46 protein-coding genes and 1 pseudogene are annotated in these 57,671 nt (G+C 61.6%); 25 read left to right on the top strand and 22 right to left on the bottom strand.

Translation table 11 applies throughout. The features are described 5' to 3' along the window. Positions 1-113 precede the first annotated feature (113 nt). From CD932_RS03960 to CD932_RS03945, 4 genes are all read right to left on the bottom strand, one after another. Positions 114-1,244: a glycerophosphodiester phosphodiesterase family protein gene (locus CD932_RS03960; RefSeq protein WP_094441486.1), complete on the bottom strand. Its 1,131-nt coding sequence runs from the start codon at positions 1,242-1,244 to the stop codon at positions 114-116. After that, positions 1,244-3,643: a TonB-dependent receptor gene (locus CD932_RS03955; protein ID WP_254926450.1), complete on the bottom strand. Its 2,400-nt coding sequence runs from the start codon at positions 3,641-3,643 to the stop codon at positions 1,244-1,246. Before CD932_RS03955 ends, CD932_RS03960 begins: the two co-directional genes overlap by 1 nt. Positions 3,644-3,785: 142 nt before the next feature. Beyond that, entirely contained in the window at positions 3,786-4,766 is a 981-nt protein-coding gene (gene hslO / locus CD932_RS03950; RefSeq protein ID WP_094441485.1) for an Hsp33 family molecular chaperone HslO, read from the bottom strand. Continuing rightward, complete coding sequence (locus CD932_RS03945; protein ID WP_094441484.1) at positions 4,763-5,296, bottom strand: gamma carbonic anhydrase family protein; 534 nt, start codon at positions 5,294-5,296, stop codon at positions 4,763-4,765. The genes hslO and CD932_RS03945 overlap by 4 nt, the downstream gene beginning before the upstream one ends. A gap of 180 nt (positions 5,297-5,476) precedes the next feature. Here CD932_RS03945 and CD932_RS03940 point away from each other — a divergent pair, with 180 nt between their 5' ends. From CD932_RS03940 to bamC, 8 genes are all read left to right on the top strand, one after another. Further along, positions 5,477-6,358, top strand: coding sequence for an alpha/beta fold hydrolase (locus tag CD932_RS03940; protein WP_094441483.1), 882 nt, complete (start codon positions 5,477-5,479; stop codon positions 6,356-6,358). A gap of 100 nt (positions 6,359-6,458) precedes the next feature. After that, positions 6,459-7,292, top strand: coding sequence for a 3',5'-nucleoside bisphosphate phosphatase (locus CD932_RS03935; RefSeq protein WP_094443443.1), 834 nt, complete (start codon positions 6,459-6,461; stop codon positions 7,290-7,292). 87 nt (positions 7,293-7,379) lie between these two features. Next, on the top strand, positions 7,380-8,264 hold the full coding sequence (htpX, locus tag CD932_RS03930; RefSeq protein ID WP_094441482.1) for a protease HtpX: 885 nt from the start codon (positions 7,380-7,382) through the stop codon (positions 8,262-8,264). 38 nt (positions 8,265-8,302) lie between these two features. After that, positions 8,303-8,926, top strand: coding sequence for an L-threonylcarbamoyladenylate synthase (locus CD932_RS03925; RefSeq protein WP_094441481.1), 624 nt, complete (start codon positions 8,303-8,305; stop codon positions 8,924-8,926). Between the two features lie 80 nt (positions 8,927-9,006). Beyond that, on the top strand, positions 9,007-9,699 hold the full coding sequence (locus tag CD932_RS03920; RefSeq protein ID WP_094441480.1) for a site-2 protease family protein: 693 nt from the start codon (positions 9,007-9,009) through the stop codon (positions 9,697-9,699). A 15-nt stretch (positions 9,700-9,714) separates the two neighbouring features. Beyond that, positions 9,715-10,287 (top strand): bifunctional 2-polyprenyl-6-hydroxyphenol methylase/3-demethylubiquinol 3-O-methyltransferase UbiG, encoded by a 573-nt coding sequence (locus CD932_RS03915; protein WP_094441479.1) that lies wholly within the window; start codon positions 9,715-9,717, stop codon positions 10,285-10,287. Between the two features lie 84 nt (positions 10,288-10,371). Further along, positions 10,372-11,250: a 4-hydroxy-tetrahydrodipicolinate synthase gene (gene dapA / locus CD932_RS03910; protein ID WP_094441478.1), complete on the top strand. Its 879-nt coding sequence runs from the start codon at positions 10,372-10,374 to the stop codon at positions 11,248-11,250. A gap of 68 nt (positions 11,251-11,318) precedes the next feature. Beyond that, positions 11,319-12,512 carry an outer membrane protein assembly factor BamC gene (gene bamC, locus CD932_RS03905; protein WP_094441477.1) on the top strand — a complete coding sequence of 398 codons (1,194 nt, stop codon included), beginning with the start codon at positions 11,319-11,321 and terminating at the stop codon, positions 12,510-12,512. A gap of 163 nt (positions 12,513-12,675) precedes the next feature. Here bamC and CD932_RS03900 read toward each other — a convergent pair whose 3' ends face one another. Together CD932_RS03900 and CD932_RS03895 are read right to left on the bottom strand one after the other, a co-directional pair. Beyond that, positions 12,676-12,933: a hypothetical protein gene (locus CD932_RS03900; RefSeq protein ID WP_094441476.1), complete on the bottom strand. Its 258-nt coding sequence runs from the start codon at positions 12,931-12,933 to the stop codon at positions 12,676-12,678. 354 nt (positions 12,934-13,287) lie between these two features. Further along, positions 13,288-14,409, bottom strand: a complete 1,122-nt coding sequence (locus tag CD932_RS03895) for a cupin domain-containing protein (protein WP_094441475.1) — start codon at positions 14,407-14,409, stop codon at positions 13,288-13,290. A gap of 93 nt (positions 14,410-14,502) precedes the next feature. Here CD932_RS03895 and CD932_RS03890 point away from each other — a divergent pair, with 93 nt between their 5' ends. Then, entirely contained in the window at positions 14,503-15,054 is a 552-nt protein-coding gene (locus tag CD932_RS03890) for a peptidylprolyl isomerase (RefSeq protein ID WP_094441474.1), read from the top strand. Positions 15,055-15,096: 42 nt separating this feature from the next. Here the strand turns inward: CD932_RS03890 and CD932_RS03885 are convergent, their stop codons facing one another. Both CD932_RS03885 and mutS read right to left on the bottom strand, forming a co-directional pair. Next, positions 15,097-16,119: a hypothetical protein gene (locus tag CD932_RS03885; RefSeq protein WP_094441473.1), complete on the bottom strand. Its 1,023-nt coding sequence runs from the start codon at positions 16,117-16,119 to the stop codon at positions 15,097-15,099. Further along, positions 16,116-18,785: a DNA mismatch repair protein MutS gene (gene mutS / locus CD932_RS03880; RefSeq protein ID WP_094441472.1), complete on the bottom strand. Its 2,670-nt coding sequence runs from the start codon at positions 18,783-18,785 to the stop codon at positions 16,116-16,118. The genes CD932_RS03885 and mutS overlap by 4 nt, the downstream gene beginning before the upstream one ends. Positions 18,786-18,973: 188 nt before the next feature. Between mutS and CD932_RS03875 the strand changes: the two genes are divergently transcribed. Next, a complete protein-coding gene (locus CD932_RS03875; protein WP_094441471.1) occupies positions 18,974-20,251 on the top strand; it encodes an integrase family protein in 1,278 nt (425 codons plus the stop codon). Positions 20,252-20,527: 276 nt separating this feature from the next. Next, positions 20,528-20,713 (top strand): hypothetical protein, encoded by a 186-nt coding sequence (locus CD932_RS03870; protein ID WP_094441470.1) that lies wholly within the window; start codon positions 20,528-20,530, stop codon positions 20,711-20,713. Between the two features lies 1 nt (position 20,714). Here CD932_RS03870 and CD932_RS03865 read toward each other — a convergent pair. Next, positions 20,715-22,052, bottom strand: a pseudogene (locus tag CD932_RS03865) (IS4 family transposase). A 221-nt stretch (positions 22,053-22,273) separates the two neighbouring features. Between CD932_RS03865 and CD932_RS03860 the strand changes: the two are divergent. Continuing rightward, complete coding sequence (locus tag CD932_RS03860) at positions 22,274-23,188, top strand: hypothetical protein (RefSeq protein ID WP_141213175.1); 915 nt, start codon at positions 22,274-22,276, stop codon at positions 23,186-23,188. A gap of 439 nt (positions 23,189-23,627) precedes the next feature. Continuing rightward, positions 23,628-25,127 carry a hypothetical protein gene (locus CD932_RS28035; protein WP_141213174.1) on the top strand — a complete coding sequence of 500 codons (1,500 nt, stop codon included), beginning with the start codon at positions 23,628-23,630 and terminating at the stop codon, positions 25,125-25,127. Positions 25,128-25,750: 623 nt separating this feature from the next. Here the strand turns inward: CD932_RS28035 and CD932_RS03855 are convergent. The 9 genes from CD932_RS03855 to mrtJ all read right to left on the bottom strand — a co-directional run bounded on the left by CD932_RS03855 (position 25,751) and on the right by mrtJ (position 34,531). Beyond that, positions 25,751-25,969, bottom strand: a complete 219-nt coding sequence (locus CD932_RS03855) for an AlpA family transcriptional regulator (protein ID WP_094441468.1) — start codon at positions 25,967-25,969, stop codon at positions 25,751-25,753. A 5-nt stretch (positions 25,970-25,974) separates the two neighbouring features. Further along, complete coding sequence (locus CD932_RS03850; RefSeq protein ID WP_094441467.1) at positions 25,975-26,220, bottom strand: hypothetical protein; 246 nt, start codon at positions 26,218-26,220, stop codon at positions 25,975-25,977. A 245-nt stretch (positions 26,221-26,465) separates the two neighbouring features. Next, on the bottom strand, positions 26,466-27,422 hold the full coding sequence (trxB, locus tag CD932_RS03840; RefSeq protein ID WP_094441465.1) for a thioredoxin-disulfide reductase: 957 nt from the start codon (positions 27,420-27,422) through the stop codon (positions 26,466-26,468). Between the two features lie 11 nt (positions 27,423-27,433). After that, positions 27,434-29,245 carry a protein-disulfide reductase DsbD gene (gene dsbD / locus CD932_RS03835; RefSeq protein WP_094441464.1) on the bottom strand — a complete coding sequence of 604 codons (1,812 nt, stop codon included), beginning with the start codon at positions 29,243-29,245 and terminating at the stop codon, positions 27,434-27,436. After that, entirely contained in the window at positions 29,242-30,138 is an 897-nt protein-coding gene (locus CD932_RS03830) for an FAD:protein FMN transferase (RefSeq protein WP_254926449.1), read from the bottom strand. The genes dsbD and CD932_RS03830 overlap by 4 nt, the downstream gene beginning before the upstream one ends. After that, on the bottom strand, positions 30,132-31,265 hold the full coding sequence (locus CD932_RS03825) for a DUF3570 domain-containing protein (protein WP_094441463.1): 1,134 nt from the start codon (positions 31,263-31,265) through the stop codon (positions 30,132-30,134). Before CD932_RS03825 ends, CD932_RS03830 begins: the two co-directional genes overlap by 7 nt. Before the next feature lie 11 nt (positions 31,266-31,276). Further along, positions 31,277-31,510 (bottom strand): DUF4266 domain-containing protein, encoded by a 234-nt coding sequence (locus CD932_RS03820; RefSeq protein WP_094441462.1) that lies wholly within the window; start codon positions 31,508-31,510, stop codon positions 31,277-31,279. Next, complete coding sequence (locus tag CD932_RS03810) at positions 31,507-34,134, bottom strand: choice-of-anchor D domain-containing protein (protein WP_369679806.1); 2,628 nt, start codon at positions 34,132-34,134, stop codon at positions 31,507-31,509. Before CD932_RS03810 ends, CD932_RS03820 begins: the two co-directional genes overlap by 4 nt. 28 nt (positions 34,135-34,162) lie before the next feature. Then, positions 34,163-34,531: a JDVT-CTERM system glutamic-type intramembrane protease gene (mrtJ, locus tag CD932_RS03805; protein WP_254926448.1), complete on the bottom strand. Its 369-nt coding sequence runs from the start codon at positions 34,529-34,531 to the stop codon at positions 34,163-34,165. A gap of 145 nt (positions 34,532-34,676) precedes the next feature. Between mrtJ and CD932_RS03800 the strand changes: the two genes are divergently transcribed. The 4 genes from CD932_RS03800 to CD932_RS03785 are packed head-to-tail and all read left to right on the top strand — an operon-like array spanning position 34,677 to position 37,853. Next, positions 34,677-35,246, top strand: a complete 570-nt coding sequence (locus tag CD932_RS03800; RefSeq protein ID WP_094441461.1) for an RNA polymerase sigma factor — start codon at positions 34,677-34,679, stop codon at positions 35,244-35,246. Further along, the gene (locus CD932_RS03795) at positions 35,243-35,878 is read left to right on the top strand and encodes a zf-HC2 domain-containing protein (RefSeq protein WP_094441460.1); all 636 of its coding nucleotides are present in this window, start codon (positions 35,243-35,245) and stop codon (positions 35,876-35,878) included. Before CD932_RS03800 ends, CD932_RS03795 begins: the two co-directional genes overlap by 4 nt. Further along, complete coding sequence (locus CD932_RS03790; protein ID WP_094441459.1) at positions 35,875-37,176, top strand: S8 family serine peptidase; 1,302 nt, start codon at positions 35,875-35,877, stop codon at positions 37,174-37,176. Before CD932_RS03795 ends, CD932_RS03790 begins: the two co-directional genes overlap by 4 nt. Next, on the top strand, positions 37,128-37,853 hold the full coding sequence (locus CD932_RS03785; RefSeq protein ID WP_176460873.1) for a TorF family putative porin: 726 nt from the start codon (positions 37,128-37,130) through the stop codon (positions 37,851-37,853). Before CD932_RS03790 ends, CD932_RS03785 begins: the two co-directional genes overlap by 49 nt. A gap of 97 nt (positions 37,854-37,950) precedes the next feature. Here CD932_RS03785 and CD932_RS03780 read toward each other — a convergent pair whose 3' ends face one another. The 4 genes from CD932_RS03780 to CD932_RS03770 form a co-directional block, all read right to left on the bottom strand. After that, positions 37,951-38,637, bottom strand: coding sequence for a HipA domain-containing protein (locus CD932_RS03780; RefSeq protein WP_254926447.1), 687 nt, complete (start codon positions 38,635-38,637; stop codon positions 37,951-37,953). Next, complete coding sequence (locus CD932_RS03775) at positions 38,631-39,410, bottom strand: transporter (protein WP_141213172.1); 780 nt, start codon at positions 39,408-39,410, stop codon at positions 38,631-38,633. The genes CD932_RS03780 and CD932_RS03775 overlap by 7 nt, the downstream gene beginning before the upstream one ends. Before the next feature lie 297 nt (positions 39,411-39,707). Continuing rightward, entirely contained in the window at positions 39,708-40,265 is a 558-nt protein-coding gene (locus CD932_RS28030) for a hypothetical protein (protein WP_141213171.1), read from the bottom strand. Continuing rightward, positions 40,262-42,499 carry a serine/threonine-protein kinase gene (locus CD932_RS03770; protein WP_094441456.1) on the bottom strand — a complete coding sequence of 746 codons (2,238 nt, stop codon included), beginning with the start codon at positions 42,497-42,499 and terminating at the stop codon, positions 40,262-40,264. Before CD932_RS03770 ends, CD932_RS28030 begins: the two co-directional genes overlap by 4 nt. Before the next feature lie 205 nt (positions 42,500-42,704). On the opposite strand from CD932_RS03770, the gene tssF reads away from it, so the two are divergent. The 8 genes from tssF to CD932_RS03730 all read left to right on the top strand — a co-directional run. After that, positions 42,705-44,552, top strand: a complete 1,848-nt coding sequence (gene tssF, locus CD932_RS03765; RefSeq protein ID WP_094441455.1) for a type VI secretion system baseplate subunit TssF — start codon at positions 42,705-42,707, stop codon at positions 44,550-44,552. Further along, a complete protein-coding gene (gene tssG / locus CD932_RS03760) occupies positions 44,549-45,559 on the top strand; it encodes a type VI secretion system baseplate subunit TssG (RefSeq protein ID WP_176460871.1) in 1,011 nt (336 codons plus the stop codon). Before tssF ends, tssG begins: the two co-directional genes overlap by 4 nt. Positions 45,560-45,595: 36 nt before the next feature. Continuing rightward, complete coding sequence (locus CD932_RS03755; protein ID WP_254926446.1) at positions 45,596-48,346, top strand: type VI secretion system Vgr family protein; 2,751 nt, start codon at positions 45,596-45,598, stop codon at positions 48,344-48,346. Between the two features lie 22 nt (positions 48,347-48,368). Then, positions 48,369-50,588, top strand: coding sequence for a DUF3274 domain-containing protein (locus CD932_RS03750; RefSeq protein ID WP_094441453.1), 2,220 nt, complete (start codon positions 48,369-48,371; stop codon positions 50,586-50,588). Between the two features lie 77 nt (positions 50,589-50,665). Further along, positions 50,666-52,009 carry a hypothetical protein gene (locus tag CD932_RS03745; RefSeq protein WP_254926445.1) on the top strand — a complete coding sequence of 448 codons (1,344 nt, stop codon included), beginning with the start codon at positions 50,666-50,668 and terminating at the stop codon, positions 52,007-52,009. Positions 52,010-52,037: 28 nt separating this feature from the next. Further along, positions 52,038-54,260 carry a DUF3274 domain-containing protein gene (locus CD932_RS03740; protein ID WP_094443436.1) on the top strand — a complete coding sequence of 741 codons (2,223 nt, stop codon included), beginning with the start codon at positions 52,038-52,040 and terminating at the stop codon, positions 54,258-54,260. 60 nt (positions 54,261-54,320) lie between these two features. Then, positions 54,321-55,658, top strand: coding sequence for a hypothetical protein (locus CD932_RS03735; protein WP_254926444.1), 1,338 nt, complete (start codon positions 54,321-54,323; stop codon positions 55,656-55,658). 30 nt (positions 55,659-55,688) lie between these two features. Further along, positions 55,689-57,671 (top strand): hypothetical protein (locus CD932_RS03730; protein WP_094443434.1); only part of this gene is annotated, 1,983 nt, incomplete at its 3' end.

Raw genomic sequence — 57,671 nt, 5'->3', positions numbered from 1 at the left:
AATGGAAACCGCGATATACGTCCAATTCCAAATTCCAATTTCAGTAATTCAAGCTGTGAATAATAAGGGCGTAGCCACCGGCCACGCCCCGGATAAAAATATGTAACAAATTATTATCCTGCGGCAACACGGCCCAAACCGGGATCGTCGCTGAAAAAGCCATCCAGGCCGGTCTCGATATAGCGCCGCATTTCCGCCACCGAGCCCGCTTCGTTGCGCGCGTTCTCGCCATTGCCATCCCGGAAGTCGGCCGCCAGGAAACGGTTTTCCGGGCGGAAGGTCCAGGTGTGCAGCAGCAGTCCCGCCTGGTGCGCATCGTCGACGATGGAGGTTGGCTTTGCCAGGCGCTGGTCGGCGCCCAGCGGGATCAGGCCGCGCGTGGGTGGCGCCAGCACGTCGGCGTAGGCGGCGATGTCGCGCAGGCCGGCCGGCTGCAGCATTTGCCCGAAGGTCAGCTTGCCGCCGGCCTTGGCGACATCGACCGGGCGCACATCGCCACCAAGCACCAGCTGCATCAGGCGCACGTTGGCGCGCTTGCCCAGCTTGTTGCGCAGATACTTCAGGTTGGCCGTTTCAAACGACTGGATCTCGACCGGCGCGCGGCGCGTGTATTCGTGCGCCAGCATGGTCGAGATAAAACGGTCTTCCAGCGCCAGGCCGGCCTCGCTGAAGTAAGTGGAACTTTTCAGTTCGGGCACCAGGCCGATCACCCGCCCGCTGGCGGCCGATTGCGCCGCAACAAATTCGATGATTTCTTCCCAGGTCGGCACCTGGAACTGGCCGTCGTACATGGTGTTGCCGGTACGGATAGTGGGCAGGCGTTCGATGGCGCGCAGGGTTTTCAGTTCCATCAGGGTGAAGTCATCGACATGCCAGCCGTCGTGCCATTCGCCATCGACCATCTTCTTGCTGCGCCGGCTGGCAAATTCAGGCCGGCGCGCCACATCGGTGGTCTCGATCAGGTTGCTTTCGTGGCGCGCCACCAGCACCCCATCGCGCGTGGCGACCAGGTCTGGCTCGACATAATCGGCGCCGTCGGCAATCGCCTTGGCATACGAGGCCAGCGTGTGCTCGGGGCGCAGGGCGCTGGCGCCCCGGTGGCCGTACACCAGCGGGCGGGTGGGAGGAGTGGACAGCATGCCGGCGGCAAAAGCGGGCAGAGCCGCCAGCGCCAGGCCACCGGCGGTGGCCTGCACGAAGCGGCGGCGCGACAGATGCCGTTGTGGCAACACGGGGGCGCGCATCAGAACTCCGCCGTCAGGGTCAGAAAGCCCTGGCGCGGCGCGATCGGGAAGGTGTTGTAGGTCTTGTCGGCGGCGCCCACCACCACGTTGAGCGCGCCTTCGCGGTTGGCCAGGTTGCTGACATTGACGCGCCAGCGCGGGTTTTTCAGCCAGCTGGCCAGGGCCGGCAGCTTGCCCGACACGCCCAGGCTCATCAGGAAGTAGCCGGGTACCGACAGGTCATTGGTATAGGTGGCGTAACGTTTTCCCACATAGTCTCCGATCAATTGAAATTCCACTTCGCCCAGATTGGCGGTGGCGACGAATTTATTGAGCCACTCGGGCGAACCGGGCACGTTCTTGCCGGCCGTCGGCACCAGGGTGGCGCCGTTGAAATAATTGTCGGCATATTGCGAGCGGTTGTACGACAGCGCATTGTAGAACGAAAAATTATTGCCGAAGTGGACGGTGGCGGCCAGGTCGACGCCATCCGTGCGCACGCTGCCGACGTTGGCCAGCACCGGGTTGCCGCCGATAATCGACGAGATCACCGGGGTCGGGCTGATCTGCAGCAAACGGTTGCTGAAGTCCACATGATAGACGCTGACCTGGCCATCGATGGCGGTGACGGCGCCCAGCTGCAGCGGGTGGTTGCCGCGCAGGCCGAGTTCATACGTCAGCGCCGTTTCCGGCTTGGCGTCGCGCTTGAACAGGTCGAAGGCGGACTGGCTGGCCAGGCTCCACGGCGAGGCGCCGCCACCGCCGTAGGTGACGAACTGGCGCATGTTTTTCTGGATATTGAAATACAGCTGGTCTTGCGGCGTGACATCCCAGCGCCCGCCCAACTGCGGCAAAAACCATTTTTTGGTGTCGATCGAACCGACCGGCAGGGCCGTCGAGCCGCCGGAGATCGCGCCCCTGGCCGGCTGCACCGGGAACTGGCCATCGGCAAACTGCAGGCTGGACTTGAAGCCGGCCTGCAGCGCGATATCCTGGCTGATCTTCCATTCGTCCTGCAGGTGCAGCTGCACCACCTTGTTGTCGATCTCGCTGCCGTATTGCGTGATCAGGGGATTGGCGGGACGGTCATACGGCGAGGTCGGCTGGTTCACGTCCAGCGCATACCAGCGGCGATAGGCCGAGGAGCGGTTCTGCTCCAGCCACAGGCCCGCTTCCAGTTGATGATCGCCAATTTCCTTGCGCAGGGTCGAGATGAAACCGCCGCGCTTGATGTCGTATTCGGTGGTGCGCACGGCGTAGCCTGAATTGCCGAACACCTGCCTGAGGTTCTGGTTCGGGTAGTACACGCCGAACAGCGCCGGCAGGCCGGCCACGCCGATCGGGCCGGCCACTACGCCGGCGCCGTCATCCTTGTGGAAATAGACCTGGTTGCTCCAGGTGGCGCCATCGGCCAGGTTGGCGTCGAATTTGGCGTAGGCCAGGTAATCGGTGCGCTGCGCGTCGCTGTAGTAATTGCGGTAGTTGTTGCCATCGGCCGCAGGCGTGGCGCCGGTGGGCGACAGATAATTGAGGGCCGCGCCGAAGTTCGGGTACAGGAAGGGGCGCGTATAGGGCGCGCTGGTTTCGCCGGCCACGTGCACGGTGCTGTCTTCGTTCGGCTCGGTTTTGTCCGAGTAATTGAAGAACAGGGTCAGCTTGCCGGCCTCGCTGCGGTTGACGAACTTGGCGTTGAACTGGTCGCCGCCCTGGCGCGCGTCGAAGTCCCAGGCGCGCGCTTCGTGGTGCAGGATGGAAAAGTAGGCGCTGTTGCCCTCGCCAAAGACACCCGTGTCGTAGCGGGCAAAGGTGCGCGAGGTGCGGTGGCTGCCCACGGTCTGCTGCACGCTGGCGCCTTGCGCGGCCAGCGGGTCGCTGGAAAAGGTTTCAATCGTGCCGCCCAGGTTGCTGGTCGAGGCGGTGGCCAGGTCGCCGGCGCCCGACGACAGCACCACGCTGCGCACGTTTTCGCTGATCACGGCGCGCTGCGGCGACAGGCCGTTGTAGTTGCCGTACTGCTGGTCGCCGAGCGGCACGCCATCCATGGTGTAGCCGAGTTGCTGGCCCGAAAAACCGTGCACGAACAGCGACAGGTTCTGTTCGTTGTTGCCCCAGGGATCGGCGGTCTGGAAGCTCACGCCCGGCAGGGTCTGCAGCGCCTTGAGCGGATTGGTACCGGGCAGGATTTTCTGGATTTCATTCTTGCTCAGCGCCACCGAAGAGCGCGTCTTGCGCGAGGAAATCTCTACTGTTGCCATCGGGGCATTGTCCTCGACAGGCGCGGCCATCTCGGTGGTGGCGGAGGCGACTGCGGCGGCAACGGCCGTTTGTGCCAGCGCGGGCAGTGCGCTGCCGGCGGCGCAGCCGAGCAGCAAGTTAAAGGAGTGGCGGCGCAACGCCAGCGTCAGATTCGGGTTCATCATGGCCTGTGGTAAATGGGGGAACAATGCAAGCTGGGCAGCGTAACGGCAGGGCGTGACGCGCTGATGACGACCTGGTGACGAATTGATGACAGACGAAAAAAAGCGCCGCCAGGACGGCGGCGCGGAGAGACTGCGAAAAAAATCAGTTGATGCTGGTGGCCGGCGGAATCAGCACTTCGGCCGGCGCATCGGTCATGAACAGTTGCGCGCAATCGACCTTGTCGAAATCGTAGTGCTGGCCGCAGAAGTCGCAGTTCACGCCCACGTGGCCGATTTCCGCCAGCGTCTCGTTGACTTCCTGTTCACCCAGCATCTTGAGCATATTGCCCACTTTTTCGCGGGTGCAGGTGCAATGGAAACTCGGGTGCAGCGGGTCGAACACGCGGATCGTTTCTTCCCAGAACAGGCGCTGCATCAGGGTGTCGATGTCGGTGGCCAGGATCTCTTCCTCTTTCAGGGTCGAGGCCAGCATCACGGCGCGGTTCCAGGTGTCGAGCGCGTCGTCTTCCGACACTGGCGTCGCTTCGGCCTTGCCGCCGTGGTGGGGCAGTTTTTGCAGCAGCAGGCCGCGCGAGGTGGTGTCGTCGGTGGCCAGCCACAGGCGCGTGTCGAGCTGTTCCGAGCGCAACATGTAGTTTTCGATGACGGTTGCCATGTCGTCGCCGTCGAGCGGCACGATGCCCTGGTACGGTTGCTGGCCCGGCACCTTGTCGGCCGGATCGAGCGTGATGATGAAGCGGCCCTTGCCGTTGGCGTTCATCAGCTGCGGCACGGTGGAACCGTCAACGATCTCGGCGTCCGGATCGAGCTTGGCGGTGGCGCGCAGGCGCAGGTCGGAGTCGCACTCGACCACCATCAGGCGTACCGGGCCGTCGCCATGGATCTGCATGATGATGGAACCGTTGAATTTCAGGTTGGCCGACAGCAGGGCGGCGGCAGCCACCATTTCGCCCAGCACTTTTTTCACGGCCAGCGGATAGGCGTGGCGCGTCACCACTTCCTGCCAGGTGCTGGACACGTCAATGAACTGGCCGCGCACGGCGGCGTTATCGAAAATAAATTTTTGCAGCGTATCCCGGCCTGCGGTGGGGGCGGCGATGGCGCCGCTGGTGTCAGTGCTCATGTGTCTTGTCCAATCTTCTTGAGTTGCGTATTAAATAGCTGGCCGCGCTGTACATAATTGAGAGCATTGCCTTGCAGCCTGGTGATATCGTCCGCCGTCAGGGGGCGCACGGCCTTGGCCGGCGTGCCGATGATCAGCATATTGTCGGGAAACTCCTTGCCTTCGGTGACCAGCGCGCCGGCGCCGACCAGGCAGTTCCTGCCGATCCTGGCGCCATTGAGCACCACCGCCTGGATGCCGATCAGCGAACCGTCGCCGATGGTGCAGCCGTGCAGCATGGCCTGGTGGCCGATGGTGACGTTTTGCCCCACGTCGAGCGGATAGCCGGGGTCGGTATGCAGCACCGCGCCTTCCTGCACATTGCTGTTGGCGCCGACCGTGATGCGCTCATTGTCGCCGCGCAAGGTTGCGCCAAACCACACCGAGGTGTTTTCATGCAGGGTGACCTTGCCGATCACATTGGCTGTGTCGGCAACAAACGCGGAAGCATCAATCTGCGGCGCCTCGGCGCCCAATTGGTAGAGTGTCATGATTAGCCTGAGGCAAGGGTGGAAAGGCCGGGGATGTCGCTATTTTACGCTGTTGCAAGACAAGCCAGAACGGCGGCAAGCGATCCGGTATAATTAAAGAACGGTCGTACGTTTATCGCGGTACTTTACTTACAGACATAGCATGTGGCGACGCCTGCGCCACTTTCAAGGTAGCTACTCATGAAACTTTCTCGTTCCGAATTTATCCATATCCGTGGCGCGCGCGTCCATGTGCGCCACTGGGGCCGTGCAGGCGCGCCTATCCTGTTCATGGTGCACGGCTGGATGGATGTGGCCGCCTCGTTCCAGTTCGTCGTCGATGAGCTCGCTGGCGACTGGCATGTGATCGCGCCCGACTGGCGCGGCTTTGGCCAGAGCGACTACACGCAGTCCGACACCTATTGGTTCCCCGACTACCTGGCCGACCTCGACGCCATGTTGCTGCATTACTCGCCCGACTCGCCCGTGCACCTGCTCGGCCACAGCATGGGTGCCAATGTAGCCGGCCTGTATGCGGGCGTGCGCCCCGAACGCCTCATCAGCTTCATCAACCTTGAAGGCTTCGGCATGATGGCGACCCGGCCCGAACAGGCGCCCGGCCGCTACGCCAAATGGCTGGACGAATTGCGCGAGCCGGCGCGCATGCGCAGCTACCCGACGTTGCAGGCGGTGGCCGAACGGCTGCAAAAGACCAATCCGCGCCTGACCCATGAACGCGCGGCTTTCCTGGCCGAACACTGGTCGGTGCGTAACGAAGCGGGCGAGTGGGATATCGCCGGCGATCCGCGTCACAAGCGCGTCAACCCCATGCTGTACCAGGTCGAGGAAGTGATGGCCTGCTGGCGCCGCATCACGGCGCCGGTGCTGTGGGTCGAAGCGGAAGAGACGAATATGTGGGAATGGATGGGGCCGAAAGAAACCGCGCGCCTCGAAATCGACCGCCGCCTGGGTTTCTTGAAGGATGTGCGCTGCAAGATGATGGCGGACGCCGGCCATATGTTGCACCACGATCAGCCACAAGCCCTGGCGCGCCTGCTCGAGGAGTTCCTTGGTTCAATATGAGACAGAAATGATGCAAATGTGATAGCGACGCTGTCGCGCCCCGGCAGGCAGCGTACAATGAAAACTTCCATCATCCACCGCCCGCACGGTAATGTCACCCATGCTTAAAGTCGACCTGCATTGCCATTCGAATATCTCCGACGGCGTCCTCGCACCGACCGCCGTGGCCGCTTACGCACGCAAGGCTGGCGTCGATGTGTGGGCGCTGACCGACCACGACGAGGTGTCCGGCGTTGCCGAAGCGCGCGCCGCAGCGGTGGAGCAGGGCATGCGCTTTGTTGCCGGTGTGGAAATTTCGATTACCTGGGCTGGCCAGACCGTGCATATCGTCGGCCTGCAGATCGATGAAAACGATGCCGGCCTGGTGCGCGGCCTGAACCAGACCCGTTCGGGGCGCGACGCGCGCGGGCGCGAAATCGCCCGCCAGCTGGACCTGGTCGGCATCCCCGGCGCCTACGAGGGCGCGCTGAAATTCGTCGGCAACCCCGACCTGATGTCGCGCACCCACTTTGCCCGCTATATCGTGGAAACGGGCAAGTGCGCGAATATTCCCGACGTCTTCAAGAAATACCTGTCCGAAGGCAAGCCTGGCTATGTCGAACACCGCTGGGCCACCCTGGCCGAGGCGGTGGGCTGGATACGCGGCGCCGGCGGCGTGGCCGTGATCGCCCATCCGGGCCGCTACCACTTCAGCGACATGGCGCAGGGCGTGCTGTTTGATGAATTCAAGCAATTGGGTGGCGTGGCCATCGAAGTGGTGACGGGCAGCCACAGCCCGGACCAGTATCCGGAATATGCGCGCCTGGCCAATGACTACGGCTTTCTTGCCTCGCGCGGCACCGATTTCCATGCGCCGGGCGAGTCGCGCGTGGATTTTGCGCTGCTGCCGCCGCTTCCCGGCAACGTCACACCGATCTGGCACGACTGGTTTTAAGTCGCCGCTAAGGCCGCTCTGGCAAGCTTGATAACAGCTGTATCATCCCTACATTACTGTTATTGAATTTCTGCCGGAGCCATCGCCATGAAACGCATCGTCCTGTTTATTGTCACCAACCTGGCCGTGATGCTGGTGCTGACGCTCGTCCTCAGTTTGTTGGGTGTTGGCAATCCCGCGCGCGGCAGCACCCTGAACCTCGGCAGCCTGATGGTGTTCTCGCTGGTGGTCGGCTTTACGGGTTCCATCTTTTCACTGCTGATCAGCAAACCGATGGCCAAGTGGAGCACGGGCGCGCGCGTGCTCGACAATCCGGGCTCGTCGACCGAATTGTGGTTGGTCAATACTGTACGCGCCCTGGCGGAGCGGGCCGGTATCGGCATGCCCGAGGTGGCCGTGTATGACGGCGAGCCGAACGCGTTTGCCACTGGTGCGTTCAAGAATTCGGCGCTGGTGGCCGTCTCCACCGGTTTGCTGCAAAGCATGAACCGCGATGAGGTCGAAGCCGTGCTGGGCCATGAGATCGCCCACGTCGCCAACGGCGACATGGTGACCCTGACCCTGATCCAGGGCGTGGTCAATACCTTCGTGGTGTTCATGGCGCGGGTGGTAGGCTTTTTTGTCGACAATATGCTGCTCAAGAACAACAACCGCGAAGGCGGGCGCGGCATCGGCTATTTCGTCACCGTGATGGTCTGCGAAGTGCTGTTCGGCCTGCTGGCGTCCATCATTGTCGCCTGGTTTTCGCGCCAGCGCGAGTTCCGCGCCGATGCCGGCTCGGCCAAACTGCTGGGCAGCCCGACGCCGATGATGCACGCGCTGGCGCGCCTGGGCGGCGTGGCGCCGGGCGAGCTGCCGCAATCGATGCAGGCGCTGGGCATCAGCGGTGGCGGGGGCGGCTGGGGCGCCCTGTTCGCCACCCATCCGCCACTGGAGGAACGCATCGCGGCGCTGCGCGGCGTACAATCATGACACATCAATAAAAAACTGGTCCGCCAGTCAGTGAACCCATGAGTCAATTTTTCCAGATTCACCCTGACAATCCGCAATTGCGCCTGATCAAGCAGGCCGCGCAAATCATCCAGTCCGGCGGCGTGGTAGCCTTGCCGACCGACTCCTGCTACGCGCTGGTCTGCCAGCTCGACGACAAGAGCGCCGTCGAGCGCCTGCGCCGCATCCGCGGCATCGATGAAAAGCATCACCTGACCCTGCTGTGCCGCGACTTGAGCGAGCTGGGCGTGTATGCCCGCGTCGACAACCGCCAGTTCCGCCTGCTCAAGGCGGCCACCCCGGGCGCCTACACCTTTATCCTGGAAGCGACCAAGGAAGTGCCGCGCCGCCTCAGCCATCCTTCGCGCAAGACCATCGGCCTGCGCGTGCCCGAGCACCGCATCGTCCAGTGCCTGCTGGAAGAGCTGGGCCAGCCGCTGCTGGGCACCACCCTGACCCTGCCCGGCGACGAAGACAGCCTGACCGACGCCGACACCATCCGCGAGCGCCTGGAAAAGCTGGTCGACCTGATCGTCGATGGCGGCGCCTGCGCGCATGGCCCGACCACCGTGATAGATCTGACCGGGACTGATCCCGAAGTGGTGCGCGTGGGGCGTGGCGATCCGGCCGCGCTGGGCCTGTAGGCCGGGTTGTCTGCCGGCTTTGCATCGCTTTAATGGCGGCATAAGAAAGTGACAAGGGCGGCTCTGGTAGAATCGCGGTCATGAGCGATTTCAATACGATAGTCCAAACCGTCGCGGTGTACCTGGTGCCCGTCCTTTTTGCCATTTCCCTGCATGAAGCGTCGCATGGTTACGCCGCCCGCTATTTTGGCGATCCGACCGCGTCCAACGAGGGTCGGCTGAGCCTGAACCCGATGCGCCATATCGACCCCTTCGGCACGGTGATTTTGCCGCTGCTGCTGTATTTCACGATCCAGGTGCCGTTCGGCTATGCCAAGCCGGTGCCGGTCGATTTCAGCCGCCTGCGCAATCCGAAAAAGCAGATGGCCTGGGTGGCGTTTGCCGGTCCCGGTTCGAACTTTGTGATGGGCTTGGCCTGGATGATCGCCTTTGTGGTGCTGAGCGTGCTGCCGCCGAGCGAGATCGGCGCGTTTTTCCGCAAGATGGCCGGTGCTGGCGTCAGCGTCAACGCGGCCATGTTCGTCTTCAACATGATCCCCGTGCCGCCGCTCGATGGCGGACGCATCATGACGGGCATCCTGCCGATGTCGCTGGCACGCCCGTACGCCAGCATCGAGCGCTATGGCATCTATGTGTTCGGTGCGCTGGTGCTGCTGATGTATCTGGGCGTGCTGAACCGCTTTCTGCTGGCCGCCATCGAATTTGTCATCGGTATCTTCTTCACGCTGGTCACGCCGCTCACCGCCTTGCTTGCCTGGGCGCACAGTCACTAATTGATGGATATTGCGATGAAAGCAACTGAACCACACAACGATGCCGAGGCAATTTCTGGCTGGGTGGGCCGCTGGGCGCCGCTGCTGCCGGGCGGCGAAGTGCTGGACCTGGCCTGCGGCGGCGGCCGCCATGCGCGGCACCTGGCTGGCCTCGGCCACACCGTGATCGCGCTCGACCATGATCCGGAGATGCTGGAAAAGGCGGCCGGTCCCGGCATCACCACTTCGCTGGTCGACCTCGAGGCGCCGGGCGCTGTATGGCCGTTCGCCGCCGGCCGCTTTGCCGGCATTATCGTCACCAACTATCTGCACCGTCCGCTGTTTGAAGCGATGATCGCCAGCCTGGCGCCCGATGGCGTGCTGCTGTACGAAACTTTTGCCGAAGGCAATGAACAGTTCGGCAAACCATCGAACCCCAAGTTCCTGCTCAAGGAGGGCGAACTGCTGGCCCACGCCCTGCGGCAGGGCTTGCGCGTGGTGGCGTTTGAAGAGGGCCGTGTGGAGCTGCCAAAAGCTGCTCTGGTGCAACGAATTTGCGCCGTGCGGCCAGATTTTCCACGGCTGGCGGCCTTGTTGCCAGCGTTTTGAGCGGCAATACTGTCGCAGAATGCACCACAGGCGCGGGCTATCCGCTACAATCGTTGTTTTATTTATCGGCGCTATAAACTTACTATGATCAAGGGCAGCATTGTAGCAATCGTCACCCCGATGCAAGCGGACGGCAGTCTGGACATTCCAGGCCTGCGCAAGCTGATCGATTGGCATATTGCCGAGGGTACAGACAGCATCGTCATCGTCGGCACCACAGGCGAATCGGCAACCGTGAGCGTGGAAGAACACTGCGAACTGATCAAGCTGACCGTCGAGCACGCCAAGGGGCGCATTCCTATTATCGCCGGTGCCGGCGGCAATTCCACAGCCGAAGCCATCAAGCTGACGCGCTATGCGAAAGACGCTGGTGCTGATGCTGTCTTGCAAGTTGTGCCTTACTACAACCGTCCTAGCCAGGAAGGCATGTACCAGCACTTCAAGGCCATCGCCGAAGCCGTCGATATCCCTGTGATCCTGTACAACGTGCCGGGCCGCACCGTGGCCGACATGAGCAACGAGACCATCGTGCGCCTGGCAGCGATTCCGAACATTGTCGGCGTGAAAGATGCGACCGGCAATCTGGGCCGTGGCATCGACCTGCTGCGCCTGGTGCCAAGCGATTTCGCCGTCTACTCGGGCGATGATCCGACCGCCATGGCGCTGATGCTGTGCGGCGGCCACGGCAATATTTCCGTGACGGCCAACGTCGCCCCGCGTGCCATGCATGAACTGTGCGTGGCCGCCATGGCCGGCGACCGCGCCACGGCGATCGCCATCAACAACAAGATCTTCCCCCTGCATCAGAAATTGTTTGTCGAACCGAACCCGGTGCCCGTCAAATGGGCGCTGGCGGAAATGGGCCTGATGCCTGGCGGCATACGCTTGCCGCTGGTGCCGCTGGCCGATCAGTACCATGCCACCGTGCGCGATGCCCTGCGCGACGCTGGCGTCTTATCCTGAGCCCGGACTGATATAGTCCGGACCTTCCCTGATTTCAGCTGCCACTTAGCTTCTTATCCAGTAACGACATGACTAATAGCAAGAAAACCACCCCGGCGCCAGCCACCATCGCCCTGCGTGGCCTCGTCATCGGCGCCGTCGCGGCCAGTCTGGCCGGCTGCGGCATGATCAGCTCGGTAGTTGGCGGCGACAAGGTCGACTACAAGTCGGTCAAGAAAGCCAGTACCCTGGATGTGCCGCCCGACCTGACGCAACTGCAGCAGGACAACCGCTACTCCTTGCCTGATTCCAAGAACGGCGTGGCCACCGCTTCCGGCTACAACGCCCAGCGCAGCGCCACGGCCGGTATGCCGACCGTGGTGGGCGCCGATGGCGTGGCTGGCGTGGCGCCGGTCACGGCCGGCTCGGTCAGGGTCGAGCGCGCGGGCAACCAGCGCTGGCTGGTGGTCAAGCAGTCGCCTGAAGTGCTGTGGCCGCAACTGAAGCAGTTCTGGGAAGATTCCGGCTTTACCCTCGCCATCGACCAGCCGACGGCCGGCATCATGGAAACGGAATGGAATGAAAACCGCGCCAAGATCCCGCAAGATATCGTGCGCAGCACGATCGGCAAGGTCTTCGACGGCCTGTACTCGAGCGGCGAGAAAGACAAATACCGTACCCGCGTCGAGCGCCTGGCCGACGGCTCGACCGAAATCTATATCAGCCACCGTGGCGTGGAAGAGGTTGTCACGGGCCGCGACAAGGAAAGCACCACCTGGACCGCGCGGCCCAACGATCCCGGCCTGGAAGCGCAATTTCTGGCCAAGCTGATGACGCGCCTGGGTGCGGCCGGCGACGAGGCGCAAGCCAGGACCGCCGTCGATTCCGCCATTGTGCAACCGCAGCATGCCAAGCTGGTAGGCACGCCTGCCACGCCGTCGCGCGCCATCGAAGTCGATGAAGGTTTCGACCGCGCCTGGCGCCGTGTCGGCCTGGCGCTGGACCGCGTCGGCTTTACCGTCGAAGACCGCGACCGCACGCAGGGTACGTATTTCGTGCGCTACGTCGATCCTGATGCCGTCAAAAAAGATGGTTTCTTCTCGAAACTGTTCAGCTGGGGCTCGTCGGATGACAAGGACAAGGGCGCGCAGCGCTACCGCGTGCTGGTCAAGGCCGGTGCGGGTGCGACCAGCAACGTCAGCATTCTGTCGAACGAAGGCCAGAGCGATGTCTCGCCAGTGGCCGAGAAAATCCTGGGCTTGCTGAACGAGCAGCTGAAATAAGATCGTGCCAGGCGGGCAAGAACCGCCGCACGGCAACCAGGCTGGCCCGGAGACGGCGCCAGCTTTTTTATCGCCTGCCGCTGGCTTGCTGGCTCGTTACGACAAAGCGGCGGACGTAAAAAAGCCGGCCCGAAGGCCGGCTTTTTCGCTACGGGGTGCTAAATTACTTGGCAGCCGATGCAGCCGACGAAGCGGCAGCAGCAGCGTCCGAAGCGGCCGAAGCAGCGCTCGAAGCAGCAGCAGCTGCATCGGTAGCGGCCGAAGCGGCAGCGTCAGCAGCAGCTGGTGCTGGAGCAGCTTCAACTGCTGGTGCTGGTGCTGGGGTTTCAACAACTGGTGCTGGTGCAGGAGCTTCTTCTTTTTTGCTGCAAGCAGCCAGAGCAACAACCATCAGGGAGGCGATCAGCAGGGATTTTTTCATTTGTTTTCCTTAATTATTTCAAAAATTAAATCAATATTGTTGCGATGAATAATTACCGGTAATTATCGCTCGTTAGGTCGTCTTCGAAGGCTTTTCGTACCAGGTGGTGCCTGCCAGACAACGGAAACTTCCTAACCGAATATTATAGCGATTTTTGGTGCGTCGCAATAGGAGCAAGAGGCAAATTCGCAACTATTTTGTGATATCGCAATATTTGCCAAGGCAAATTGCAAGCAAGTGTAAGAGTTTTGCGAAAGTGCGTCAAAACGATACTAAAACCGTATCTTTCTTTGCGCCGGCACATAGTCTTTGCCCCTGCTCGTGTTCCACCACATTTGCTGCGCTGTGCCTCATTCAGGCCAGTTCCAGCCAGCCATCCTGATACCAGGTATACAGTGCTTCCATTACGTCATCGGATGCCTGGGCCACGGCCGCGCCATTGAGGGCACGGTCATTGGCCAGCGTCTCCAGCGCCGTTTTATCGGCACGGCCAATGGCGAACGACTCGCCGTTGATGAAGACATTCTTGCCACGATACAGCATTAACGTCTTGCGTGACAACACCACACCGTTCTTGTGTGCCGCTTGTGTGAAGCGTCCCGCAGTCAGCGGCTTGGCCACTGGCGTGAAGAACACATTGTGCTTCGGTTCGGACAGGTGTTCGCCGAGGAAAATGGTGACATCTTCTTCCGTGAAGCGCACCTTGTTGATCTCTTCGGTGATGGTGGCCAGCATCTCGCGCGGGATTTCCGCCGGTTTGTTGCTTGCTTTCAAGTCAGGGTCGCTGTAGATGCCGGGCAGGTCGATCGAGTCGGCCATGAATTGCAGGAACGCTTCGCCCAGCTCCTGGAACGACGGGGAGCGAAAGCCGATCGAATAGGTCTGGCAGTCGCCGATGGCCACGCCATCATGCGCGTAATGCGGCGGCAGGTACAGCATGTCGCCCGGTTCGAGCGTGAATTCTTCGTCGGGCGTGAAGTTGCTGAGGATTTTCAACGGCAGGCCGTCGATCAGGCTCAGGTCTTGCTGCGCGCCGATGCGCCAGTGGCGCTTGCCCTGGCCTTGCAGCAGGAACACGTCGTAGGAATCGAAATGCGGACCGACGCCGCCGCCGTCGGTGGCAAAGCTGACCATCAGGTCGTCGAGGCGCGCGTCGGGCAGGAAGCGGAACTGGCGCAGCAGCGCATCGGCGTCGGCGCTGTGCAGGTTGGCGCCTTGTACCAGCAACGACCATGCTTTCTGTTTCAGCGAGGGCAGGCTGCTCAAAGGGCCTTGCTGCATCGTCCAATGGCCGTCGATCTGGCTGACCAGGCGCGACTCGACATGGTCGAGCTTGGCCAGTTCGGCCAGTGCCTTGAAGTTCAGCAGGGGTTTGAAGCCAGGCACGGCCTGGCGGATCAGCAGCGGCTTTTTATGCCAGTAGTCGCGCAGGAATTGCGCCGGCGTGATGTCGCCCAAGAGAGTTAATTTTTTCATGCGCCCATTATAACAACCGGATATGCAGGAATGCGCCTGTCGTTGGCGGCGGAAAGGTATAATTTGTCAGCTTATACAATGAAAGGAAGCATAATGAAGATTGCCAAAAATACGGTCGTGACTGTCAACTACAAACTGTCAGACGCGCAAGACAATCTGATCGAAGACGGCAGCCAGCCGATGGTCTATCTGCACGGTGATTATGAAAACACCCTGCCGAAGATCGAAGAAGAGCTCGACGGCAAGGAAGTGGGCTATTCCAACACGATCCAGATCGAACCGGATGATGCTTTCGGTGAATACGACCCGGCGCTGGTCAAGGTCGAGCCACGCAACCGCCTGCCTGAGCCGCTGGAAGTGGGCATGCAGTTCGAAGGCATGCCGGAAAGCGATTCGCCGGACGAAGAGGCAATGATCTTCACGGTCACCGATATCGCCGATGACAAGGTCGTTCTGGATGGCAACCATCCGCTGGCCGGCATTGCGCTGCGCTTTGCGCTGACGGTCGCCGACGTGCGCGAAGCCACCGAAGAAGAAATTGCCCACGGCCACGTGCACGGCGCGCATGGTCACGGCCATGACGACGAAGACGGTGACGACGAAGGTGGTGAAGGCGATCACTTCCGCACCCACCCCATCCATTAAGATGGATGAACGGACCGGCATCGCGCCGGTCCGCTGATTATTTTAACGACGCGGCGCCGCAGGCCTGGCGGCGCGCTCGCGCACCTCGAACAGCGGGGTCTTGCCGGTGCGCACGGCGATCGCCGCCCAGTCGCTGGCGATGCTGACATGGCCCACATTGTCTTTCCAGTGGATGGCCGGCGTATCGCCCTGACGGGTTCCCTTGCCCTTGCTGTCGCGTTCTTTCTGTGTATCGACCAGTAACACCTTGCCGCCGAATTTTTTCGCCAGGGTGCGGATCTGCTTGCGCGGGCTGGCAAAGCCGTCCTGCTTCGAGCTGAAACTGGGCAGCAGCGAACTTTCCTCTTCATCGAGCACGCCGATGTCGCCGTCGGAAAACAGCACGATGCCGTCGAGCTTCTTGCCTTGCGCGATGGCGAACAGGCGCTGCAGCCAGGAACGGTTGGCCACCAGCCGGTCTTCGAATTCGCTGTTGCGGCCCGCTTCGGGCAGGAAATGGTTGTTATTGGCGGGCAGGTTGACGGTGGCAAACAGCACGCCGCCCACTTCCCAGTGGGCATTCTCCGCATAGCTGCGAAACTTCGCCGTCGATGACAAGCGCGAGACATTGAGCTTGCGCTGGCCCAGGCTCTGGTTGTCGGAAAAATATACATCGCGCAGGCGGTTCAGCCGTTCGATGGCGTTGACCCTGCCGCGCGAATTGCGGCAGCCGGCCCAGTCGCTGCCAGACAATGAAACGATCAGCGGCGAGGTGCTGGCTTCAAACAAATCCTTGCGCTGGCCATACAGCTTGTCGGTGCACGACTCGCTGGCGGCCTTGATGCCGGTCGCCACCACGAACGAGGCATTGAAAGCGCTGGCGCCGGCGATGGCCTTTTTCAAGGGGCCGTCATCGGGCCCGGCCTGGAAGGAGTGGCCCAGCACGGCAAACTCGAAGCCGGGGTTGCCGGTGCTGGCCAGCGCCGGTGCCAGCCAGGCGCTGGCGGCCAGCCAGGCGGCCGCCAGCAGCGGACGGCGTGCGATGCGACACGCGCTGCGACGCGCGTTGCGACACGTTGGCGTCATGCGGCGGCCAGCCGTTTCAGCTGATACAGCTGTTCCAGCGCATCGCGCGGCGTCAAGGCGTCGGGATCGAGTTCGGCGATCGCGTCAAACAAGGCTTGCTGCGCTTCGCTCAGGGCCGCCGCCGGTGCTGTTTCCTCTTCTTCCTCGGCATACGGGTCGCAGGCCGGCGCGGCGAACAGGTCGCGTTGCGGCGTGCTATCGAGCGCTTGCGCTTCCAGCCGCGCCAGGTGCTTGCGCGCGGCCTTGATCACCGGCTGCGGCACGCCGGCCAGTTGCGCCACTTGCAAGCCATAGCTTTGCGAGGCCGGACCCGGCTGCACGGCGTGCAGGAAGACGATGCTGTCCTTGTGTTCGACGGCCGACAAATGCACGTTGGCCGCGCTCGGATGGCTGTCGGGCAATTGCGTCAGTTCAAAATAGTGCGTCGCAAACAGGGTAAAGCTGCGGCTGCTATCGATCAGGTGGCGCGCGATGGCCCAGGCCAGGGCCAGGCCATCAAAAGTCGAGGTGCCGCGGCCCACTTCGTCCATCAGCACCAGCGAGTGCTCGGTGGCGCCGTTCAGAATCGCCGCCGATTCCGTCATTTCCACCATAAAGGTCGAACGCCCGCCGGCCAGGTCGTCGGTCGCGCCGATACGCGTAAAAATACGGTCGATCGGGCCGATGGTGGCGCTGGCGGCCGGCACATAGCTGCCGACGTAGGCGAGCAGGGTGATCAGGGCCACCTGGCGCATGAAGGTCGATTTGCCGCCCATGTTCGGGCCGGTGATCAGCAATAACCTGCGTTCGTTGACGAAGCGGCAGTCGTTGGCGATAAAGCGCTCGATCTGCTTTTCCACCACCGGGTGGCGGCCTTCGACGATATTGATGCACGGCTCGCTCACCAGTTGCGGCGCGGCCCAGTTGTGCTGCTGCGCATGTTCCGTCAGCGCGTTCAGGGTGTCGAGCTGGGCCAGGCCCTGGGCGATGGTTTGCAGCGTGCCGATATGCGGCGCCAGGTCGGCCAGCAAGAGGTCGTACAGCAGCTTTTCGCGCACCAAAGCTTTGTCTTGCGCCGACAGGGCCTTGTCTTCGAACACTTTCAATTCCGGCGTGATATAGCGCTCGGCGTTTTTCAGCGTCTGGCGGCGGCGGTAGTCGTCTGGCACCTTGTCGGTCTGGCCGTGCGTGACTTCAATATAAAAGCCATGCACCTTGTTGTATTCCACGCGCAGGTTGGCAATGCCGGTGCGGGCGCGTTCGCGCGTTTCCAGGTCGACCAGGAACTGGCCGGCGTTTTCGGACAGCGCGCGCAATTCGTCGAGTTCCGCGTCAAAGCCGCGCGCAAACACGCCGCCGTCGCGCACCATCGCGGCCGGTTCGGGCGCCACCGCGCGCACCAGCAACTCGAGGCAGGCTTGCGGCGTGGCCAGTGCCGCATGGATATCGGCCAGCAAGCCGTCGCACGGCTCACTGCCATAGCAGTGCGTGAGCCGCTCGCGCAGGGCCGGCAGTTGCAGCAAGCCGTCACGCAGCGCGGCCAGGTCGCGCGGACGCGCCGACAGCAGCGCGATGCGGGTGGTGATGCGTTCGATATCGGGCACTTGCGCCAGGGTGGCGGCCAGGGGCGCGGCCGCTTCGCTGTGCATCAGCGCGGCAATCGCCTGGTGGCGCGCGCGCGCCACGCCCTGCTCGCGCCGCGCATGGTGCAGCCAGTGGCGCAGCATGCGCGAACCCATGGCGGTGCGGCAATGATCGAGCAAGGAGAACAGGGTAGGGGACTCCTGCCCGCGGATGGTTTCCGTCAGTTCCAGATTGCGCCGGGTGGCGGCGTCCAGGCCGATAAATTCGCTTTCCGTTTCCGTGGTCAGGGAGCGCACATGCTGCAGGCCGCGCCCTTGCGTCGATTGCGCATAGCGCAGCAGCGCGCCGGCCGCGCCAAAGGCGGCGCCGAGGCCATCGGCGCCAAAACCGGTCAAGGTCGCCACGCCGAGCTGGTCCAGCAGCGCCTTGTGGCCGCCGGCCACGTCGAAATGCCAGTCCGGCACGCGGTTGACATGCGTATTCGGATGGTCGTCAAACAGCGTGCCACCGTCGCCGCTGAGGATCTCGGCCGGCACGATGCGCTCGAGCTCCTGGCGCAGGCGCAAGGCGACCGTGTCGCTGCTGCCCGAAAACTCCATCAATTTGAGCGCGCCGCTGGCCAGCGACAGCCAGGCCAGGCCGGTGGTCACCGTCTTGCGCTGGGTAATGCTGCACAGGGCCAGCAGTGGCCGCTCGGCTTTTTCGGGCAGCAAGTCGGCGTCCGTCAGGGTGCCGGGCGTGACCACCCGCATCACCTTGCGCTCGACCGGCCCCTTGCTGGTGGCCGGGTCGCCGATCTGCTCGCAAATGGCGACCGACTCGCCCAGCTTGACCAGCTTGGCCAGGTAGCCGTCGAGCGAATGAAACGGCACGCCGCACATCTTGATCGGATTGCCGCTGGCCGCGCCACGCGCCGTCAGGGTAATGCCCAGGAGGCGCGCGGCTTTTTCCGCGTCGTCGAAAAACAGCTCGTAAAAGTCGCCCATGCGGTAGAACACCAGCATCGTCGGGTGGTTGTCCTTGATGGCCATATACTGCTGCATCATGGGCGTCAGTTTGCTTTTGTCGATCGTCGCAAGCTCTTGATTTGACTGCATTTTCATCTGTAAGTATTTGATTTGTTTCGTTATTCTGTTGATTCAATGTTCGTTCTGTTGCGTCATTGCCTATCATCACACTTCATGTTCTGGCGTCGCTGAATTGTCTGGTGTTGCAAAGCTGCGCCGAAAAACCGTCTTGAGGTCCGCGTGCGGGGTAAAAGCTGCGCCGGCCCTGGGCTCAATGGGTGAGAATGCAATTCGATGCAAGAGCGGCAAAGCTGCTCGCAGCTGGCCCACACTTTACCATTACCGACTGCCCAGGGCGGCGACTTGAGGCGACAAAGTCGACGAGATTGTGGATATATCGCTATAAAAGTCCGCTTGATGGGCGCATGCGACAAATCAGGATTGGCGAATGGCCAGCGATCTTGCTGGCGGCCGCGATGGTTGAGTGGGAGCGCCTGAGTGGCGCCCGCAGCGTTGGCGTCGACTTGGCCGTCGACAAGCGCGAGGTGCGGGCGCAATCGCGCCAGGCCACCGAGGCAGAGCGCGAACGCAAGGCGAAAGCGCTGCTGACGGTTCGGCGCGTGGCGGATATGTACGTGGCTGGCCACCTGTCGCGCAATCGTGGCGAAAAGAGCGTCAATGAAGTATCGCGCATGTTCGGGACGATGCTGGGCGAGTTTGGCGATATGCCAGCTGCAGAGGTTTCACGTTCCCACGCTTTTGACCTGATCGAGAGCTTTGCCCATATTCCCGTCCAGGCGGCCAAGCTGCGGGCGGAACTGGGCTCGGCCTGGGACTACGTCCACGATGCGGGGCGCCTGCCCGATACCGTACCGAACTGGTGGCGCCTGATCATGCGCGGCAAATTGCGCAGCAAGGGGCGTGCGGTGCAGGGCGTCCAGGCCGGGCCGGTGAAGCGCGTATTGAGTGCTGAGGAATTATCAACCTTGATCAAGTGGCTGCCGAATTTTTCAAAAGCGGTGGCCGACGCCCTGACGCTGTACCTGTGGACCTGCACGCGAGGCTCGGAAATCATGGCCATGGAAGTGAGCGAGATCAGCGAGGAGGCTGATGGGCTCTGGTGGACGATTCCGAAAGCCAAGACAAAGAATTCATGGCGCGAGCATGCTACGGACCTGCGCGTGTCGCTGGTTGGCCGGGCTGAAGTCGTGGTGCGCCGGCGCTTGGGAACTGCCACTGGAAAGTATCTTTTCGAGTCGCGCGGCAAGCTGGGCTACATGGAGCAGAAATCAGTGGGGGTGGCGGTGTGGTTTCACATGCCATACAGCGGCACAAAGCCTGAAGATCTGCGGCCGCGTCTGCCCGTAACGAACTGGGCGCCACACGATTTGCGGCGTAGCTGCCGCACGCAACTGGCAATGCTGGGATGTCCCGAAGAAGTCGCAGAGGCGGTACTGGGGCATATGAAGAAGGGCGTCGTAGGCGTCTACAACCGGCATGCTTACGACCAAGAGCGCAGAGAGTGGCTGGGTCGGCTCAATACGCATCTGGAGACTTTGTGAATATTCTCCTCAACCCGGAAGCAAATTTTTCTCAAACCGTACACCGGGAGGTGCCAGATGGCGGGCATTTTATTTTCCCTCCCGGCCACTCGATCTCATCTCGTAGGTGTTAATTAGAGTCACTGTACTTAAAGTTGTGAGATTCCGAGTATTTTTAGGGGCGGCAAGATGTTATGCTCGGCAACTACCGCTACCGTCTTGGTTCGGCCAAGTGCGGACAATTGACGTGTTTAAGAATAGGGAAACAGTGTTTCAGCGTAAAAAGGATTGTCTCTGATGGCAAAGCCTCTCTATCAAAAGGTTTTGGACTTCGCAGTACAGCAATGGCTCAAGCACCAAGCTTCGATCGACACTCGCACTATAGCTCGCAAGATCAAAGCCAATCCTGACAGTGTGATGAAGGCGGCAGAGAGGCTTGAAGCTGATGGTCTGGTGTCCCTAAACCCATATCGTTATACATAAGTCAGCCAAGCCCATCGCGCAGTGCGCGTAATGTTTCGGCTGCGGCGTGAACTTGACTCAATCCGCGCCAGATGGTTTTGACGCCGGGTTCTCCGTCGCTTTTCCGACCGAGGAAGCCGCCGACTTGGGCGATCAGGCGGACGATCTCGTTCAAGGTGGGCGGCGAGGCTGGCATCTTCTTCTTGGTCAGCAAATGGACGCCACGAATCTCGTCAGGATCGAAGAACAGCGCGGCATCGAGATCGGGGCAGGTCCTGCCCATCCGCATCAGAAAGGTGATGCGCCAGGCGACCACCATGAACAAGGCCAGCGCCCGCTCGATGCGGTCGATGGCCGATAGCTGCAGCGCTTCGACCTTGCAACCATTTTTGATCACATGGAAATAAATCTCGATCTCCCAGCGCGCCCGGTACCACTCGATCAATTCGACGGCTTGCTCGACCGTCTCGATGGGCCGATTGGTCAGCAGGCGCCATTCGACCGGCTCGCTGCCGGCCGGCGCGCCCACTTCGCGCGCCACCACGCAGGTCACGCCCAGGCGCCCGCCTTTGCCGTCGGCAATCTCGCCCTGCCGGGCCCACAGTTGTTGGCGCACAGCACGCGCCTTCTGATCTTCGCGGGCCGGCATGGTGAAGCTGATTTCCCCCAGGGCCGTACCGCTGCAAGTGTACTCCCACAGCTTTTCGCCGTCGTCCACACTGCGGTTGTGTGTGGCGCGCACCAGCCAGTCGGCCGGCGTGTCCAAGTCACGCGCGCGACGCATCAACGCCACTACGTCGGCCTCGCGGTCGGCCACGTACACCAGCCGTGTGCCGGCCAACGTCGCGGCCATCTCGGCCACGCGTTCGTAACCCTCGATCCAGCGCGCGATTTATTTCTGTCCGGGACGTACGCCGTCCTTGCCGCGCTTCGCGCGCGCCCACATCCAGGCATCGAGCACGCCGAGCGGTTCGCGTGTCGGCGTGACGGCGTAGGTCGGATGCAGGTACATGCCGCGCCGTGCCTCATAGTTCAGCGGCCCAAGCCCCTCCGCTTCCTGGCCGTTGAAATCGAGTTCGGTCGTGTCCTGGATGCACAGCACGACAGGATGGGCCTGCATGCGCTCGCGGGTACGCTCCCAATGCGGGGCCAGGATGGCCTCCCAAGACACATCATCATTGGCGAGAAAGCGGTAGGCCGCGCAGGTTTCGCTCCAACTGTCGCAGGCCTCGGGAATGCTCGCCGTCGGCTTTGCCGTAAATCGTTCCATCAGTGTTCTCGCTCGTTTGTCGAGGCGAGCATCGCCCAAGTCCAGTCCAGCAAACTCTTGCTCCGTCCAGCGGCTCGATACCTTGGTCAATGCGTCACCCAAAGTCAAAGAGTAAACGCGATCTCGGCAAAGTTTACAAGCCCCTCAGGTAAGTCCTTGAAAGTTAACGACTTTCAGGGCGGCGCGTGGGACGCCTGCCGACTTGTGTATAACGATATGCCCTAAACCGTCATGCGCAGCTTAACGAGATCAGCATTCCGATTGGTGGAGGCTCATTTACGTTCACCCCTGTTGTGTGCCACGTCGTGTTTGTGAAAAAGGATGTTCTCACGGAGTCGTTTCATAAAGCTGGGATGGCGCGGGAAAGCTACCCCATCTATGAAGAACGGATTATGAAGGGGTCGCAGCCCTACAGCTTCCTGTATTTCGATGAGGCGGTTCTACAACGATATCTAAGAGATCCAGCCGAATACCGCGTCAAAGACACCTTCTCTTCGGTGGAAGTAGAGTACATAGGCGAGGACAGAGAGCGATACTTTGACATCACCTGCGGACGCAGGAGGTTGGATGATGGGAGCCGTTGTGTGGTTCCTCTGCTAGTTGATATGAAGAAGCTCTATGCCGACGAGCAGAGGTATTGGCACGGCCACGAGATCCGCAGTCCGATGCTCATGAGGAACGATGAAGGGTTTGTGAAGTACGCCCACGTGATATTTGAAGGGGCATGGCATGAGTTTGACGACCCGCTCTCAGACTTCAAAGCGGCCGTGGTAAGTATGAATGACAAGCTGGGCTTTGATCTGTTGGCCAGGACGGCTAACAAGCTAATCCATGTCCCAGCGGAGAACACTGAGCGCGCCTATACGGAGGCATGCAGTGAACTCTTCAAGCTGATCGGGAACGATAGTCTGCAGGTCAGCAAAATCAAACCCTTCATGATTGAGACCTTCGGTAGCGTGGCTCAGGACTTCATACATAAAGAGAGCAATCGTCCTAAGAGCGCCAAGCAGCTGGTTGAGGACATGGAGAGCCTAGCTGCGATTGAACACAAGCTCACAACGGCAATCAAGAAGCTTGGAGGAGAACGGCAGAAGGCCGCTCACCTAGTGGATCTCAAGGGGAAGACTGGCGAGATTTTTGTTGATTCTTTCTTCAACCAGTGTAGAAACTTGACTGACGCTATCTCGTACTTCTGCGATGGCATAGCTGAGTACAAAAAAAACTGAAAATTTAGCAGGAACTGCGTGCACACGGGCCTCGCGCGCGTATTCGGCCAGAAGCTGCCATTTACAGCAGAGCGATAATGTGTGGAGATTTACTGCTTGGCAATCCCGTATGCTTTTGTGCCACTATCGGGCATTAGCTGCCGTCCCATGAAAATCGCCTCCTATATAAAAAATTGAATATTTTGGGGATTTTTTGGCTCTGCAAAAAAACTAAAGCACTAAAGGTATCTGGTTCCGATATTGGGGGGCTGGAAGTGAGGGGGTGAATGATTTGCAAATCAAAATCACAAGTAGATTGATGTAATTTGCAAAGGTGAAGAATGCATGTTTGACGAGACTCAAGTATTACGTAGGCGAATAGATTCGTATCTGCCGTGTTGTGTATGTGGAGACTTGTGCCGAAAAGCAGAGGCCGAAATTTTTTATATCCGGAGAAATAATGTTAGCCGAAGATGATCGTAAAAATAAAAAAGAAGACAAAAAAATTATAACCTCCGGGAAAAAAGCGTCGACCAAATTAGATCATCCTTTGCCTATCGATAGATCGAAGACTGAGATATTGGTAAAAAACGAAAAGACTGAAGCCCCGCGTGCCCCAAGATATAGCTCGGACCATCCGCTTGAGAAAGTAATTCAAGACTACTTGGCGAATATGAGGGACATACTCCAAACAGTTAATATCGTTATGCCCCATCTAACTGGATGGTTCTCTGAAGAAATTGCCAAAGCTCAAAAAAGCCTTTCTCGCTTTTTTCCAGATGATGTGGGGCACGATGAAGACATTACCCTAGAAAAAGCGAGGGATTTCGCTGAGTTCACTGGTGCTGTTAAAAATATTGATGATTTGATAAATAGCAAGGCGGTTGAGGTTTTAGCGCGTAGTTTATTTATGCAAATGTTCTGTGAATTTGACGCATTCACCGGACTTTTGCTGAAAGCAGTTTACGGTAGGAACTCTGAGTTACTTAAAGGCATATCCAGAGAAATATCTCTTTCGGATCTACTGGCCTATCCAGATATTGATGCGGTAAAGCAAGCAATGTTGGATAAGGAAATCGAAACCTTCCGGCGTGACAGCTATGTCGAGCAATTTGCACAGCTAGAAAAAAAATTCAACCTCACTTTACGAAAATTCTCAGAATGGCCTGAATTTGTTGAATTGAGCCAGAGGCGTAATATATTTACTCACAATGATGGAATGATCAATGATCAATACATCTCAGTGTGTACAAGAGAGAGTTATGTTTTCGTTGCCAAACCCGAAGTTGGTCAAGTTTTGGAAATGAATTTTGAATACTTTGCAAGAGCCACGCAAGTGATGTCTAAGCTCGGATACATGCTATGTCACACACTTTGGTCAAAAATATTCCCTGGCGAAGCTAACGATTTACATTCCTCTTTAAATAACAGCCTTTATAGCTGCTTGGAGGACAAAAGATGGAAGACTGCGGCTGAGTTGGGCGAATTTTCATTATCGGAGCCGATGAAGAAAAATATCTCAGATATTGACTTAAGAATTCGAGTAATCAATGTCTCTATAGCATTAAAGTTTAGTGATCGTTTTGACGACGCAAGAAAAATTCTAAACAGTATTGATTGGACTGCTACATATAGGGATTTTAAGCTTGCTTTGCACGTTTTGAATGATCGCTTTGATGAAGCCGTAGAGCTAATGAAAAGTATCGGTAAGAACGGCGAAATAATTGATCAGCATTCCTACCATGCTTGGCCTCTTTTCCATAAATTCAAAGAACGTCCGGAATTTTATGCTACTTATGAAAGTATCTATGGAGACACTTATTTCTCGGTTGTCCCTTCTACTGCTTCAACGACTGAAAAAGAAGCCGCAGCGGTCGTTAATTCCGGCGTCAAAAAAGCAAGAAGTAAAAAAGGGAGCGCGTTTACACTACCGCCTACGGCCGCTAAAAAAAACGCTTAGCTTACTAATGAATTGGGTAAAGAGGAAATGCCGCGGCGCAAATCTAAAATATTGCAGGCCTACGCAAGGTGCTGAGGCCATTTGAATCCAATGCCAGGATCGGATCTTCAATAGGTGCTTCATTCAAGGGTTGCCGCAACATGAACCAACGACAACTACTACACAAGTGGAGCTTCCCACATCTGGTTCACGGTGGCGTAACTCTGATCGCAAGGGCAAACGCAGAGCAGTGCTTGCGGGCGGTTATCAAACAGAGATGCCATCTGCATGGATACGATGGCTTTACCTTACACAGCGATGGACGTCTTCAACCACACTCCGAGTGGAGTGCCAGCTGGTCATGGGACGACCTACCGCCTCTTCCTGTAATGCTGCGGGATATGCTTGATTCGCCTGCCGAGGTGACGCATTTCGAGTTTGTGTTCTCAGGGTCTACCTGAAGCTGAGCGGTAAGCTGGTTATGGCGAACGTCTGCTTCGAGTGATAGCGGCCCTTCGCGTCACTCAATACACGAGACTTTCCAAACAGAAAATCACTGTCCTGATTGAGACGCCATTAGTAGTCGGGTTCATGAAGGCAGCGACAATCCAGTTGGCAAGAATAGCCAGTTTTGCTCAGCAGCATTATTTCTGCCTGCTGCTGCGCGCCGGCGGCGGAATCTCAGAAACTGGGCGCTCCTCCGCCCACTCCTCAACTTCGCGCAACAGCCACGCGACCCGGTTGGCGGAGAGCTGTCGTGGTTTCGGGAACCCGCCTTCTCGCACCATCCGCTGGATTGTTGCCGTGGCCAGCGTAACCAGGCTGGCCACGCCTGGAAGATCAACGTAAATCGGTTTTATCATGCTTCTCATTGATAGGGATACCACCAGTACAGGCTGAACAGGGCGCTGGCCAGCGATGCGAACGCGACGGCGATACGCAGGCGGTAGGGCATGGTCTCGGCGCGGCCCTGGCGCCGTTTTGGCGGCTTGCCGAGTGAGGCGCTGACGTCCGCCATGTGCGCGGCGATGGCTTTGTCCTCGCGCTGCTCGACCTGGTTGGCGAGGTGTATTTCCAAGCTACGCAGAATGCGCCGGAATTCGCGGCTGATCATTCCTCTTCCTTTTTCTTTGTCCGGTCCAGGCGCTCGATCTCGGCGACCAGGCGATGCCGGGCCAGTGGCGATATGCCGGCGGCTGAGGGTTCACGTTCCCGTGTCTTCAACCTGCGCGCGAGCGCCGCGCTGGCGGGTGGTTGGCAGGCTGGCGGCCTGGGGCGCCAGCCTTGCGGCCGGCGCTGCCTTCTTTCGCTGGCTGGAAGTGCCGCTGGGCGACGTTATCCAGGCCGCCAGCGACCGCCTTACCGTGCGACTGGCATCTGCGCAGACTCCAGGTAACGCTGTGCATCGAGCGCTGCCATGCAGCCGGTGCCGGCGCTGGTGATGGCCTGGCGGTAGATATGGTCCTGCACATCGCCGGCGGCGAATACGCCGGGGATGGAGGTGGCGGTCGCCATGCCCTCGGCGCCGCTGCGGGTACGCAGATAGCCATTGTGCATGGCCAGTTGACCTTCGAAGATGCCGGTGTTCGGCTTGTGGCCGATGGCGACAAACACGCCGTGCACGGGCAGTTGTTCCAGCTCGCCATCCTGGCGCCGCAGGGTGACGCCCGTCACGCCGCTGTCATCGCCGCATACTTCGTGCAAGCTGGCATTGAGTTTCAGCACAATGGCGCCCTGCTCCACCTTCGCCATCAGGCGGTCGACCAGTATCGGCTCGGCGCGGAATGTGACGCGCCGGTGTACCAGCGTCACGCGCGAGGCGATAGTCGACAGATACAGCGCTTCCTCCACCGCCGTATTGCCGCCGCCGATGACGGCAACTTCACGGCCACGATAGAAGAAGCCGTCGCAGGTAGCGCAGGCTGACACGCCGCGTCCCATATACGCTTGCTCGGACGGCAGTCCCAGGTACTGGGCCGAGGCGCCGGTGGCGATGATCAGCGCGTCGCAGGTGTATTGGCCGCCATCACCGACCAGACGGATCGGCTTTTCTTCCAGATGGGCGGTGTGGATATGGTCGAACACCATGCGCGTGCCGAAGCGTTCGGCGTGCTGGCGGAAGCGTTCCATCAGTTCCGGGCCCTGCACGCCGAGCGGATCGGCGGGCCAGTTTTCGACGTCGGTGGTGGTCATCAGCTGGCCGCCCTGTTCGATGCCGGTGATCAGCGTCGGCTGCAGGTTGGCGCGCGCCGCGTACACGGCGGCCGAGTAGCCGGCAGGGCCGGAACCGAGGATAAGGAGACGGTGGTGGTTCATGCAAGCTCCTGTCAAGTGGCGGTGCGCTGCAGTTGGCGCACGAAGGTTTCGGGTGGCATGAAGCCGATCACGCGCGCTTGCGGCACTTCCTTGCCACTGGCATCGAACATGATGATGCCGGGTGGCCCGAACAGCTCGAAGCGCTTCATCAGCGCGCGGTCGTCGGCATTGTTGGCGGTGACATCGACCTGGATCAGCTGCATGGCGCCCATGGCGGTGGCGACGCGACCGTCGGAGAAGGTCATGCGCTCCATCTCCTTGCAGGCCACGCACCAGTCGGCGTAGAAGTCGAGCATGACCGGTTTGCCGGCGCTGGCCAGCACCTTATCGAGCTCGGCGACAGTGCGGATACGGGTGAAGCGCGGGCCGTCATGCGCGCCCGTCGTGGCGCCGGCCACCGCGCCGCCGCCGCGCAGATGCGCCAGCGGCTGCAGCACATCGGTGCCCGAGCTGGCGGCGCCAACCAGTTCAAACAGACCGGCCAGCAGCATTACCACGCCCAGCGCCCTGGCGGCGTAGGCGCCGATGCCCGCGCCTTTCGGCAGCGCTGTGCCGGCAAGCAGGAAGGTCGCGCACAGGATGGCGAATACGCCCCACAGCGCCATGCTGGCCGTGACCGACAGTACCGGGCCGATCATCCAGATTGCCACCGCGATCAGCAGCAGGCCGAAGACTTTTTTGACGTTGTTCATCCAGGCCCCGGCGCGCGGCAGCAGGCTGCCAGCCGACAGGCCCGTCAGCAGCAGCGGTACGCTCATGCCGGTGGCCATGGAGAACAGGGCCCAGCCGCCGGTGGCGGCATTGCCGGTCTTGCTGATGTAGAGCAGGGCGCCGGCCAGCGGTCCCGCCACGCAGGGGCCGACGATCAGCGCGGATAATGCCCCCATGACGAAGACGCCGGCCAGCTTGCCACCGCTCTGGCGTCCGCTCGATTCGCTCAGGCGGCTTTGCAGGGAACCGGGCAGCTGTAACTGGTAGACGTCGAACATGGACAGGGCCAGGGCGAACAGCAGCGCGCCAAAGGTCAGCAGCACCCAGGGTTTTTGCAGGGCGCCGGCCAGGCCTTCACCGGCCAGGCCCGCCGCCACGCCGAGCGCGGTGTAGATCAGCGCCATGCCCAGACTGTAGGCGGCGGCCAGCAGCAGGCCGCGCCTGCGTGTTACGCCACCTTCGCCGACGATGATGGAGGACAGGATGGGCACCATCGGCAGCACGCAGGGCGTGAAGGACAGCAGCAGGCCGAAGATCAGGAAAGCACCGCCGATGCGCCACAGGCTGCCGCTTTGCAAGGTGCGCTGGGCGAGCGAGGTGTCATCCTCGGCGGCCGCCGGTGCGGCGGCCTTTGCCGGCTTGGTGGACGCGGTGGCGGCAGGTGCGCCAGCATCATCGACAGTCTTCGCGGTCAGCACGCCGGGCGCTGCCGGATTGACGGTGTAGGTCAGCACCACGGGCGGATAGCACAGTCCCGCGTCGGCACAGCCCTGGTAGCCGAGCGTCAGATCAAACGGTGCAGTGCCGCTGACCGGTACGTCCAGGGCGAGCGAGGTGTAATAAGTTTCCATCTCCTTGCCGAAGTTCTCATCGAACTTGCTCTTCCCCGCAGGCAGCTGCGGCTGGCCCACGCCGGGGCCGGTGAAGGACAGCCGCTCGCGATACAGGTGATAGCCGGGCGGGATGGCCCAGCGCAACGCGACGGTATGCGCATCGCGCAGTTCAGCCTTCAACACAAACGCCTGCTCGGGCGGCAGAAAGTCCGCCGCCGCCGCAAACGGCAGCCAGGCCGCCAGCATCAGCGCGCACAGCCAGTTAAAAATAGATTTCATGGGGTTCTCCTAAAAATTTGTCCTTGCTGGTCGATGGCCAGATAGCCCATGCCGCAACGGTCGAGAAAATCGAGTCCGTCTTCCTCCATCAGCATGGCGGTGGTGGTGCAGCTGCCAGCGGTGATCGCCAGCGGCGCCACCACACTGATCGAGCGCCAGTACGACACCGGCATGCCGGTGTACGGATCGAGCACATGGCAGTAGCGCCGGCCATCGACTTCAATAAAACGTTCGTAATCACCGCTGGTGGCCAGCGCGCCCCGGCTGATCGGCAGGCTCGCGACCGTGCTCGCCATGTCGCGCGGGTCCTGGATGCCGATGCTCCACGCAGCGCCATCGGCACGCGGTCCGAGAAAGCGCATGTCGCCGCCCAGGTTCACGTAGCCGTGCTCCACGCCCATATTTGCCAGCACCCCGGCCGCCTGGTCGACGGCGTACTCCTTGCCGAATCCGCCGAAATCGAGTTCCATGCCCTGCAGGGGCAGAAACACCGAGGCATTGCCGTGCACGACTTTGTTCCAGCCGACCAGGGGCAGCAACGCGTTCAAGGCGCTGGGCTGGGGCAGGCCGCCGCTGCGGAAATCCCAGACCTTGCGCAGCACGCCGGAAGTGATGTCGAACAGACCCTCGCTGGCGGCATGCAGCCGGTCGGCATAGGCCAGCAGCGCTGCCGTCTCATCGTCGCACTCCACCGCTGACAGCCCTGCGGCGGCATTGATGTGGCTGATAATGCTGTCGCTGCGGTAGCGTGTATATTTGTTTTCAATCCGGCGTACTTCGGCGATGGCCGGTGCGGCGATCAGGCGCGCCGCATCGCCATGTTCAGCCGCCACGCGAATGTCGCAGCTGCTGCCCATGGCCGTGAAGGCGACGCTGTGGATGTCGCCTACCACAGTCGCGTGAAACCGATTTGCATACTGGTGGCGTGCAGCGGCGCCAGGCCCGGACTGCCGTTGCCGAACGCGCGCCAGGCGCCGCGCTGCTCATAGCGCTCCAGCTTCAGATCCACGCTCCAGTCCTGGTTGATCTGCTTGGCGACCTTGACGCCGGCCGTGACGGCGCCAAACCCGGACAGGCGCTGGTCGGCCGAGGTAAAGGCCGAGCCGCCAAACACATAGCCGGGCGGGAAGGGCGCACCGGTCCTGGCGTCGTACACCGGGTCGAAATAGAAGTTCGCCGCGCGCTGCGAATACAGGCGCAGCGCTGGCGTGAGCGTCCAGCCGCCGGCCAGCGATTGCACCCACTCCGCCGACAGCGTATGGGCGCTGACGCCGAAGGAGTCGCGGTAATAGCGGTAGCTCAAGCGGCTGGTGGCATCAAGGCCCACGAATCGGTGGTTCCACAGTGCCAGCAGGGTATCCTGATCGCGCTTGCGCGGACGGTTGTCGACCAGCTTGTACGGATCGGAGTAATAACCATGGCCGCTGCTGTGGGTGTAGGTGAGCTGGCCGATATCGACCGGCGTAAACACGTGCGTCACGCCGGCCAGCAGGTTCACGGTCTGGCGGCCTTCATTGGTGACGATGTGGTTGACCGGATTGATGGCGTCGTCCGAACCGCCCACGCCGAAGGCCCAGGTGGTGTTCTTGTCTTCGCTGTTTACCGTGCCTTGCAGCGACAGGGCGCGCGAGCGGTAGTCATGCTCGGTGGAGAAGGCCGCGCCCACGCTGACGGTGCCGCCGGGCAGATAGCGCGTGACGGCGACATCGCCCGCCTTGCGCAGATCGCTCATGCGCGAGGCGCCTGATACCGCCGTATGGTAGCGTGGCGAAGCGCCGGAGACATCGTCGGTGGTCGCGCTGGCGGCGATGGCCCAGTCTCCTGCCACCGGTGCCAGCACCGAGATGGACGGGGCGTGTACCCGAATCCGGTCCAGGCCCGACTGGTTTTCCTTGTAGTCCAGGTATTTGACGCTGATGGCGGCGCGCTCGGGCGGCGTCTCGGCGTGCACCGCTGCTGGCAGCAGCATGGCCGCTGCCAGCAGTGCTTGTCCTACCGAAGGTTGTTTGTTTTGATCCATGGTAGTCCTTGTCAGTTGCAGCCGCAGCCGCCGCCGCCAACCGCGCTGCCGCCGGAGGCGGCTTCCTTGCTGGCGTAGATGTGTTCATTGAAGCGGGTGGCGAGTCCATCGCCCTGGATCAGCATGTCCGGACGCGCCAACTGGCCTTTTTCCCAGGGCTGCACCGCTGGCAGCGCGCAGCCGGACAAGCCGGCCACGGTGGCGCACAGCGCGAGCACGGTTCGTATCAAATTGCGCGTCTTCATTTCAGCGCTCCCAGTGCAGTCTTGATGCGGCTTTCCAGCGCTTCGCGATCGGCGGCACGAAAGCCGCTGTGCTCATACAGCACCTTGCCGTCCGGGCCTATCAGCACGCTGCTGGGCATGCCCTTGACGCCATAGGCGCGCGGCGTGGTGCCGCTGGGATCGAAGGCGACGGCAAAGCGGGCCGGCGTGGTGCCGAGGAAGTTGCGCGCATCATCGGCCTTGGCGTCCACATTGATGCCGACGATTTGCAAACCCTGGCTGCCGTAGCGCGCCTGCATCTCGTTCATCCACGGGAAGGACTGGCGGCAGGGACCGCACCACGAGGCCCAGAAATCGAGGTACACCAGTTTGCCCCGGTACTGATCGAGCTTGACGGCGCCATCCGGGCCGCTCAGCGTGAAGGCGGGCGCTTGTGTGCCCGCTTCCAGCGCGGACGCTGGCGCTGGCAGCGAGAACATGGCGCAAGCGGCGACGCTGGCCAGCGTGCCGGCCACGGCGGCCGCGCGCGGCTTGCGGCGGCGCCATACCAGCACACCGGCTGCCAGCAACACCAGCAGCGCCAGCATCGGATCATTGCCATCCTGGGCGGCGGAGCAGCCGCCACCACCACGGTTCTGCGACTGGCCGCTGACGACGACCGATGCCGCGCCCTGGCCGCTCAGTGCGATGGTCCAGCTGGCGCCAGCCGCTTGCAGCGTGACGTTGCCGTTGGCAGCGCCTGCGGTGGTCGGCGTGAAGCGCACCGGCAGCTCGCACGAGGCGCCGGCGGCCAGCGTCAGCGGGAATGCGCCGCAGGCCTTGGTGTCGGTGGCGACGGCGTAGGGGCCGCTGAAGGTCGCGCTGTTGATGGTCAGCGCCGCGCTGCCGCTATTGGTCAGCGTGAAGCGCTTGAGCGGACCGGTATCGCCGACAGTGGCGCTGCCGAAGTCGAAGGCTTGCGGATTGGTGCTCAGGGAAGGCGTGGTGGTTGGCACGGCCAGGCCATTGCCATTCAGGCGCAGGCTCAATTGTGCGCCGCCTTCGGTCATCAGCACCAGGTCGGCGCTGCGCTCGCCAGTGGCGGCAGGCTTGAAGCTGGAGTCGATGGTGCAGCTGGCGCCGGGGCTGACGCTGCCGCCAACGGCGCAGGTGCCGGCCAGTGCGAAGTCGCCCGGATTGCTGCCGCCCAGTGCCAGGGTGGTGATTTTCAGCGCGGCGCTGCCATTGTTGCTCAGCGTGGTGCGGTGCGCACCGGCCTGCTGGCCCACCTGCGTATCGGCAAAAGCGACTGGTCCGGTTTCAGACAGCGCAGGGCGCGCCACGGCGGCCGTGGTGCCGGAACCGGTGACGGCCACCGACACGTCGGCCGCGTTGGAGCGCAGCAGCAGTGTGGCGTTCACACTGCCTTGCGCGGTGGGCGCGAAGGCCAGCGGCACATTGCAGCTGGCCGCTACCGCCAGCGTACCGGCGCAGCCGCCGCTGCCGATGGTCACCGACGCTGCGCCGCTGACGGCGACGCTGGTAAAGGTCACCGGCACGTTGCCATTGTTGGTGATGGCCACGGTTTGCGTGGTGGCGCTGGCGCCGATGGTCTGCGCGCCGAAGGAGAGCGCAGTCGGATTGGCCGACAGCGCAGGCGCCGCCGTGCTGGCGCTGCCCGCCAGGCCGACCGCGATGCTGCCATTGCTGGCGTTCGAGGCCAGATTCAGACTTGCTGAAAACGCGCCGGCCGTGGTCGGCGTGGCCACTACCGTCACGGTGCAGCTGCCGCCTGCTGGTACGGCGGTGGCGGTGGCGCAGCTGCCGCCCAGTGTGAAGATGGCGGCATTGACGCCGGACAGGCTGATGCCGGTCAAGTTCAGCGCCGCCTGGCCGGCGTTGTTGACGGTGATGCTCTGTGCGGGCGAAGCGCTGCCGGTCAGCATGGCGCCGAAGTTCAGTGAGCTCGCGGACAGCGCAACGGTGGCGGTGGCGAGCGCATTGCCGGTGCCGCTCAGCGCCACGCTGCTGGTGCCGCCGGTGGCGTTGTGGCTGATATTGAGCGCCGCGCCACGCGCACCGGCGCCGGTCGGACGGAACACCAGTTGCACATTGCAGCTGGCGCCTGCCGCCACGCTGGCGCCGGCGGCGCAGTTGCCGCCACTGATGGAGAAGTCGCCCGGGTTGGCGCCGCCCACGGCCACCGCGCTGATACTGAGCGCCGCGTTGCCGCTGTTGGTCAGTGTCGTGCTCAGGGCCGTGCCGGCCTGGCCGACGGTGGTGCCGCCGAAGGCCAGCGAGGTCGGCGCCAGCGTTGCCGCCGGCGCGGAGGTCACGTCCGGATTGCCGATAAAGGCCGCCAGGTCGGCAATTTCCGCCGCGCTGAACTTGCCGTTGAAAAGAGAGCCCATGCCGCCACGGTTGGCGGCGAAGGCGTTGCTGATCACGCCGGGATTGTTGGCCGCCGCGCGGATGCCGTTCACGTTGCTCGCCGGTGACGCGCCGTGGCAGGAAGCGCAGGAGGTGCCGCCCGATACCGGGCCGTTCAGGTACAGGTTCTTGCCGTTCAGCGCATCGGCGGCTTGCGCCGATGGCGCCAGCGCCAGCAAGGCCCATATGCCGGCCGCGTATAACGCACGGCCGTGGGGCGGTCGAATTCTTTTCATTGGTTCTCCAATCAGCTCAAGGTACAAATCAGGGTGCAAAATGCGGTACAAAAACAGATCCACAAACAGTGATCGCGAAGCAATTGCACAAGCCATGCGCCAGCACGCACAGGCGCCAGTCCCGCCAGCGCTGGTACACTGCGCCAAACAACAGCCCGGGCCAGAACACCAGCGCCGCTGCCGCCAGACCCGATCCCAGATGCAGGGTGCTGAAGACGGCGGCGCTGGCCAGCAGCGCTGGCATGGGCGAGGTCCGACGCAACAGCCACTCCTGCAAGCCGGCGCGCATGATCCACTCTTCGAGCACGGGCGCGAGCAGCAACAGGCGCGCCACGGTGGCCAGGTCCGGCAACAGCAGGGCCGGGCCGCAAAACAGGGAGGGGGAAAAGGCAAGCACGCTGGCTGGGTAATCCGTTAATGTTCTTGCGGTCTATACCTGCCCGTGCCAAAGTGGTTCAATATCCGGTGAGAAATATATTTTTGCGTTTGCGTAGAACCTTTTTTCTTCGGCCGGGTATGTACCGGGTCAGAGGAGAATTTGCATGCGCATTGGGGTGGTTGGGCTGGACGAGCTGGATGAAATGGCCTTGGTGGGGCGGATAAGGAATGGCGACAGGCTCGCCTTCCAGGCCCTGTATCGCGCCTATTTTTCCCGTCTGGCGCGGTTTCTGGACCGCCTGACTCGCAATGTGCCGCTGATCGAAGAGATCATCAACGACACCATGCTGGTGGTGTGGCAGAAGGCCGATACCTTTGACGGCAGCTGCAAGCTGTCCACCTGGGTGTTTGGCATCGCCTATCGGCAGGGGTTGAAGGCGCTGCGCAGACTGGATGAACCGCTGGAGCAGCCGGAGGATCAGTTGGGTGCGGCGGAGTGCCAGCCGGAGCATGCGCTGGCGGCGCGCCAGTTGCAGCGCGGCGTCAGCCGGGCGCTCGATACGCTGCCGGTGGAACAGCGGGTGGTGGTCAGCCTCACTTATTACCACGGCATGGCGTATCAGGAAATCGCCGAGACCATGGGCTGCCCGGTGAACACCGTAAAAACGCGCATGTTCCACGCGCGGCAAAAGCTGAAGGATATGCTGTCCGATCATAGGGAAGAGATGCAATGAGTACCCCAAGCACAATGAGCGATACCGAGCACCAGGCGCTGCAGGATTTGCTGCCCTGGTATGCATCCGGTGCGCTGGGCGAGGCGGAAGCCGAGCGCATGCAGGAACACCTGCGCGGCTGCGCCGTCTGCCGCGAAGATCTGGCCTGGCAGCGCAAGCTGCTGGAAATGGAAGGCCCGCTTCCCGCAGGGCTGGACCCGGAGCGCGCGCTGGCGCGCCTGATGCCGCAACTGGAGTCGCCCGCTGCCTCGCCCGCTCTGGGCCAGCGCCTGCGCGCCTGGCTGGGAGCGGCAGGCTGGCAAGGCTGGGCCATGGGCGCGCAGTTTGCCGCGATTGCCGTGCTGGTGGCGGTGCAGCTGCTGCCACGCGACGAAGCGCCGGCTTACCAGGCGCTGGGGCGCGGCCCGGCGTCGACGCCGGACATGCTGGTCGTCTTCAAGCTTGAAGCGCGCCTGCAGGACGTGCAGCGCATCCTGCAGGCCAACGGCGCCCAGATCATCGGCGGCCCCACCGTCACCGGCGCCTACATGCTCGATGTGGAGCCGGGCCGCCAGGCGCAATTGCTGGCGGCATTGCGCGCCGATCCGTCGGTGGAAACCGCCGAATCGCTGACAGCGGGCAGAGCGCCATGATGCGCGCCCTGGCACTGGCTCTGTACCTGCTGGCCGGCGCTGCGATGGCGCAGCCGCAGTCAGGCATGGACTTGCCACGCATCGTGTCGGCGGCCGATGCGCCCGACGACGCAGCCCAGGCATCCCAGGCGCCTGCGGCAGCCGGCAGCGCCGAAATCCTGGTCATGTTCCACCTGCCGGCCCCGCACTACCGTGCCGACAGCTACGGCAGCGCCAACTACCGCGACGACGCCGGCCGCGCCGCGCGCCAGCGTATCGCCGCCGCCGTGGCCGAGGAGCACCAGCTGGAAGTGATGGAGGACTGGGCCATGCCCGCGCTGAGCATCGATTGCTACCGCATGCGCCTGCCCGCAGGCGTGGCTGCTGCGGCGGTGCTGGAGGCCTTGTCGCGCGACCGCCGCATCGAGTGGGCACAGCTGATCCAGGATTTCGCCGCGCAAGGCGGCAGCGATCCCCTGTACCGCATGCAGCCGGCCGCCGGCCCCTGGCAGCTGGACCAGGTACGCAAGCTTGCCACCGGACGCAAGGTGATGGTGGCCGTGGTGGACAGCGGCATCGAGAGCGACCATCCGGACCTGGCGGGCCAGGTGGTGGTCGAAGAAAACTTCGTCGACAACCAGAAATACGTGGCTGAATTGCACGGCACGGCGGTGGCCGGAGTGATCGCCGCGCGCGCCGGCAACGGCGTCGGCATCGAAGGCGTGGCGCCGGACGCACGGCTGATGGCGCTGCGCGCCTGCTGGCAAAGCGCCAGCGCCACCCGCTGCAACAGCTTCACGCTGGCCAAAGCGCTGAACTTTGCGCTGTCGAACGGTGCGCAAATCATTAATCTCAGCCTGTCCGGGCCGCAGGACAGGCTGCTGCTGCAACTGGTGGAGCTGGCGCAGGCGCGCGGCATCCGCGTGGTCGGCGCGGTCGATCCGGCGCGGCCCGATGGCGGCTTCCCGGCCAATACGCCGGGCGTGTTCGCGGTGGCGTCCGACGGCGCCGCGCCGCGCGCTGGCGTGCACGCGCTGCTGGCGCCGGGCCGCGACATTCCCACCACCATGCCGGGCGGACGCTGGGGCGTGGTGGCCGGGTCGTCGTATGCCGCAGCCCATGTCTCGGGCATGCTGGCGCTGCTGGAAGAACTCAAGCCGCAACTGGCAGCAGGGCGGCTGCGCGAGGCCATCGTCCTGAACCAGGGCAGCGCGCCGTTGACCGGCATCGATCTGTGTGCCACCATCCTCCGCATTTCAGGAAAATGCTCATGCGCGTGTCAACCCGGTACCCGCAGCCACTACGCACGCTCGCCCTGAGCGTCCTGCCCTGGCTGGTGGCGCCTGCTGCGCAGGCTCAGTTAAACGGCAGTGCGGGTCTGCTCTCCAACTATCTGTATCGCGGCATCTCGCTCAGTGACGATAAACCGGTGGCGCGCCTCGCACTCAATTATGACGGCACGGCCGGCTGGTTTGCCGGCGGGCAGGTGGTAACCGGGCAACTGGTGGGCGAACCACACCGCAGCGCGCAGTGGAGCGGCTACGCGGGCTATGCACAGCGCCTGCCGTCCGGCCTATCGTGGGAGACCGGCGTGAGCGCCTATGCTTTCCCGAACAATTCCAACTGGAGCTTTCGCGAGGTCTATGTCGGCCTGGCAGGCAGCAAGTTCAGTGCACGGCTGCATTACTCGCCCGATTACCTCGGTTTCGGCGAACGCACCCTGTATGGAGAGCTCAATGGCGGCGCGATGCTGGCGCAGCGCTTGCAGGCGTTCTGGCACGGCGGCTATCTCTACTCGCGCGATAACGCGCTGAGCCGCCGCGCCGAAGCGCGTATCGGCCTGGCCACCGGCCACCAGGGCTGGCAGGCGCAAGTCTCGCTGGACTTTACGCGCCTGCGCAGCGGGACCGCCAGCGGCCGCTACAGTGCCGCCACGACCACGGCCGATGGCGACTGGCGCCATCAATTTGTCGTCACGGTGGCGCGGGCATTTTGACGCCGGGCGTAGATTTATTGCCTTCAGAATATTGGCCTGCTCTGCGATAAGCATCAGGTGAATGTCATCCGACCGCCATGCACGCGATCAGAAATTTTTAAATGCTATCGAGTAAAGCGGCCAGGCTCAAGGTCGGCACCAGCATGCTGCGTTGATGATCAAAGCGCTCGATCCCGAAGCCGGCCAACTTCGGCGTCAAGTCGAAGTATTTCGTGGCGGGCATGTCCAGCTCGCATTTCTTCGCCATGCTGGCATACACTGTCTCGATGGCACAGACTTCCTTCGCCTCACCCTGGGCCTGAAATTTGACCAGCCATGGCGCGCCAGACGCCGCGCGGTCAGTGCTGACCTGTCCTGTGGCGGCGTTATACTGAACCAGAACCTTTGGCCGCGCGCCGTGAGGCGAAGCACCGCTCAGTGCCAGTTGTGCCAGGGTAGCTGTCTCCTGGCCGGCCAACACCGCCTGCGCGCCTTCGGCCAGCACGCGCGACTCTCGATAGTCGGGATCATGGCTCAAGGCATCGGGTGGGGTAAATACCAGCGCACCCATGGCACGGTCACTGATGAACGCCAGTCGATCCAGCGGTGAAATGCCGGCCGGGTCGCGACCATCTTTTTGGAAGCAGCGATCCATCAAGAGCCGGCCCCAGCCGTCAGGCAATGCATCGGCAATCAAGCCCGGCAAGTTGTATTGGCTGTTCGGAAAATCCGAATAGGCCACTTTGCGCAGTTTCAGGTAGATTGGCGATAGCTCAATGCCGTATCGTGGTGCAGGCGCTACCACAGGCGCGAGAGCGGCATCACGAAACCGCTGAACAGCGACCACTTGGGTGAGGCGCGATTGAGTCCGTGCGCAAAGCCGATATCGATCGCCAGCCGTTTGCTCGGGCTGTAGGTGGTGGCGACAAGCACCTGGGCAGTGCTGTTCGCGTTCGAGCGGCGCGTGCCCGACAGCTCGCCCGTCGCGCCCCAATGTGCATCAAGCGGCAGTGACAAGGATACCGACGCGCCCGTCTGCACCCGCCCTGTGTCCGCATCGACGGCGCCCAGGCGCGTGAAATTCAGATTGCTGTCCATATGCACGCTGGCGAGATCCTGGCTGTAGATGCCATTGACGCTGTAATCCGCCTTGCCGCTGCCGATCACCTTGCGCGCCGTCGGCACCTTGGCGGCCAGTTCCACGCCAAAGGCCGTGGCCGGGCTGACCAGAAAAGCGTGCTTGAGTTCAATGATCGTGTCGCCCAGCCCCTGATTGCGCGGCTTGCCCCCATCACGTTCGGAAACAAAAGCCTCGCCCCCGATCACCACACCCCACGCCTCGTTGAACGCCAGCTTGACGGTATAGGGCAGGCTGCCCCGGCGGTCATTGTCCAGTTTGGTCTGCAGGCCACCGAGCTCCAGTTCCAGCTGCCCCGGCACCGGCAGCTGTGCCGGGCTGGATACCGAGGGGCGATATGGCGTGACCGCATCGTCAGGGGCTTGCTGGGCGTGTGCGGAGGTGGTGGCGATGCACAGGCAAAGCAGGGCAAGGCGGGGGAATGGTTTCGGGAAGGACATGGGTGGGCTTTCGGGTGGGTCAAGGCAGCTGTGCGGCGATTGTCGCATAGCTGGGACTTTAACCGCAGAGGCGATGGCAAGGCAATTATTCGGTACTACCACTCAATGCAATGCCTCTATGGACTCAGTCATCAGCCGCTGTGGCGAAAACACTTGTAGCGGCAATGCCGGTGGATGGCATGCTGGCCGTCTCTCCATAAGTGCAAAGATTGCGTGATATAGATTGCCGAAACTGAGCAAAAGCTATTTGAGCATGGTTTAACATCGCAGATAATCCATGCTCTATCGGATGCAGACTTAAATGGCGATCGAGCCGCCAACTGAGCTTTCCGGATCAAACGAGAACACGCGCAGCTCAGGCTGTTCGCCTTCACCACGTGTAATGCGCACGGTGATTACAAAGGAAAGCTCCCAACGGCCGTTCGCATGACCGACGTCCAGCGTGTGCTTCCATTCCTGACGGATACGGCGCAGATCCGGTAATGCAGGGTCTTGTGGTAGTAATTGGGATTCGAAATCCAGCGGCAGATTGTAGGTAGCTCCGACGGCTTGCAGGAAAGGTGACGGCGGCGCGTATACGGTAGGGACTTTTGGTCCGATCTGTGTCAATTGAGGTACGCTGATAATGCAGCAGTCGATGATTTGAAAGCCGCTAAAACCGCTTTCCTTCGAGCCACAGCAGGTCACATCGAAATAAACGTGTTGGCCTTTCTGAAAATGAACGCCACCCATATAGGGACCATGGCGTGGGTCTGCCGTTCCGTCGCACGAGGTAAAGCTATAGTCAAGTTGATTGGTGATCTGGTTTGCATCGAAATGCACGGATAATTTCATCCAAGGGCTTACAAGTGTCATTTTTCACTGTCTCTTTTCAGGTTGATAAGAAATTGCTGATAGCGAGAATCTCGCCGCAGGTTCAAAAGATCGGGTGCCGATTCAATCAGGTTGAGTGGATATCCTAGTCGGGAAGATTTTTGCAGCATTTGCACTGCGTCATCCCGGTTTTTTAGCAATTCGTAAGTGAGCGCAGCTCTGAAACTCACATCTGCACCGTCAGGCGAGATGGCAATCGCTTGACGCATGTGTAGCAAGGATTTTTTTTTCTCACCTACATAAGCTAAATACAGCGCCATGCGTGAATTAAGTGTGGCGTCATCGGGCATGCGCGCCAGCATTGGGTTTAGTAATGATATGGCACGTCGGTACGAATGTAGCGAGTCTTTTTCAAGGGCAGGAATCCATCGTTGTGCATCTGCCAGATTTGCCCAAAGCATGTAAATTCCAGGGCTACCCTTGCTGGCGGATACGGCGTTTTCAAAAGCCTTTACTGCACCCAGATAATCGCCTTTTGCGAACAAGGAGGTTCCAAGGTTGCTGTAGAGCTCCCAATAAGGTCCTAATTGCAAACCTTGCTGCAGTACCTGCAATGCCTCATCATTGCGATTCAGGCGTAGCAGAACTGCATTGAGATAAGCGTATGCATTTGGTGATTGTGGATCAAGTTTTATGCTCGTACGAAAAGCTTGCTCAGCTCTTTCGTAATCCGCTTGACGGTAATGCATCATCCCCAATAGCATAGGGAACAGCCGCTCAGCCGGATAGGTCGTCATCGCCTCGTCGAGAGCAAAGCGAGCCAGATCAAATTTGTTTGCCTGAATCAGCAAACGTGCTTTTCCCGCTAATCCCAAGATGTTATGAGGATCGAGATTAAGCGCTACAGTGGTCGCCATCATTGCCGCGTCGCGCTTGCCTTGAAGATCAAGGACCCATGCATGAGCAACATGTGACAGCGCCAACTGGTTGTCTATCATGAGTGCTTGCTGAGCACTGGCATCGGCCCGTTGTAGCCAAGTATCATCGCGGCCATTGCCTATATAGCGCAGGCTATATGCTAGCGACAATCCTGCAGTCGCAGCAGCACTGTCCGGATTGTGCTTTATTATAGTTGTGAAGTGCTGAATCGCCTCGGCCTGGCTGGTATCTCGATCAAACACCCGCAACGCTTCCATCCCCGCAGCCATGCTGGCTATCTCCGAATATGGCGCTTGCACCTTTTTGCCTGCGACGAAAGCTTTCACTGCAGGCTCCATGTTTGGCCATTGCCATGCTGCTACCAGCGCCAGCAGGACGAACCCGGCACCGATTTGCAAGGTCCGTTTGCGCGGAATTGGCAGGCGAATGGCGACGCTGGAGGGTGTTTCCGGCGGCAACTTAGTCTCCGCTGACGGCACAGGCGAAGTGCCTGAGCCGCTGCGCTGCGTCGCAATCGCCTCGCGCACATCGCGCATGGTCCTCGGCCGCTCCATCGGATCATGCGCCGTCATCGAGCGCACCAGGGCGGCTATGGCTGGCGGCACCGTGGCCGGCATGGCGGGCCAGACGGCGTTCGATTGCATGTGGGCGGCGGCCAGGGCCAGGCCGTTCAGGTGCGCGAACGGGCGCTGGCCGGCCAGCATTTCGTACAGCATGGCGCCGAGCGCGTAGATATCGCTGCGCGTGTCGGGCAGGCGGCCCGCCAGGCGCTCGGGCGCCATGTAGGCGATGGTTCCCTGCAGGTCGCACAGAGCGGTGGTTTGGGTCGCTTGCGGGTCCAGCTGGCGCGCCAGGCCGAAGTCGAGGATGCGCACCTTGCCGTTTGCTTCGAGCATCAGGTTCGACGGTTTCAGGTCGCCGTGCACCAGGTCCATGGCGTGCGCTTCGTCCATGGCGTCGGCGATCTGGCAGACGATATCGAGCGCGGTGTCGAGCGACATGGGCGCGGCGTGCATCACTTGCCCCAGGGTCTGGCCTTCGACCAGTTCCATCACGATGGACTGGCTCTTGCCGTCGCCGTCGATCGAGAAGATGCGCACGAAGGCGGCGTGGCGCAGCGAGGCCGCCAGGCGTGCCTCGTTGAGCAGCTTTTCCGGATGCAACATGTCGGCCTGCTGCTTGAGGCGCTTGAGCGCCACGCTGCGGCACAGCTTGGCATCCCACGCTTCATACACATGGCCAAAACCGCCTTCGCCCAGCAGCCGGCGCACTTCGTAGTGCGCGCTGAGCGTGTCGCCTTGTGGTGCAGCTTGCTGCACCGGATCGAGCAGTTCCATAGGGCGTGATGTGCAATAAGTGATTTTGAGTAACGTCCTGATTTAAAACGATTGTTTCGAATAAGTCAATTCCTATTGATAGAAAATGAAGAAGAGTTGCCATGCAAGATGTTCATGCGCTTGCCAGAAACTTGTTTAAACGCAACTTTGACAGCCGCCACTGCACCAATAATGCAAGGGAAACCTGGCATGGGAAAGGGCAGTCATGGACAAGTTGCTGCAGTATTACGAGCGTGAACTGGGCACGCTGGGCGCGCATAACCAGGCGTTCGCGCGGCGCTATCCGGCGCTGGCCGGCGCGCTTGGCCTGGCTGGCGGCGAACCGGGCGATCCGCACCTGGCGCGCCTGTTGCAGGCCTGCGCCATGTTCAATGCGCGCACGGCCAAGCGGCTCGACGATGCATTCGGCCAATTCAGCGACACCCTCCTGGACGTGAATTTCCCGCATTATCTGCGGCCGTTTCCATCGTGCTCGATTGCCCGCATCGACAGCGACGGCCATGGCGATGTCGGGCCGGTCGTGATTCCACGCGACACTGTCATGCACGGGCAGGAACAGCAGGGCGTGGCCTGCAAGTTCAGCACGGCCTGGGATGTGACGGTGGCGCCGCTGCGCCTGCCCGAGGTGCGTTTTCACACCACGCTGGCGGCGCCACCCGCGCTGTGCCTGCCCGGCGAATTCGGCTCGGCCATCAGCATCGGCATCGAAGCGAGCGGCGCGGTGCAAGCGCTGCGCGATGTGGCCGTGCCCTCGCTGCGTTTGTTTCTCGACGGCGAACCGGCCTTGTCCGCCACCCTGCGCGACGCCCTGTTCCTGCATGTGCGCGGCGCCTGCGTTGAAATGGTCGATGGCGTCGGCGCGCGGCGCTGGCTGGCGCTGGAACAGGTCCCCGTCATGCCGGTCGGCTTTGCGCCCTGCGAGGCCCTGATCCCGTTCCCGGCCACTGCGCACCCGGCCTATCGCCTGCTGACCGAATACTTTGCCTATCCCGAAAAATTCAACTTTATCGACCTCGACCTGGCCGCCGTCCAGGCCCTGCTGCCCGACGATTGCCGCCGCTGCACCGTGCACCTGCTGCTGGCCGACGTGCATGCCGATTCGTCCATCGCGCGCATCTTGCGGCCATTGTCTGCACGCAACCTGCTGACCGGCTGCACGCCGGTCGTCAATCTGTTTGCCCAGGCCGCCAATCCGATACGCCTGACGCACACCAGCGCCGACTATCCGCTGCTGCCGTCGGTGCGGCAAGCCGGTTGCTACGATATCTACAGCGTCGACAGCGTGCGCGTGCTTGGCAGCAGCGCGCAGGGCGCCACGCTGGACGCTTATGTGCCCTTGTATTCGATGCGCCACGGCGAGGCCGGCGGGCGGCTGGGCAAATATTGGGTGACGCGGCGCGACGAGGCCATGGCGCAGAGCCACCCGGGCTACGAGATGCGCATCGCCTTTGTCGACAGCGCCATGGCGCCGCTGCACGACACCACGCAGACGGTGTCGATCAATCTCACCTGCAGCAACCGCGAATTGCCGACCCGCATGACTTATGGCGCGCCAGGCGGCGACCTGCGCCATGAAGGGCCGGCCAGCAGCCTGCCGGTGCGCCTGCTGCGCAAACCGGGCGCGCCCTGCCGTTTTGCCTCGGGCGCGCCGGCCCACTGGCGCTTGATTGCCCAGCTGTCGCTGAACCACCAGTCGCTGGGCCAGCAGGGCCTGCCGGTTTTCAGGCAAATGCTGGAACTGTACAACTTGCGGGGATCTGGCAGCGCTGCGCTCCAGATCGCCGGCATCACCGGCTTGCGCCAGCGCCCGGCCAGCACCTGGCTGGCCGACGAGGCGGGCGGCAGCCTGGTGTTCGGCATCGAGGTATTGCTGACGGTGGACGAGGACGCCTATGCCGGCAGCGGCCTGCATGCGTTTGCGCAAGTGATCGAACATTTCCTTGGGCTCTATGTCCACCTTGCCAGCTATACGCGCTTGATCGTGCTGTCGCACCAGAATGGAAAGGAGTTGCTGTGTTGCCTGCCCCGCAATGGACGCCAGACCCTGATGTGATCCCTGACGTTATCCCTGATTTGATCGCCCAGCTGCTGGCGCAGCCCGGGCGCTTCGATTTTTTCCAGGCGCTGCGCCTGCTGGCGGCCTGGCTGGCGCGGCAGGGACTGGACGCGGACCAGGTCTTCGAGCGTGGCCTGTGCCTGCACGGCAGCGCCAGCCTGGCGTTTGCGCCCGGCCAGATCGAACACTGCTGGGTCGATGACGAGGGCCGCTTTCATGTGCGCGCGGCGATGATCGGTTTTATTGGCCTGCACGGCAACTTGCCGCTGCATTACAGCGACGCCATCGACCGCCATGAGCGCGACACCGGCGACGACGGCCCGCGCGCCTGGCTCGATGGCCTGTCGCAGCGCGCGCTGAGCCTGTTTTACCAGGCCTGGGCCCGCTACCGCATCGAATGCCAGGGCGATGCTGATGGCGGCGACTTTTTGCCGCTGCAACTGGCGCTGGCCGGCATGGCGCCAGATGCGCTGGAGCCAGCGCCCGACGCTTTGCCGGCGCATGTGCCGGCCCATTATGCGGCCCTGCTGCGCCACCGGCCGGCCACGGCCGAAGTGATGCAGGCGGTGCTGATTGATTATTTTGGCGTGCCGGTGCGGCTGAAACGGTTTATTCCCGTCTGGGCCGTCCGCGCGCCGCACGAGCACACGCGGCTGGCCGGCGCCAATGCCGTGCTGGGCGGCGGCGCCATGCTGGGCGAGCGCTGCCGGCGCGCCGACCTGCGCCTGCGCCTGGTATTAGGCCCCTTGTCGCGCGAGCAATATGACGACTTCCTGCCAGGCCGGCCGGGCGCCGTTGCCCTGCGCCAGATGCTGGCGCTGTTCGGCTTGCCGTGCGTCAGCTTCGAGGTGCGGCTGGTGCTGCACCGCGACGCCGTGCGCGGCTGCACATTGAACGGGGCGGACGGCGCCTGCCTGGGCCAGCATGCCTTCTTGCTGGGCGCGCCGTCGCCGATGGATCGCGACGACATGCATTACGAACTCCGTTTTGATGGTTCCGCCTGAGATAGCAAATCTTGACCATGATGGGAGGGCATTGCCGTGGACAGTGACAACGATTTTTCGCAATGGATGGCGCTGGAAAAAAACCTGATAGCGGCCAACCGGCCGCTGCGCCTGCGCCTGGCCTACGCGCAAGGCCTCAATGACGATGTGCTGCTGCCGCAGCGCATCGACGGCACGGAAACCCTCTGCGGCGGCATCGAATACCGCATCCTGTGCGTGGCGACCGATGCGCAACTGCCGCTCAAGCAGTTCATTGCCGTGCCGGCCGAGTTGCAGATCGTAACGGACCGTGGCCAATTGCGCCGCGTGTGCGGCATCGTCGCCGAAGCCTGCGCCGGCCAGAGCGATGGTGGCCTGGCCACGTATCTGCTGGTGCTGCGCGACGCGCTGGCGCTGATGGACAAGCGCGTCAATACGCGCGTGTTTCTCGACAAGAATGAACTGCAGATCGTGCAGTTGCTGTTCGAGGAATGGCGCCAGGGCAATGCCATCCTGGCCGCCAGCCTGGCGCTCGAGATCGAACCGGCGCTGGCGGCGCGCCAGCATCGGCCGCGCGACTTCACCATGCAGCATAACGAGTCGGACGCGGCCTTTATCCGCCGCCTGCTCAGGCGCCGCGGCGTCGCCTGGTGCATCTGTCCGGGCCAGCCCGACACCCCGGGCGCGCCAGGCGGCGATTTTCCTGCGCACACGGTGCTGCTGTTCGACGACGCGGCCCGCCTGCCGCAGAACGCGGCCGCTACCGTGCGCTATCACCGCGACAACGCCACCGAAGAACGTGATACGGTCACGGCCTGGAACGCCGTGCGGCGCTTGCAGCCGGGAACGTCCGAGCGCCATAGCTGGGACGACGGCCACCCGCTCAATCTGCAATTCATGAACACGCGCGCAAACGGCATGGCGCAGCAGGGCGCCAATGGCCAGCAGCTGGCGGCCACCCTCGACGACTATATCGTGCAGATGCCGCAGGCCGGCGCCGGCAGCGATGATCACGCCCGGCTCGGCGAGCTGGCGATGGCGCGCCACGACCTGGAAACGAAATGCTTCGAGGGCGAAGGCTGCGTGCGCGATTTTTGCGCCGGGCAATGGTTCAGCTTGCAAGGCCATGCGGAGATCGACAGCCACGCCCTGGCTGAGCGCAGTTTTGTGATCACCTCCCTGACCGTGCTGGCCAGCAACAATTTGCCGAAGGGACTCGATGCGCGCATCGACCGCCTGTTCGCGCAAAACCATTGGTCGGTCGATTCCTGGCTGGCGGCGCCGAGCGAGGGCGTGACCTTGCGCTACCGCAACCGTTTCAGTTGCGTGCGGCGCGGCGTTGCCATCGTGCCCGGTTTCGATCCGCGCAGCGACTTGCCCGTGGTGCGCCTGCAAAGCGCGCTGGTGGTGGGGCCTGCCAATGAAGAGGTGCACTGCGACGCGCTGGGCCGGGTCAGGGTGCGTTTTGTTGCCACGCGCGCGCAAGACCACGCACATGCCAACGGCTCGGGCGCGTCGAACACCGAACGCGATTCGGCCTGGGTGCGGGTGGCGTCGAGCTGGGCCGGCAATGGCCCCGGCGTGGGCCGGCAGTGCGGCGCGGTGAGCTTGCCGCGCATCGGCAGCGAAGTGCTGGTCGACTTTCTTGGCGGCGACCCGGACCGGCCCATCATCGTTGGCCAGCTGTACAACGCAGTGGCCATGCCGCCCGGCTTGAGCGCGCGCGGCGGCTTGCCTGGCAACCGTTATTTGTCTGGCCTGCGCAGCCGCGAAATCCGTGGCGCGCGCGGCAATCAATTGTGCCTGGACGATACGCCGGGCCAGATCGGCGCCCAGCTGGCCAGCGATCACGGCGCAACGCAATTGAACCTCGGCCATTTGAGCACGCCGCGCGTTGACGGCGCCGGCCAGCAGCGCGGCGACGGTTTTGAATTGCGCAGCGACGCCAGCGGCAGCCTGCGCACCGCCCGTTCACTCTTGATTTCAAGCTGGAAGCAGCTTTCTGCTGGCGGCAAGCAGCTCGACAGCGGCGAGCACGCGGCCCTGATGAAGGAGTGCCTGGAGCTGTTCAGGTCACTGGGCGAGTATGCCGCGCAGCACCAGGCGCTGGCGCCGGACACGGCCGGCAGCGCAGCGCTGGCCAGCGCGATCGCGGCCGACCAGCCGGCGATCAGCATCACCGCGCCCGAGGGCGTGGCCGTGTCCACGCCAAAAACCATCGCCAGCCATGCCGGCGAAAATATCGACCTGGTGGCCCTGCGGCAATTGCAACTGAGCGCGGCGCAGCGCTGCAATATCAACGCCGGCAAGGGCATCTCGCTGTTCGCGCACCAGGACGGCATCGTGCAAGTGGCCCATCACGGCAAGTTCTTGCTGCAAAGCCAGCATGACTTGCTGCAGGCCGATGCCGCCAAGGAAGTCCGTTTGTCGGCCGGCACGCGCCTGGTCGGCCTGGCGCAGGACGAAATCACCTTTATGACGACCGGCGGTGCGTATTTGAAACTGTCGGGCGGCGCGGTCGAGCTGGGCGGGCCGGGCGCCCTGACCATCAAGACCGCTGGCCACCATTGGAATGGCCCGGCCAGCATGAAGGCGGAGCTACCCGTTTTCAGCGAAGGCGACCTGGGCCGCGTGCCGCGCCTGGTGCGCGCCACCGACGGCAAGCCGGTCGAAGGCGTGCAGGTGCATGTCGAGCGCGAAGGCGACGGCGCCCTGACGGGCAACAGCGACGCCGAGGGGCGCGGGCCGAAGGTGCTGACCGATCACTTGCAACGGCTGAAAGGCTTTTTCTTCAGCCGCCGTTCCTGAATCCAACACGGAAGAAGCCACCATGACCTTTGACCCACGCCCGCCGCTGTGCGACGACCCGCAAGTCGACCTGCACGGCCAGTTTGCCTGCAGCGCCGATTATCCGCACAGCGACAAGGACACGGTGCAGCAGTTGCCACTGCCGGGCATGATTATTTTCGTGCATGGCGTCAATTCCGATGGCGAGTGGTACCAGGCGGCCGAACAAGGGCTGTGCCGGGGGCTGAACCAGCGCCTCAGGCGCCAGAGCGAGCACCTTGTCCATCACGGCGTGGAAGGCGGGCAACTGACGCCAGTCAACTACGGCAAGGAGATCACGGACGAAGGCTTTCTCAATCCCGAGATGTCGGCCGACAATTTCATCATTGACAGCGGCAGCTTCTCGCCCGTGATCCGCTTTCGCTGGGGCTACAAGGCGTCGGGCGAGGAACTGCAACAGTATGGCAAGGGCATCTACCTCAACGAACAGGATTACTGGGGCGGCGGCCCGTTTGCCAACGGTTGCAGCGCGCTGGCCGATTTGTGGAAGGAGGGCCTGAGCGCGGACCTGTTTCTGTGGACCACGATCGAGCACATGAACCCGTTCCCCGAGCGGCAGGTCTTCAGCTGTCCGCCACGGCCGTATTTCGTGCTGGCCGCGTATCGCCTGGCGAAACTGGTGGAAGCGCTACGACAGGAACAGCCCGATGTGCCTGTCACCATCGTCTGCCACAGCCAGGGCACGATGGTGGCGATGGCGGCCGCTTTCCTGGGCCAGAATTTGCCGGCGGTAGAGGGCAAGTTTCCCTGCGTGGCCGACAACTATGTGATCTGCAATTCGCCGTACAGCCTGGCGCAAAGCAACTTTTCCGAAAACTGGATCGGCAGCAATCTGCGCGCCGCCGACGGCAGCACGGGCCGCGTGACGGTCGAAGCGCGGATACAGACGTTGAAGAACTTTTTCGAGATACTCCGCCAGCGCGCCAGCCTGGGCGACGTACAAACCGACCAGCGCGTCGACGACTGGATGGCCAATGAGCAACACGGTTTTTCAGCGGCCACCGATCGCGAAACATACGGCATTGCCGGCGCCGCGCGCGGCGGCAAGAAATCCTCGTATGGCCGCGTGACCGTCTACTGCAATCCGCACGATGTGGTGGTGTCGTCGATCGCCATCCAGGGCATCGGCTGGCGTGGCCTGTCCGGCGGCGAACTGCTGGCCACCGATGCCGGCGGCGTGTATGTGCAGCGCGTGTTCGCCCAGGGCTTCGAGGTGGGCAAGCAGGGCAGCTATCACTACTGGCTTGACCACTGGCGCAAACCCGGGCCGGGCGGCCAGGATTTCTGGTTCCCGGATCAAAAATATGCGTCCTATTCCATCAAGCAAGGCAGGCAGGCCAGCGAGGGGGCGTTTGCCGCCGTCCTGACGGTGGGCCTGGCGCCCGTCTTCATCGTGCTGACCAAGCTGTTCAAAAATCCGACCAATGCCTCGCCCGACAAGGACTGGAAAATCGAACTGAGCGCGCCCGACCTGGCGCCGCCATTCAAACCACAGTCCCTGCGCTTTGGCGAACTGAGCGATCAATTCGACGAAGGCTACGCCCCGGCAGGCGAAGCGCGCCAGGCCGGCAAGCAGCGCGAAGCGAGCGACGATTATTTTGCCAACCATGAAATTCCGCGCGGCGGCCTGCAAGGCGAGGAAAAAAGGCTGGAAGCGCAACGCATGGACATCGCCAGGGGCACGGCCGATGACGAAGCGCGGCTGCGCTACGAGCAGCGCGCGGTACTGCGCGCCCAGGCGATACGGGAAAAGAAAAGCGCCGCCGGAAAAAAGGTAGAACAGGAAATGCCGCGCGCCACCCCCAGCGCCGACTACCTGACCTGGCGCAGCGCGCGGGTCGAGGAAATGATGTCCAGCCAGGCGGGGGCTTTTGCGACCGACCATTCCACCATCATGACCAATCCGATGCATGCGGAAAGAGTGCTGGCGTATGACGTGCCGGTGGGGGTGTGCAATATCAAGGCGCAGGCGCTGAGGAAGTTGCGGGTGGCGGCGGATTGGAGGTTGTTGAAAGCGTTGGATGAGACAAATGCTGCAAAGGTGTTTTTAGAATATTTTGATACTGGTGAATTTCATAAAAAATCTATTTCCGTGTGGGCAGGTCAGTCTGGTGAGGCTGCAATGCCAAGTTTGATTATTGACAATCGTGAAAATCCTGCATTGAACGAGAGGCCCGCCTCTGGCGAAATGGCGCATGGCTGACAACTTATTCATTGAAAACTACCCTTGCTTCCATGATTGAAAACGTTATTCAAATTATTTCCCAATGGAGAATTCGTATGTTGAAATCCCTTTTTTTGTACGCGTCTCTGATATTTTTGGCATTAATTTTCCTGACTGCCTGCGCGCGGTTTCGCTCATCCACTACGACGCCGTCAAATACCTCGATCGTATTGCCAGAAGTTGTCAAGCGACCTTATATGGCGCAAGTGGTTGCTGTGCAATGGCTTAATCCCTTGCAGCGTCGTGATTACCCGACGCAATGGCAGTTGCTGTGGACGCTAGGTTTGGTACAGCCCAATCCTGCCGATGATATGGTCAAGGCAAACCCTGGGAAGTATTCCAGTTTGCAGGCTATCTCGCCTGTCGCCGCTGGAAATGAAGGTGAAGAAACTTTTCGTGGTTATCATCGGAAGTACATACGTGAAGTGATGAATCTGTTTCGTAGCCCGTATTTTTCAGATCCCGAGTATTTTTATAACGTTCATTCAGCCAAGGACAGGTCGCGCTGGCGCGAATTGGCTGGCATCCACGTGGAATATGCCATTCCTGAAGGAAAGCTTGATATAAAAGACGCGGCGGATTTTGTGGGCGAATACATTGCAGGTACTTTTGATATCGGCAATCCCAACTTTCCTACACTTTGGACACGCCCGACTCCGCCAGACGTTCGCGTCACCATGGGCGGCCCCAACGCCGGCTTTACCTCCCTTTCCGCCGCCCTCGACTACCTGCAAAGCCACCCCAGGGAAACCGTCTGGGTCATGAACTGGGACGCGCCCAGCCGTCCCAAGGACAAGCAGATCAATGAAAACCTGGTGCTGCTGGTATTGGCCGGCCCCGACTTCAAGACCGAACGCGCGCCACTGGCGTGGCTCGGCTATCCGAGCACCAGGGCGGCAGCTGACTTTGAAGCGAAGAAGGGCGAGCCGCCGCGCCTGGTGCAGGCGTGGACGGCCGCCATTGAAGAGGCCGCTGGCAAGGCCGGCAAGGCCGATACCGAGATCGGCTTTGTGATCCACGATGCGGGCAATGTCCACAAGGACTCGTCCGACCGCATCGGCGCGCTGGCGCAGACTTTGACCTTGCAGTTGCCCGAGTTCGACTTTCTCAAGCAAAGTTTCAACCTGACCGCCGTGCTCGGCGAGACGGGCGCTGGCACGGCCTTGACAAATGTGGCGCTCGCTATCGCCCATGCACATCACTTTGGCAAGCCGGTGCTGGTCGCCGGCACCAGCGATTTGTCTGCGCCGGTGGCGCTGGTGGTGGCGCCGCCGGCGGTGGTGCGGCCGATCAAGTTCGATCAGCCGTGGTTTCGTGCGCGCGGCGGCAATCATGCTTATCTGCCATGGTGGGGACTGCGGCATGATGCGCCCGAGTATCTCCAGGGGTTTTCGCAATGAGGGCGGAGCGGGAGGTTCCATGCGCGGCATGATGTTTGACCCACGCCCGCCGCTGTGCGACGACCCGCAAGTCGACCTGCACGGCCAGTTTGCCTGCAGCGCCGATTATCCGCACAGCGACAAGGACACGGTGCAGCAGTTGCCGCTGCCGGGCATGATTATTTTCGTGCATGGCGTCAATTCCGATGGCGAGTGGTACCAGGCGGCCGAACAAGGGCTGTGCCGGGGGCTGAACCAGCGCCTCAGGCGCCAGAGCGAGCACCTTGTCCATCACGGCGTGGAAGGCGGGCAACTGACGCCAGTTGCCTATGGCAAGGAGATCACGGACGAAGGTTTTCTCAATCCCGAGATGTCGGCCGACAATTTCATCATTGACAGCGGCACTTTCTCGCCCGTGATCCGCTTTCGCTGGGGCTACAAGGCGTCGGGCGAGGAATTGCAACAGTATGGCAAGGACATCTACCTCAACGAACAGGATTACTGGGGCGGCGGCCCGTTTGCCAACGGTTGCAGCGCGCTGGCCGATTTGTGGAAGGAGGGCCTGAGCGCGGATCTGTTCCTGTGGACCACGATCGAGCACATGAACCCGTTTCCCGAGCGGCAGGTCTTCAGCTGTCCGCCACGGCCGTATTTCGTGCTGGCCGCGTATCGCCTGGCGAAACTGGTGGAAGCGCTACGACAGGAACAGCCCGATGTGCCTGTCACCATCGTCTGCCACAGCCAGGGCACGATGGTGGCGATGGCGGCCGCTTTCCTGGGCCAGAATTTGCCGGCGGTAGAGGGCAAGTTTCCCTGCGTGGCCGACAACTATGTGATCTGCAATTCGCCGTACAGCCTGGCGCAAAGCAACTTTTCCGAAAACTGGATCGGCAGCAATCTGCGCGCCGCCGACGGCAGCACGGGCCGCGTGACGGTCGAAGCGCGGATACAGACGTTGAAGAACTTTTTCGAGATACTCCGCCAGCGCGCCAGCCTGGGCGACGTGCAAACCGACCAGCGCGTTGACGACTGGATGGCCAATGAGCAACATGGCTTTTCAGCGGCCACCGATCGCGAAACATACGGCATTGCCGGCGCCGCGCGCGGCGGCAAGAAATCCTCGTATGGCCGCGTGACCGTCTACTGCAATCCGCACGATGTGGTGGTGTCGTCGATCGCCATCCAGGGCATCGGCTGGCGTGGCCTGTCCGGCGGCGAACTGCTGGCCACCGATGCCGGCGGCGTGTATGTGCAGCGCGTGTTCGCCCAGGGCTTCGAGGTGGGCAAGCAGGGCAGCTATCACTACTGGCTTGACCACTGGCGCAAACCCGGGCCGGGCGGCCAGGATTTCTGGTTCCCGGATCAAAAATATGCGTCCTATTCCATCAAGCAAGGCAAGGAAGCCAGCGAGGGGGCGTTTGCCGCCGTCCTGACGGTGGGCCTGGCGCCCGTCTTCATCGTGCTGACCAAGCTGTTCAAAAATCCGACCAATGCCTCGCCCGACAAGGACTGGAAAATCGAACTGAGCGCGCCCGACCTGGCGCCGCCATTCAAACCACAGTCCCTGCGCTTCGGGGAAGCGAGCGATCAATTCGACGAAGGCTACGCCCCGGCCGGCGAAGCGCGCCAGGCCGGCAAGCAGCGCGAAGCCGGCGACGATTACTTTGCCGACCATGAAATTCCGCGCGGTGGCCTGCAAGGCGAGGAAAAAAGGCTGGAAGCGCAAAGACTGGACATCGCCAGGGGCACGGCCGATGACGAAGCGCGCCTGCGCTACGAGCAGCGCGCGGTACTGCGCGCCCAGGCGATACGGGAAAAGAAAAGCGCCGCCGGAAAAAAGGTAGAACAGGAAATGCCGCGCGCCACCCCCAGCGCCGACTACATGACCTGGCGCAGCGCGCGGGTCGAGGAAATGATGTCCAGCCAGGCCGGCGCTTTTGCGACCGACCATTCCACCATCATGACCAATCCTATGCATGCGGAAAGAGTGCTGGCGTATGACGTGCCGGTGGGGGTGTGCAATATCAAGGCGCAGGCGCTGAGGAAGTTGCGGGTGGCGGCGGATTGGAGGTTGTTGAAATCGCTAAATAAAACTAATTCAGCCAAAGTATTTGCGGAATATTTCGAAGACGGTAAGTTAAGCCAATTAACTGTTGCCCAATGGGTGCAGCATGAGGGAGGTGGAGGTGAGCTACCTACGTCCATCATTGACAGTCGAGAGAATCCCGCTCGTGACCCACTTCCAAATTCTGGCGAAAGAGCATTTGGATAGGAATATTAATGTATTTTATGTAATTATTTTTGTGATAATTTATGTGCTTGGAGCGCTTCCATGATCAGGTCTGTTATTTTATCGTTACTTGGTATATTTTTGACTATTTTAGTGCTGACGGCATGTGCGCGTTTGCGTACCGCTACAAACGTGATGGTCATGCCCAACCCAAGCAACGCAGCCACATTAGAAAAGCCTGTATTTATGGCCCAAGTAGTTGGGTTGCAATGGCTGAATCCTCTACATCGAAGAGATTATCCAACTGAGTGGCAGTTGCTTTGGACTCTAGGTTTGGTGCAGCCAAATCCAAACGATGAGATGGTTAGAGAAAAACCCGAGAAATACTCTAGATTACAAAGTATTGCTTCAATTGCCGCAGGTAATGATGGGTCCGAAAGTTTCGATGGCTATCATGAAAAATATGTCAGCCAGTTAGTTAACTTGTTTCATGGAGTTTATTACTCTGATCCAGAATATTTTTACAATGTTCACTCCGCTGATGACAAGTCACGCTGGCGTGAACTGGCAGGCATTCATATCGAATATGCTTTACCAGAAGGGAAACTGGATCCAGCTGAGACGATGGAATTCGTTCGTAAGCGAGTAGCAAGAACTTTTAGCATTGGTAACATCCATGCTCCAACTCTCTGGACCCGTGCTTCCCCGCCTGATGTCCATATCACAACCGGCGGCCCCAACGCCGGCTTCACTTCCCTTTCCGCCGCGCTCGACTACCTGCAAGCCCACCCCAAAGAAACCGTCTGGGTCATGAACTGGGATGCGCCCAGCCGGCCCAAAGACAAGCAGATCAATGAAAACCTGGTGCTGCTGATACTGGCCGGCCCGGACTTCAAGACCGAACGCGCGCCGCTGGCGTGGCTCGGCTATCCGAGCATCAAGGCGGCAGCTGACTTTGAAGCGAAAAAGGGCGAGCCGCCGCGGCTGGTGCAGGCGTGGACGGTCGCCATTGAAGAGGCCGCCGGCAAGGCCGATACCGAGATCGGCTTTGTGATCCACGATGCGGGCAATGCGCACAAGGACTCGTCCGACCGCATCGGCGCGCTGGCGCAGACTTTGACCTTGCAGTTGCCCGAGTTTGACTTTCTCAAGCAAAGTTTCAACCTGACCGCCGTGCTTGGCGAGACAGGCGCCGGCACGGCCTTGACAAATGTGGCGCTGGGTATCGCCCATGCGCATCACTTTGGCAAGCCGGTGCTGGTGGCCGGCACCAGCGATCTGGCGGCGCCGGTGGCGCTGGTGGTGGCGCCGCCGGCGGTGGTGCGGCCGATCAAGTTCGATCAGCCGTGGTTTCGCGCGCGTGGCGGCAATCATGCTTATCTGCCGTGGTGGGGGTTGCGGCATGATGCGCCCGAGTATCTCCAGGGGTTTTCGCAGTAAACATATCGACAGGGAGGCAGCATGCGCGGCATGATGTTTGACCCACGCCCGCCGCTGTGCGACGACCCGAAAGTCGACCTGCACGGCCAGTTTGCCTGCAGCGCCGATTATCCGCACAGCGACAAGGACACGGTGCAGCAGTTGCCACTGCCGGGCATGATTATTTTCGTGCATGGCGTCAATTCCGATGGCGAGTGGTACCAGGCGGCCGAACAAGGGCTGTGCCGGGGGCTGAACCAGCGCCTCAGGCGCCAGAGCGAGCACCTTGTCCATCACGGCGTGGAAGGCGGGCAACTGACGCCAGTCAACTACGGCAAGGAGATCACGGACGAAGGCTTTCTCAATCCCGAGATGTCGGCCGACAATTTCATCATTGACAGCGGCAGCTTCTCGCCCGTGATCCGCTTTCGCTGGGGCTACAAGGCGTCGGGCGAGGAACTGCAACAGTATGGCAAGGGCATCTACCTCAACGAACAGGATTACTGGGGCGGCGGCCCGTTTGCCAACGGTTGCAGCGCGCTGGCCGATTTGTGGAAGGAGGGCCTGAGCGCGGACCTGTTTCTGTGGACCACGATCGAGCACATGAACCCGTTCCCCGAGCGGCAGGTCTTCAGCTGTCCGCCACGGCCGTATTTCGTGCTGGCCGCGTATCGCCTGGCGAAACTGGTGGAAGCGCTACGACAGGAACAGCCCGATGTGCCTGTCACCATCGTCTGCCACAGCCAGGGCACGATGGTGGCGATGGCGGCCGCTTTCCTGGGCCAGAATTTGCCGGCGGTAGAGGGCAAGTTTCCCTGCGTGGCCGACAACTATGTGATCTGCAATTCGCCGTACAGCCTGGCGCAAAGCAACTTTTCCGAAAACTGGATCGGCAGCAATCTGCGCGCCGCCGACGGCAGCACGGGCCGCGTGACGGTCGAAGCGCGGATACAGACGTTGAAGAACTTTTTCGAGATACTCCGCCAGCGCGCCAGCCTGGGCGACGTGCAAACCGACCAGCGCGTTGACGACTGGATGGCCAATGAGCAACATGGCTTTTCAGCGGCCACCGATCGCGAAACATACGGCATTGCCGGCGCCGCGCGCGGCGGCAAGAAATCCTCGTATGGCCGCGTGACCGTCTACTGCAATCCGCACGATGTGGTGGTGTCGTCGATCGCCATCCAGGGCATCGGCTGGCGTGGCCTGTCCGGCGGCGAACTGCTGGCCACCGATGCCGGCGGCGTGTATGTGCAGCGCGTGTTCGCCCAGGGCTTCGAGGTGGGCAAGCAGGGCAGCTATCACTACTGGCTTGACCACTGGCGCAAACCCGGGCCGGGCGGCCAGGATTTCTGGTTCCCGGATCAAAAATATGCGTCCTATTCCATCAAGCAAGGCAAGGAAGCCAGCGAGGGGGCGTTTGCCGCCGTCCTGACGGTGGGCCTGGCGCCCGTCTTCATCGTGCTGACCATGCTGTTCAAAAATCTGACCAATGCCTCGCGCGACAAGGACTGGAAAATCGAACTGAGCGCGCCCGACCTGGCGCCGCCATTCAAACCCCAGTCCCTGCGCTTCGGGGAAGCGAGCGATCAATTCGACGAAGGCTACGCCCCGGCCGGCGAAGCGCGCCAGGCCGGCAAGCAGCGCGAAGCCGGCGACGATTACTTTGCCGACCATGAAATTCCGCGCGGTGGCCTGCAAGGCGAGGAAAAAAGGCTGGAAGCGCAAAGACTGGACATCGCCAGGGGCACGGCCGATGACGAAGCGCGCCTGCGCTACGAGCAGCGCGCGGTACTGCGCGCCCAGGCGATACGGGAAAAGAAAAGCGCCGCCGGAAAAAAGGTAGAACAGGAAATGCCGCGCGCCACCCCCAGCGCCGACTACATGACCTGGCGCAGCGCGCGGGTCGAGGAAATGATGTCCAGCCAGGCCGGCGCTTTTGCGACCGACCATTCCACCATCATGACCAATCCTATGCATGCGGAAAGAGTGCTGGCGTATGACGTGCCGGTGGGGGTGTGCAATATCAAGGCG

The sequence above is a fragment of the Janthinobacterium sp. PC23-8 genome, assembly GCF_002250505.1.
Classification (GTDB): Bacteria; Pseudomonadota; Gammaproteobacteria; order Burkholderiales; family Burkholderiaceae_D; genus Janthinobacterium.
The sequence above is the reverse complement of the archived record's forward strand: the minus strand, read 5'-3'. Positions and strand labels throughout refer to the sequence as shown.

What these genes read in the sequence shown, in the direction of transcription:
- CD932_RS03960 (WP_094441486.1), bottom strand. Translation starts at nt 1,244, where the DNA reads ATGCGCGCCCCCGTGTTGCCACAACGGCATCTGTCGCGCCGCCGCTTC.
- CD932_RS03955 (WP_254926450.1), bottom strand. Translation starts at nt 3,643, where the DNA reads ATGATGAACCCGAATCTGACGCTGGCGTTGCGCCGCCACTCCTTTAAC.
- hslO (WP_094441485.1), bottom strand. Translation starts at nt 4,766, where the DNA reads ATGAGCACTGACACCAGCGGCGCCATCGCCGCCCCCACCGCAGGCCGG.
- CD932_RS03945 (WP_094441484.1), bottom strand. Translation starts at nt 5,296, where the DNA reads ATGACACTCTACCAATTGGGCGCCGAGGCGCCGCAGATTGATGCTTCC.
- CD932_RS03940 (WP_094441483.1), top strand. Translation starts at nt 5,477, where the DNA reads ATGAAACTTTCTCGTTCCGAATTTATCCATATCCGTGGCGCGCGCGTC.
- CD932_RS03935 (WP_094443443.1), top strand. Translation starts at nt 6,459, where the DNA reads ATGCTTAAAGTCGACCTGCATTGCCATTCGAATATCTCCGACGGCGTC.
- htpX (WP_094441482.1), top strand. Translation starts at nt 7,380, where the DNA reads ATGAAACGCATCGTCCTGTTTATTGTCACCAACCTGGCCGTGATGCTG.
- CD932_RS03925 (WP_094441481.1), top strand. Translation starts at nt 8,303, where the DNA reads ATGAGTCAATTTTTCCAGATTCACCCTGACAATCCGCAATTGCGCCTG.
- CD932_RS03920 (WP_094441480.1), top strand. Translation starts at nt 9,007, where the DNA reads ATGAGCGATTTCAATACGATAGTCCAAACCGTCGCGGTGTACCTGGTG.
- CD932_RS03915 (WP_094441479.1), top strand. Translation starts at nt 9,715, where the DNA reads ATGAAAGCAACTGAACCACACAACGATGCCGAGGCAATTTCTGGCTGG.
- dapA (WP_094441478.1), top strand. Translation starts at nt 10,372, where the DNA reads ATGATCAAGGGCAGCATTGTAGCAATCGTCACCCCGATGCAAGCGGAC.
- bamC (WP_094441477.1), top strand. Translation starts at nt 11,319, where the DNA reads ATGACTAATAGCAAGAAAACCACCCCGGCGCCAGCCACCATCGCCCTG.
- CD932_RS03900 (WP_094441476.1), bottom strand. Translation starts at nt 12,933, where the DNA reads ATGAAAAAATCCCTGCTGATCGCCTCCCTGATGGTTGTTGCTCTGGCT.
- CD932_RS03895 (WP_094441475.1), bottom strand. Translation starts at nt 14,409, where the DNA reads ATGAAAAAATTAACTCTCTTGGGCGACATCACGCCGGCGCAATTCCTG.
- CD932_RS03890 (WP_094441474.1), top strand. Translation starts at nt 14,503, where the DNA reads ATGAAGATTGCCAAAAATACGGTCGTGACTGTCAACTACAAACTGTCA.
- CD932_RS03885 (WP_094441473.1), bottom strand. Translation starts at nt 16,119, where the DNA reads ATGACGCCAACGTGTCGCAACGCGCGTCGCAGCGCGTGTCGCATCGCA.
- mutS (WP_094441472.1), bottom strand. Translation starts at nt 18,785, where the DNA reads ATGAAAATGCAGTCAAATCAAGAGCTTGCGACGATCGACAAAAGCAAA.
- CD932_RS03875 (WP_094441471.1), top strand. Translation starts at nt 18,974, where the DNA reads ATGCAATTCGATGCAAGAGCGGCAAAGCTGCTCGCAGCTGGCCCACAC.
- CD932_RS03870 (WP_094441470.1), top strand. Translation starts at nt 20,528, where the DNA reads ATGGCAAAGCCTCTCTATCAAAAGGTTTTGGACTTCGCAGTACAGCAA.
- CD932_RS28035 (WP_141213174.1), top strand. Translation starts at nt 23,628, where the DNA reads ATGTTAGCCGAAGATGATCGTAAAAATAAAAAAGAAGACAAAAAAATT.
- CD932_RS03855 (WP_094441468.1), bottom strand. Translation starts at nt 25,969, where the DNA reads ATGATAAAACCGATTTACGTTGATCTTCCAGGCGTGGCCAGCCTGGTT.
- CD932_RS03850 (WP_094441467.1), bottom strand. Translation starts at nt 26,220, where the DNA reads ATGATCAGCCGCGAATTCCGGCGCATTCTGCGTAGCTTGGAAATACAC.
- trxB (WP_094441465.1), bottom strand. Translation starts at nt 27,422, where the DNA reads ATGAACCACCACCGTCTCCTTATCCTCGGTTCCGGCCCTGCCGGCTAC.
- dsbD (WP_094441464.1), bottom strand. Translation starts at nt 29,245, where the DNA reads ATGAAATCTATTTTTAACTGGCTGTGCGCGCTGATGCTGGCGGCCTGG.
- CD932_RS03825 (WP_094441463.1), bottom strand. Translation starts at nt 31,265, where the DNA reads ATGGATCAAAACAAACAACCTTCGGTAGGACAAGCACTGCTGGCAGCG.
- CD932_RS03820 (WP_094441462.1), bottom strand. Translation starts at nt 31,510, where the DNA reads ATGAAGACGCGCAATTTGATACGAACCGTGCTCGCGCTGTGCGCCACC.
- CD932_RS03810 (WP_369679806.1), bottom strand. Translation starts at nt 34,134, where the DNA reads ATGAAAAGAATTCGACCGCCCCACGGCCGTGCGTTATACGCGGCCGGC.
- CD932_RS03800 (WP_094441461.1), top strand. Translation starts at nt 34,677, where the DNA reads ATGCGCATTGGGGTGGTTGGGCTGGACGAGCTGGATGAAATGGCCTTG.
- CD932_RS03795 (WP_094441460.1), top strand. Translation starts at nt 35,243, where the DNA reads ATGAGTACCCCAAGCACAATGAGCGATACCGAGCACCAGGCGCTGCAG.
- CD932_RS03790 (WP_094441459.1), top strand. Translation starts at nt 35,875, where the DNA reads ATGATGCGCGCCCTGGCACTGGCTCTGTACCTGCTGGCCGGCGCTGCG.
- CD932_RS03785 (WP_176460873.1), top strand. Translation starts at nt 37,128, where the DNA reads ATGCGCGTGTCAACCCGGTACCCGCAGCCACTACGCACGCTCGCCCTG.
- CD932_RS03775 (WP_141213172.1), bottom strand. Translation starts at nt 39,410, where the DNA reads ATGTCCTTCCCGAAACCATTCCCCCGCCTTGCCCTGCTTTGCCTGTGC.
- CD932_RS28030 (WP_141213171.1), bottom strand. Translation starts at nt 40,265, where the DNA reads ATGACACTTGTAAGCCCTTGGATGAAATTATCCGTGCATTTCGATGCA.
- CD932_RS03770 (WP_094441456.1), bottom strand. Translation starts at nt 42,499, where the DNA reads ATGGAACTGCTCGATCCGGTGCAGCAAGCTGCACCACAAGGCGACACG.
- tssF (WP_094441455.1), top strand. Translation starts at nt 42,705, where the DNA reads ATGGACAAGTTGCTGCAGTATTACGAGCGTGAACTGGGCACGCTGGGC.
- CD932_RS03750 (WP_094441453.1), top strand. Translation starts at nt 48,369, where the DNA reads ATGACCTTTGACCCACGCCCGCCGCTGTGCGACGACCCGCAAGTCGAC.
- CD932_RS03745 (WP_254926445.1), top strand. Translation starts at nt 50,666, where the DNA reads ATGTTGAAATCCCTTTTTTTGTACGCGTCTCTGATATTTTTGGCATTA.
- CD932_RS03740 (WP_094443436.1), top strand. Translation starts at nt 52,038, where the DNA reads ATGATGTTTGACCCACGCCCGCCGCTGTGCGACGACCCGCAAGTCGAC.
- CD932_RS03735 (WP_254926444.1), top strand. Translation starts at nt 54,321, where the DNA reads ATGATCAGGTCTGTTATTTTATCGTTACTTGGTATATTTTTGACTATT.